The following is a 57,177-nucleotide window of genomic DNA, read 5'->3' as shown; positions in this document are numbered from 1 at the left end:
GAACCGAAAAAGGGCCAAGACATTGACGGCGGCGAGCTCAAGCGCGCCATGTCCGCCAACTGGCTCAATCCATCCGGTGTGAAAGTCGACCCCACAGTCACCGAGCCCGCCATCGGCGACGATGTGGTCAAGGAAACTGTGGACGGCCCGGTCGCCCGCGCACTCGACGGCCCGCTGACCCTGAAGGGCCAGAAAGACACCGACGCTGTCATCGACGGCAAGAAAATGGGGGAAGTTGTCGCCTTCCGCAACGACCCGAAGCAGCGCCGGATCGTGCCCGAGGTCAACTCCGACGCTGCCCAGGGCATCTTCGCCGAGCAGCTGAAGGACACCGTTATAGAGGGCAAGAACGCCACCATCTCAGCTGCGGGTGAGGTCAGTCCGTCCGTCGACGGCAATGAGATCCGCTGGGAAGAAACCATGAAGGATTTCGGCGAACGCGTACTCGGCGACCAGCCCCGCACCTGGGAAGCTCAGTACCGTGAAGTTCCCGCTACTTTCACTACCGAGCAAGCCCACAACGCCACCTTCAACGACGTCGTCGGCGAGTTCACCACCGGCGGATACAGTTCCGCTTCCGGCACCAATATTTCCATCGTCGCCTCCACGGTCAACGGTGCCGTGGTCAGTCCGGGGGAGACCTTCTCCCTCAACGGTTACACAGGCCCCCGCGGGACAGCTCAGGGCTACGTCGAATCCGGCATCATCATCGAAGGGCGCGCCGGTAACGCCGTCGGCGGCGGCATCTCGCAGTTCGCCACCACCCTCTACAACGCCGCGTATTTCTCCGGCATGACGGATATCGACCACACTCCGCACTCCTACTACATCTCCCGTTACCCGGCTGGCCGCGAGGCCACCGTCTACGAGGGCGCCATCGACCTCGTTTTCCGCAACGACACTCCGCACCCGGTGAAGATCGAGACCAGTTACGGCGGCGGCCAGATCACCGTGCGAATGAAGGGCGTCAAGGACCGCGAAGTCGAATCCGTCAACGGCGGCCGTTGGGGCTACACCTCGCCCAGCCCGAAGAGTGTCTCCGGTGGCGAATGCGTTCCCTCCGGCGGCGCACAAGGCTTCACCACATCGGACACCCGCATCGTCCGCGACTTGTCCGGCAACGAGATCTCCCGCGAAACGCAGACCACCGTGTACAACCCGCAGCCGATCGTGCAATGCGGGTAGTCAGCCGCCTGCAGTGGTCAAGCAAAGTCTCTGCGGGGCGATGCCGGCCGTTCCAAACCCCATAAGGTCAGCCCGGCGATCTCTCCGTCGCGCATCATCAATTGGTGGATCGGCGCGCCGGGAATCTCCTTGTTCACCACATCCGCACCGTTGGCAGGTACCAACTTCGATGCGCTATTCGGCGTGACCAAGGTGTCGCGGGAGGAGTACAGCGCCGTGTAGACCACCGACGGGTCTGTGTCAGGCAGTGGATCCGCATGCTCGCGCATCCACGGTGAGCCCGCCAACTGCTGCGGCACGCTCGGGCTGAGCAGCAATCCCGTCAACCGCGGAAACTGCTCGAACCGCTTGAGCAATAGCGGTGCCTTTCCTTCCAGGTCCGTGCCGTGGAAATTCGCGCCCATGGCGACCACGCGCCGCACCTTAGATGCTCCTCCCTGCGCGATGAACAGCTTGGTCAACAATCCCCCCTGGGAATGCGCCACGATATCGACCTGGTCTGCGCCCGTGTGCGCAAGCACCTTATCGACGTTGGCCCGCAGCTCCTCCAACGAATTCTCCAACGGCCCCGTTCCGTACAAGCCGGGGAGGAACATGCGGCCGTAATTGAAGCCCCACACCCAATAACCGTGGTCGCGCAGAAACCGCGCATTGCGGCGGAAACCGCTCGCCCGGCTGTGAATGCCGTGTACGTAGAGCACGGGTGTCTCATGCTCCGGTGTGAAATCGGGGAGGTTGAAAATCGGTTCCGTCAGCCGCTCCACCGCCGACTGCGCGCTCATCGCGGCCGTTCCCAGAATCTCACCGATACGCTGTGTCGCACTCACACCCACAGCATAGGCGCGCACGTGTAAAGCCCCGCAGTCTGGGGAACATGCAGTCTGCGGGGCTTCGGGATTGGAGCCGGCGACGAGAATCGAACTCGCACTCTCAGCTTGGGAAGCTGATGTTCTACCACTAAACTACGCCGGCACTGCGTCCACATAGTGAACTCGGCGGAGCCCACATAATGAACAGCGAGAGTCATCTTAGCACCGCTTGCGGCGCACACTGAAAATGCCCAGCGGAATCCCCCGCACCGCGACACCGTAAGATGAAGCCGTGCTTCTTTCCGACCGTGACATTCGTTCCGCCATCGACTCCGGCCGTCTGAGCATTGACCCGTTCAGCCCGGATCTGGTCCAGCCGTCCAGCGTGGACGTGCGTATCGACCGCTTCTTCCGCGTGTTCAACAATTCCAAGTACACGCACATCGACCCGAAGAAAGAGATGCCGGACCTCACTACTGAGGTGGAGGTCCCGGAAAGCGAGCCGTTCGTGCTGCACCCCGGCGAATTCGTCCTCGCGGCAACACTGGAGAAGTTCGCCCTGCCAGCTGATCTTGCCGGTCGACTCGAGGGCAAGAGCTCTCTCGGACGCCTCGGCCTGGTCACCCACTCCACCGCCGGATTCATCGATCCTGGATTTGTCGGCCACATCACCCTCGAGCTATCCAACGTGGCCAACCTGCCCATCACCCTGTGGCCCGAGATGAAGGTGGGCCAGCTGGCACTGTTTCAGATGTCCTCGCCCGCCGAAACCCCTTACGGGTCCTCCGCCCTCGGCTCCAAATACCAGGGGCAGCGCGGGCCCACACCGTCGAAGGCGTACCTCAACTTCCGGTAGCGGATGTCCAGCACCGCGCCTTCACCGTTCCTTCATCGCGCCTTGTCGGGCGGGATGCCCACCGGTTCGCTCGACCGCTTTCACGCCTTGTCGACCACGGCGCAATAACGAGCGAGTGACTAGGCTGGTTTTCAACGTTTTCAACTGTTTTCCATTGACCAAAAGTGTTTTCACCACGGAAAAGCCTGTGAAACCTACCAAAAAGGAGCGACCATGACCACTGCCAACGAGAACTCCCACAACCACGGCTGCTGCGGCGGCCACAGCCACGACCACGGCGAGCAGGACGCACCGCTGGAGCAGCGCGACCTCGGCCTGAAGGATGCACACGCTGCCGACGGTAGCTGCGACTGCGCACCGGGCGAGTGCAACTGCGATCACAAGCACGGAGCTGCGAAGGATGGAGCCGTCCAGGGCGGCGTCCCGGACCACGGCGACTGCGAGTGCGAGCAGTGCAAGAAAGCTGACCGCGAGCGTGAGCGTGAAGCGGCGAAGAGCTGCGGCTGCGGTTGCGGGCATGAGGAGGCCAAGGACTTCACTGACCCGGACACGGTGAATGCGGATGGGACGAACCCGGCAGTGCGTACCGTCGACAAGGCAGAGGGCTACAACGAGAATGCCGGCTGGAACGACGACAACGTCCCGTCTGAGTCCGGTTCCGCGAGCGCCAGCGGTGCCGGTGACAACGCCAAGGACCAGATCAACTAACCCGTTTTTCTAGTCTCCTGCCAAATCATGCGCGTCGGGCCATAATGTCCCGTATGCGCATGACTGTGATTGGGACCGGGTACCTTGGAGCAACGCACGCCGCCTGCATGGCGGAGCTGGGCCACGAGGTGCTCGGCATTGACGTTGACCAGGCGAAGATCGACGCGTTGAAGAACGGCGATGTGCCGTTCTACGAGCCGGGGTTGCCCGAGGTACTCAAGCGCAATATCGAGTCGGGCCGGTTGGGCTTCACCACCGATTACGAAGAAGCCGCGGCGTTCGCCAACGTCCACTTCATCGGGGTGGGCACACCGCAGCAGCGAGGGTCCTATGCGGCTGACACCACCTATGTGGAAGCGGCGATCGACAGTCTCGTGCCTCACTTAGAAGGCGAACACCTCATCTTGGGCAAGTCGACCGTTCCCGTCGGAACGGCACGGGCCTTGCAGGAGCGCGCAGATGCCGCAGCTGAACTTGCCGGTGAGGGTGCCACCGTGGAAATCGCGTGGAACCCGGAGTTCCTGCGCGAAGGATACGCCGTCAAAGACACCATCGAGCCGGACCGGATCGTCCTGGGCACCCGCGGGGACGATTCGCGTGCCGAGGAGATCGCTCGCGAGATCTACGCCACTCCGTTGAGCCACGACACCCCGTTCATCGTGACGGATCTGCAGACCGCGGAGCTGGTGAAAGTTTCCGCTAACGCTTTCTTGGCCACCAAAATCAGCTTCATCAACGCCGTGTCCGAGGTCTGCGAGATCGTCGGTGCGGATGTCACCCAGCTTGCCGACGCGATCGGCCACGACGACCGCATCGGCCGCAAATTCCTCGGTGCAGGGCTGGGCTTCGGTGGTGGCTGCCTGCCGAAGGATATTCGCGCGTTCATGGCCCGCGCTGGCGAGGTTGGCGCAGATCAAGCACTCACATTCCTGCGCGAGGTCGACGCGATCAACATGCGCCGGCGTGAGCGCGTGATCGACCTGTCGCGCGAGATCCTCGGCTCGCTCATCGGCCGCCGTATCACCGTGCTGGGAGCGGCGTTCAAGCCGAACTCCGACGACGTGCGTGATTCGCCGGCCCTGGCGGTTGCCGGCCAGCTCAACCTCGCCGGCGCGTCGGTACGCGTCTACGATCCGCAGGGCATGGATAACGCCCGTAAGGTCTTCCCGACTTTGGATTACGCGGCTTCCCTCGATGATGCTTTGAACGACGCCGAGCTTGTGATCCTCGCCACAGAATGGGATGAGTTCAAGCAGCTCGACCCGACGCACGCCGGGGAACTCGTTGCTGAGAAAAAGCTTGTCGACGCCCGAAATGTCCTTCCAATCGATGCCTGGCAGGCAGCCGGCTGGGGCATGTGGGCTCTCGGTCGCTCCCTTTAATGCACCTTCGGGGCGCATTGTCATTCGAATGCGCATCTTGTCGGCGCATCGCGGGCGTTTCCCGGAGCGTGCGCCTGCGGGAGCTTCAAGATGAGAAGTTCTTCACAAATCAAATTACCTGTGAGAACGACCAGTGTCGACGGAGCTTTTCGTAGAATCCTGACTGCCGAAATAGCTCTTTCTAGATGCGGCGCCCCTCCCCCTTGAGTATTTTTTCCGGGGGAGGGGCGCTGGCGGTCTGATGCGGGCTGATGCGGGCTGATGCAGGACGGACGGCCACAATCTCTGCGACCGCCGCGGCGACGGCCTGCCCTAAGGCGGGGTGGGGGCCGTTAGTGCTGGTGGTAGTCGGACAGGAAGTTGCCCAGGCGCTCGATGGCGTTCTCCAGCTGCGAGGCCCACGGGAGCGTGACCACGCGGAAGTGGTCCGGCTTCGGGTAGTTGAAGCCGGAACCGCCGACCATGAGGATCTTCTCGCTCTTGAGCAGGTCGAGCATGAAGCGCTCGTCGTCGTGAATCTCGTACATGTCCAGATCGAGCTTCGGGAACGCGTACATCGCGCCCTTCGGTTCCACCACCGAAACACCCGGGATCTCGCGGAGCTTCTTCACCGTGACATCGCGCTGCTTCTTCAAACGGCCGCCCTCGCCGGTGAGCGCGTAGATGGATTGGCGGCCACCGAGAGCGACCTGGATGGCGTGCTGGCCCGGGACGTTCGAGCACAGTCGGGTGCCGGCGAGCAGATCGAGGCCTTCGATGAATCCGGTGGCGCGGCGGCGCGGGCCGGTGATCACCATCCAGCCGGCGCGGTAACCGCAGACACGGTACGCCTTGGACAGGCCGTTGAAGGTGCAGGTGACCAGGTCGGGGGCGATGGCGGCCATGGAGTGGTGCACGGCGTCGTCGTAAAGCACGCGGTCGTAGATCTCGTCGGCGAGCACCATGAGCTCGTGCTCGCGCGCGATGTCGGCGAGTCCTTCCAAGACCTCCTTGGAGTAAACCGCGCCCGTCGGGTTATTCGGGTTGATCACCACGATCGCCTTCGTGCGGTCCGTCACCTTCGAGCGGATGTCCTCCAGCGACGGATTCCAGTTATCTTCTTCGTCGCACACATAGTGGACGGCCTTACCTCCGGCGAGCGTGGTCGCTGCAGTCCACAGCGGATAATCGGGGGAGGGGATGAGGACCTCGTCGCCGTCGTTAAGCAAAGCTTGCGTGGTCATCGAAATGAGCTCGGACACGCCGTTGCCCAAGTAGACGTCGTCGATGTCGAAATCCGGGAAACCGTCGATCTCCTCGTAGCGGGTCACCACCGCGCGGCGCGCAGGAATGATGCCCTTCGACGTCGTGTACCCCTGCGACGTGGGCAGCGCCGCGATCATGTCACGCATGATTACATCCGGAGCGTCGAAGCCGAAGACCGCCGGGTTACCCGTGTTGAGCTTCAAAATGGAGTGGCCGTCGCGCTCCATCTCCTCCGCCGTCGACGCCACAGGTCCGCGCAAGTCGTATGCGACGCCCTTCAGCTTCTCGGCCTGGTCGAAATGCCGGTGGCGCTTCAGCGGCGCGCGCTTCGGCTTCTCGGCCTGCTTATCGGTTGTCTTCTCATTCGACGATTTGCTCATGTGCCAATTCTTCCAAAAAATAGCGCGGCTATTTAGAGAATCGGCCCAAGGTCCGCTGCGCGATACTCATCGCGTCGCCCGTCAGCTGGTCACGCTGCACGCTGCGCTCCGCTTTGCGACGTTCCTCCTCCATCCGCCGCGCCGTCTGCAACTCCTTCAGCTGCTGCCGCTCCAACTGGCGCGGACTCGGCGCATACCAGCTGTCTGGGCCTGCCTTCATGATGTACAGGACCGTGAAAAGCGCCGGGATGATCAGCAAAAGAAGCGCCCACTCGGCGATTCCCGTTGCGGTGCTGACGCCCACCGCGGCGGCGAACGACGCGAGCGAACCAAGCGAGAAAATTCCCAGCCGCGTGTTCTTGCCGTTCGCGCGAGCCCGCTCGATCTCGCTGCGGGTGAAGGTCTGCTCGAGCGCCCCCGGAACCTGCGGCTGGTGATCCGGGAGATCGAGGAACAAGGGGACGAGATCGCGATGCGTCGTCGCTCCGTCTACCTCCTCGCAACGGCGGTTGAACTCGTCGCTGTCCAACCGGCCCTCGCCGAGTGCGTAGCTGAGACGCGCCACCGCCTCAGAGCGATCCAAATCCGACAAACGGACAAGGTCGCCATTCCCGCCATTTCGTTGACGTGGCGGGGCGGGTTGCGACGGCTGCTGGGGCTGAAACTCGGGCGACATCACGTCCCCCATACTAAACCGGCCATACGGACCATCCGTCTAGACAATTCTTTTGACAGCAATAAACTGTGACCCATGACAATCCCAAATAATCCCAATGAATACCCAAGTTTCGGCGACTACCCGTCCTTCGGCGACGGACAGAACCCAGCCCAAAACTCGGCCTACAACGCTCCTAATGGCCAATACCCGCCGACATCCGGCTACGTGAATCCGGAGAACATGTCAGAAGCCGGCCGCCCCCTGCACATCCCAGCCCAGCCGCTGCCACCAGCCGAGCCCATCCCGTTCAGCTTCAAGCGCCTGTTCACCAGCCAATGGCACGTATACATTGGCCTGCTGATGCTACCGGTGCTCATCGCCCTCGTCGGTGGCCTGATTTTCGTGCTCCCACAGCTCATCAACGACATCAACAACGGTGTCGAGGAACCCAGCACCTCCACCAACGCGACCATGATGGTGTTACAGCTGGTCATGTCGGTTGTTTCCTTCATCTTCAGCCTGGTCGTCTACAAAGCGGCGCTGCGAGATACCCGCGGCGTGAAGCCGACGTGGAACAATGCATTCAAAGACGTTCCATGGGCCCAAGGCATACTTGCCTACATCCTGACCGGGTTGGCATTCGGCATCGCGTTCGTCGCGCTCGCCTTCATCGGCGGCCTCATCGGTTCGCAGGTGCCAGCACTCGGTGTGACGCTCATCGTTCTGACCGTCATCGGGTTCCTCTTCCTTTACCCGTTCATGGTGATGATCCCGCTATACGCCATCGACGAGAAGACCACCGCCACCGGCGCGTTCGCCGCAGCCTGGAACGACGTAAAAGCGAACTACTGGCGCGTATTCGGCGCCTTGCTACTTGTCGGACTCGTGTGCGTCGGAATCGTCCTATTCACCATCGGCTTCGGCGCCATCATCGCAGCTCCGATTCAGGTGCTCGCCACCGTCTTCATCTACCGGTGGATCAGTGAGCCTGGACAAACCGCACAGTCCACGCCTCAGAGCCAGATGTTCCAGCACCCGGAACAGGACGGGTACATGAGCATGTACTAGGTCGGCACCTGATTGCCGACTTCAGCAGAATCACTTTTCGCCCCGGTTCCCCGCCGTTTCGTGGTGGGGTGCCGGGGTTTCGGTGTCTTTCGGGAGGGGTGGTTTTATTTGGGCAGGGGTGAACCCCGTCCCGGATAGGTTGTGGGCCTGTTTCGGCCATGCTTGTGTCGGCCGCATCGCTGCTGTTTCGTGCGGGACCGCTGTTTTGTCTTTACCGTTCCTTTTTGGCCATTTCTTCTTTACCAAGACGCTGTTCCATGTGCGTTGCTTGCATCTTGCCCTGGTTATCGTCCGAAGAGTTGGTGCATGGCTCCGTATGGGTGGGTGGTGTTGGGTGCGGGTGTGCCTCGCGGTGAGATCCAGATGGGTGTGCCGTTGCGGATTCTGATGCGGCCTCGGTGGTTGCGGTGGGGGTCGTCGTCGTTGGTGCGGTTGTGGTAGCGGCACACCACCGCCAGGTTGTCCATGTTTGTCATCCCACCCTGCGACCACGCATCAACGTGGTGGACTTCGCAGTTATCGGCTGCGTGCCTGCAGTCGGGTACGGGGCAGGTGGTTTGTGTGGCTCGTGCCAGGTCGCGTTGTTTGGTGTTGGCGAACCGGCGTGTGGTGTACAGGTTCACCGGCCCTGCCTGCGGGTGGAATGTGGCTACCTCCAACTGGTGTCCGTGGTATTTCGTCAGGTAGTCCGCCCCTGTGATTGTGGTGCCGTCTGTCAGCCCGAGGATGGTGTCGTCCCCGTCGCTGTTGATGATGCGGGTGTAGTCGGGAAGCGGGATGAGCACCAACGGGCGTGGCACCGCCGGAAACACCCCACCACCTACGGTGCCTGCGTGTGTGTCGTCGTCGGTGGTGTTGACGCCCAGCAACGCCATCAGCGCGGTGTACATCTGCGGCCCCGCAGGTTGGGAGGGCTCGAGCTTGCGGCGCAGGGCGTATTCGAGTGCTGCGATGTCGTGTTCGTTACCGGTGGCGGTAAACGACCGTGCGCTGTTATGTGAGGATATAAACCGCACCGATGGTTGCGGTGGTGGGGCATCAGCATCCGGGTCGGGCAGGATGTTCTTCGCTGTGCGCCGCAACGCGGCGTAGTTACCGGGTACCGATAGCAGGGCTAGGCGTAGTCGCCAGGTCTCCTTGTCGGATGTTATGGGTGTGAGGTGTTTTCGATGAACACTAGCTGGTCTAAGGATTTACCGGTGTCGCGGGCGATGGTGATGGCGTGGGTTTGCTGGCGGGTGAATCGGGTGGGCCCGTAATAAGCGGCGTGGGCTTTGGCCCAGTCGGTGATCCGGTTGGGGTTGGCACCGGCATCACGAAGCACCCCGGCATCAAAGTGGGCCAGGGTATCGATCGCGGTGCTGGTGGCACCCACACTGGCGGCGAAAAGGTTCATGGGCCACACGCTAAACCCGGTGCACCGGTTGGCAAAGGGCACCACCGTAAACCTGTGGATAACCACATGTTATCCACAGGCCCGTGAACCCAAGAACCATCGAAAAGCGGCCATGACGTGCACATACCCACCGGTTCCCGCACCCCGGAAGAAAACTGCCGGAAAAGGGGAGAGCGAAAGCGGCGGCGGGGGCGCTAACTGAAGGAAAAGAGGGGCTCCGAAGAGCCCCTCTTAGACGGTGAACTTATGCCTGCCAGCGCTCGTCGGGGCCGGTGGTGCGGTCCTCGTAACGCTTCTTAGCTGCGTCGTAATCCTGCTCAGGGAGCTGGTAGAAGTACACGCGCGGCATGACAGCCTCGGCGTGCTCGAGGTAGGTGGTGACGAAGTTGTCCACGTCCTCGCGCTCGGTCGACTTCTTGTTCACGTAGATGAACAGGGGGCGGGACAGCGGGTAGTTGCCGCTCTTGGTCTCGTCTGCGGTCGGGGCGACACCGTCGATCGACACGTTGTCGATGAGCTTCTGGGAGTCCTCCTCGGTGGCGAGGTAGTTACCGATACCCATGAAGGACAGCGCGTTCGGGTCCTCGGCGACCCACCGGGACAGTTCCTGAATGTCGTCGGTGGACTCGTAGTCGTCGCGGATCTCGTCGCCCTGGAGGACGAGCTCCTTGAAGACGCCGAGCGTGCCGGAGCCGTCCGGGCGGCCGTACAGCTTGATCTCCTCGTCCGGCCAGGACGGATCGATGTCGGACCATTTGGAAACAGAGGAGTCCTTGGACCAGATGTCGTGGAGCTGGTCGATGGTGAGGTCGGTGGCGAAGTCGTTGTCGCGGTGCTTGACGATCGTGATGGCGTCGAGGCCGATGGGCAGTTCGATGTACTCGACCTTGTTGTCGGCGCACTGCTTCTGGAAGTCCACCGGAGCGCCCGAACCCGGGATAGCCACGGAAGCGTCGTTGATGTCGGCGTCACCGTTGCAGAATTTCTCGAAACCGTCGGTTGAACCGATCGCCTCGACGTTGACGTCGAACTTGTACCGGTCGGCCATGTAGGAGGTGATGGGCTCCACGGTGGCGGAACCGGTGGCCTGGATCGCGTCTTCGCCTGGGGTGTCGTTGGAGGAGCAACCGGCGGCGAACATTGTCAAGGATGCCAGCATGGAGGCGGTGATAGCTGTGCGGCGCTTAAGCACGGTTCTTGCCCTCCTGCATCTCGGCGCGGAACTCGCGAAGCAGACGGAAGAGGTTCTTCCAGGAGCCCTTGGAGTTGGTCCAGTACTGTGCGAAGTGCTCGTCGAGCTCAGCTTGCTGGTCGGGCGTGACGTTCGGGTTGATCTTTTTGTGCTTGCGGCCCGGCTTCGTACCTTCGGCTGCGACGACGGTGGTGTCGTCGCCTTCGGCAGGCTGAACGACGGTCTCAGTGGCAGCGTCTTCTGTCGCGTTCTCTTCAGTCAGGAGCTGCTGGTTGCGGCCGCGGGCATTGAGCTCGTCGCGGAGCTCGTCAGCGGTCTCTTCGAGCTCGGCGAGCAGGGCTTCCAGGGCCTCGTCGGGAGCTTCGCTGCGAATGAGCTCCTGGGCCATGGGGGACAGGTCGGGGGTTTCGTTCTGGTTCGTCATCGTGGGCTCCTTACATCAGGGTGTTGGAAATGAACACTGCGAGTAGCGGGATGGCGAAGAAGACGCCACCGATGTAGATGAAGATGTAGATCTTGTTCTTCTCGGCCAGGGTTGCCAGCCAGTCGGCGCAGCGCGGCGGCACGTCACGCAGGAACGGGATGCTCAAGATGATGATGGCGGAGAAGAGGTTGAACAGGGTGTGCACCAGTGCACCGGCCATTGCGGCTTCGGCTTCTGAGCCGGTTGCGGCGAAGGCCGCGATCAGTCCGGTCAAAGTGGTACCGATGTTCGCACCGACCACGAACGGGAACAGGCTGCGGACCTGGAATTTGCCGGATGCTGCCAGCGGAACCGTCAGGGCGGTCGTGGTGGAGGACGACTGGACCACGGCGGTGATCAAGGCACCGGAAAGAGCTCCGAAGAATGCGTTCTTACCCAGCGCTGCGTACAGGATTTCCTGAGCCTTGCCCACCAGCAGAGCATTGAGGATCTTACTGATAAAGGTGATGGAAACCAGGATGAGCGCGATACCGATCACGGCGAGGACGATGCCGCCCCAGACGTCGCCAAGCGGCTCGACCATACCGCTTGCCAGCTCCACGAGCGGCTCGGTGATCATGTCGATGAAGTCGCCGAAGGACTCGAAGACACCCGCGATGACACCTTCACCGGAGCCAGTGAGGGACGGAGCGATCGCCGTCGCCGTCTTGCCCAGGAACCCGGTGAACATCTCCAGGGTGAAGAAAATCAGGATGGCGAGGAGGTTGAAGAAGTCGTGAACAGTCGCCATTGCGAAACCGTTGTGGAACTGCTTCTTGTTGCCGGCCAGGCCCAAAGCAACCAGGGTCGAGGTGACCGAGGTACCCATGTTGGCACCGAAGAGCATCGGGATGGCGATGTTCAGCGGCAGGCCACCGGCGATCATGCCCACCACGATCGAAGTGGTGGTGGAGGAGGACTGGATGATCGCCGTGGTGACGACACCGATTGCCAGACCCACGAAGGGGTTCTCAGCGAAGGAGAACAGTTCCTTGGCCTGGTCGCCGGCGGCCGTCTTGAAGCCGTCGCCGATCATTCCGACACCGTTGAGCAGCAGCCAAACGGCGAGGAAGACGGCGATCCAGTTGACGACCTGCTTCGCGGTTCCTTCGAACGGCAGGAAGCTCAGCGGGTCGTTTTCTTGGGCGTCGTCGTCCAGGTCGTTATCGGGGGCGTTGGAGGAGTCGTTCTTATTTGACGTGTTTTTGCCGGTCTTCCCGGCTTTATTGTCGACACCGACGGATTCGGACTCGACCACTTCACGGTCGATAACGCGGATGTCTGCGTCGTCGGACAGATTGTGCTCACCGGCGAGATCGCGGGGGAGTCCCTTATCGCTCATAGGTTCTCTCTTCTTATGTTGGGGGAACATAGGCCGGTCCAACGTTAATCGCAGGTTCCGTCCAGTGGGTTAACGGTTGTTTAACGGGTTGCGAAAGGTTGTGGTGGGACGTCAGGGCAGGCGCGGTACTGAACAAAGAAGGGAGGGGAGGAGGCGGGCAGGGTCCTCGCGGGGAGCTGCGAAGGATCAAGCAGCGGGTGCGGGGTTACGGCACCGCGGGAATGGCCAGGCCGCCAGCGAGAATCGCATTCCACTTATCGACGCTGACTACTGCCCCGGCTGTTTCCCGATTGACCCACGCCGGGCGGTGCCAGCCACGCCAGGTGGTGAAGGGGATGGCGCGGGACTTGAGGAACACGACGATCGCACCGGGCTGGTCCTCCGGCGAAGGCTCCGTTACGACGGGGGTGCGGCTGACGGTGACGGCCGGAGAGCTGGCGGCGCGGAAGTGCTCGTAGATCGCGGACGCCTCGGCGGAGGTGCCCACGATGGTGAGAGAGTCATGAGTGAGGGAGTTGCCGGTGAGTGGGGCGCCGCTGGCCACGATGACGGTGTCGTAGTAGTGGGTCAGGTCGCCGACGGTGATGTCGGTGCCGATGCGGACGTTTCCGAAGAGGCGGAGACGGGGAACGAGTGCTGCCGGAGGGGTCTCGAACCCGGTGTCGAACCCGGTGCTGATTACGGGGGATGGAGCTTCACGGTGCTCGGCGGCGAAGCGGATGAGGCCGGTCGGTGCGGGGGCTGCGTCGAAGAGGTCGACGAAGTAGGAACGGCCGGAGGTTTCGGGCATGCAGATCAAGGTGTCCGATGCATGAATACCGGCGGCGCCGGCGCCGACGACGGCCACGCGGTGTGCCCTGGGGGCGCGTGTCTCGTGGGTCATGGTGACTCCTTTGATCGTGTTGGGGGTGCAGCCAAAACCCGGAACCTAAGCAGACTGCTTGGTCTATAAATCTAGCCGGGGAGGGTTCGGAGTCAAGGGCATCGCCCGATTTATATTCAGCAGAACTGCCTGTTATGCAGGTGTATTAATACGGTCCGCGGACTGGGATCGACGTGTCGGAAGCAAAAAAGGGTGCCCAAGAGAGGCACCCTCGTAAGCAGACAGAGAAGTCTATATTGTTAGTCTTCGTCGCTGAATTGCGACTGGTTCAGCTCGTAATACACGCCACGTCGTGCGAGAAGTTCTTCGTGGGTTCCCTGCTCGGCAATGGTGCCGTTCTGCATGACGATGATGAGGTCGGCGTCGCGGATCGTCGATAAGCGGTGCGCGATGACGAAACTTGTGCGGCCGTTGCGGAGCGCGTTCATGGCGTGCTGGACGAGGACCTCGGTGCGCGTGTCCACGGACGAGGTGGCCTCGTCGAGAATGAGCAGCGGGGGCTGGGCGAGGAACGCGCGGGCGATGGTGATGAGCTGGCGCTCGCCGGCGGAAATGGAGCCGCTGTCCTGGTCGATTTCCGTGTCGTACCCATCGGGAAGTGAGCGAACAAAGCGGTCGACGTAGGTGGCTTGCGCTGCGGCGATGACTTCCTCGTCGGTGGCGTCCAGGCGGCCGTACCGAATGTTGTCCATGATCGTGCCTGTGAAGAGGACTGCATCTTGCAGCACCATGCCGATGTTGGAGCGCAACTGGGAGCGCGAGAGGTCGCTGATGTCGCTGCCGTCGAGGCGGATGGAGCCGCCGTCGACCTCGTAGAACCGCATGATCAGGTTGACCAGCGTGGTCTTGCCGGCACCGGTGGGGCCGACGAGCGCCGCGGTCTGGCCGGGCTCGACGCGCAGGGAGAGGTCTTCGATCAGCGGGGTGTCGGGGGAGTAGGAAAAGTCCACGTGGTCGAATTCCACGAGGCCGCGGGCGTTGCCTTCGGTCGCGGAGCCGGATGGGGTGTCAGCGCTTTCCTCTTCAGCGTCGAGAAGCTCGAAAACACGCTCGGCGGAGGCGACACCGGACTGGAGCATCTGCATCATGCCGGCGATCTCGCCGAGGGGCTGGTTCATCTGGCGGGAGTATTGGATGAAGGCGGTGGCGTCGCCGAGCGTGATCTTGCCCGAGGCGACTTTGAGGCCGCCGAGCACAGCAATGGCCACATAAGACAGCGAGCCGATGAACTGCATGATCGGGTGCATCGAGTTGGCCAGGAATTGCGCCTTCTGTGCGGCGGCGGCAAGCTCCTCGTTGCGCTCGTCGAATTCGGCGCGGATTTGCTCGCCCCGGCCGAAGATAGTGGCCACGTCGTGGCCGGTGAAGGCTTCCTCGACGTGCCCGTTCAAATCGCCGGTGGCTTTCCACTGAGTGACAAATTCCTTCTGGGAGCGCGTGCCCACGACACCCATGACGGCGCCGGTCAGCGGGATGGCCAGCAGGGCGACGAGGGCGAGCTGCCACGAGATGGACAGCATCATGACCACGATGCCCACCAAAGTGAGTAGAGCGTTGAACAGCGACGACAGGGATTGCTGCAAAGCCTGCTGGATGTTGTCCACGTCGTTGGTCGTGCGGCTCATCACGTCGCCGCGCTGGCGGGAATCGAAGTAGGACAGCGGCAGGCGGTTGATCTTCGCTTCGACCTTCTCACGCAGGGCGTACACCGTACGCATGGTCAGCTTGTTCAGGATCGCGCCTTGCGCCCACATGAGCAGTGCGGCGATCAGGTACAGCGCGAGGACGGCGATGATGAGTTCGCGGAGGCGGTCGAAGTCGATGCCGTTTCCGGGGTTGAGGTCCATCGCTGCGGCCATGTCCGCGAAACGGTCTTGGCCGGCTGCGCGCAACCCCTCCACAGCCTGCTCGGGCGTGGTTCCTTCGGGCAGCTGTTTCGACACCACGCCCGCGAAGATCACGTCCATCGCGTGCCCCAGCACCCGCGGCGCCCACACCGCAAGAATGACGGAGCCGGCGTTCATCAGGAAGACCAGCGTCAACGCGATCTTGTACGGCGTAAGCAGCCCGAGGAGCCGTTTCGCGGAGGGCCAGAAGTGCTTGGCTTTCCGGGGCGCCTTGTTGGAGTAGTCGTCCCCGGCCATGGACTCTTCGTAGGCGGCCAGTTGGTCGTCGGTCATCTGCTCGCTCATGCGGTCACCGCTTTCTGGCTCTGGTCGATCTCGCGGTAGGTCGAGCTGGATTTGCAGCTCGTCATGGGTTCCGCGTGCGACGATTTCGCCGACCTCCATCACGAGAATCTGGTCGGCATTGCGTATCGACGCCACCCGTTGCGCCACAACAATCACAGTCGCGTCCTTCGTGTACGAGGTCATCGCATGTTGCAGCTTGGCTTCTGTGGTGGCGTCGAGGGCGGAAAAAGAGTCGTCGAAAAGATAGACATCCGGCCGCGCCACGAGCATGCGGGCGATGCACAGGCGCTGGCGCTGTCCGCCCGAGACGTTGGTGCCGCCTTGGGCGATGGGCATGTCGAGAGTGTCGACGAAGCCCGCTTGCGCCGTCCGCAGCGTCTCCCACAGTTCCTCATCGGTGGCGTCGGGGTTGCCGATGCGCAGGTTGGAGGCGACGGTGCCGCGGTACAACCAGGGTTTCTGCGGGACCATTCCCACTGATCCGCTGACGAGCACGTGCCCGGAGGTGGGGTAGTAGAGCTCCGGGATGAGCCCCAGCATCGTTGATTTTCCAGCACCGGTGGAGCCGATGATGGCGGTGACGGTGCCTGGCTGCGCGGTGAAGGTGATGTCCTTGAGCACCGGTTCCTCGGCACCCGGGTAGCGGTAGGACACGTCGTGGAACTCCACGGTGCCCGGGGCCGAGTGGGCTGTACCCGCACCCTCGGTGGCACCGTCGGTGGCACAGCGCGCCGGCCGCGGCTCGGCGGGCTCGTAGGCCAGAACTTCGGTGATGCGGCGGCCGCACACGAGCGCGCGGGGAAGCATCATGAGCATGAACACGCCCATCATCACGGCCATGAGGATCTGCATGAGGTACTGCATGAACGCGGTAAGTGAGCCGACCTCCACCAGCCCCTGGTCCACGCGGTGACCGCCGAACCACAGCACTGCAGTGGTGGCCAGGTTCAGGATGAGCATGATCACGGGGAACATGGTCACGAAGACGCGACCGATGTTGAGGCTCAGGCGGGTCAGTGCGCCATTGGCATCTTGGAAGCGCTTGGCCTCGAAGTCTTCCCGGCCGAATGCGCGGACGACGCGGATGCCCGCGATCTGCTCGCGCAGCAGTCCGTTGATGGCGTCCAGCTTCTTCTGCATCCGGCTGAACATGGGCATGAGCAGCGCCGCGATGATGGTGACCACCACGGCCAAGACCACCACAGCCACGATGACAAGCCAGGACATGCCGGCGTCCTGGCGTAGGGCCATGATCACGCCGCCGACGGCCATGAGCGGGGCGGTGACCATGAAGTTGAAGAAGAGCAGGGTGGTCATCTGCACCTGCTGGACGTCGTTGGTGGCGCGGGTGGTCAGTGTGGCTGGTCCGAAGTGGTTCATGTCTTCGGAGGTGAAGCGGCTGACTTTGTCGTACACGGCGCGGCGGATGTCGCGGCCTGTGCCCATGGCCGCCGCCGAAGCGAACCACACTGCGGCGACAGCGGCGGCGACTTGGACGAAGGAGACGCCGAGCATGAGCATGCCCACGCGGCGGATGTACGGCACGTCGGCCGCGGCGACTCCGTTGTTGATGATGTCGGCATTCAAATCTGGCAGATACAGGGTGGCCAGGGTGGAGATGAACTGGAGCACCACGACTGCAGCCACGTATCCCGCATAGGTCTTTCCGTATCGCCCGGTGAGGCGGAGGAGGTCCACTACATGTCCTCGTTTCCATGTTTCGGTTTTGAGGTTTTGGTTTTCTGACGGCGTAATCATATGACGCGGAGTGGACACGCTGTGTGCGGAAGCGGAGCGCGCACGAGAAAACACCAGGAAAGAGACGGACCGAGTGGTCTATAAGTGGACGATACTTTATCCCCGAAGGAGCGCCTCGGTCGAATTTCATTCACCTAGATATCCAGTTCATACGTGAAAAGAGGGCGGGGCAGATGATTTAGACCGAGTGGTATATGTACGTTCATCACAGCACTTCTGAGAGAGCCGCCGACTAGACGGATCGGTTCACTTTCAACCATCAGCGAAGGAGGCGGCATGACCACCACAACGAGCCGCGAACGGAAGGCCCGTAAGCCGCGCCCACAGCGCACCCCCAAGCCTGAAGGCCAGTGGAAGATCGACGGGCAAACCCCGCTGAACCACGACGAGGAGCTGAAACAGGAAGAGCCGGTGCTGCAGGTCAAGCAGCGGGTCATTGACACCTACTCCAAGCAGGGTTTCTCCTCCATCCCCAACGAGGACCTGTACCCGCGCTTCAAGTGGCTCGGCCTGTACACGCAGCGCAAGCAGAACCTGGGCGGCGAGCACACGGGCAAGGACAACCTCGAGCTGCAGGACGAGTACTTCATGGCGCGCGTGCGTTTCGACGGCGGCCAGTGCTCCACCGCCCAAGCCCGTGCCGTGGGGGAGCTCTCCCGCGACTACTGCCGCTCCACGGCAGACCTGACGGACCGCCAGAACATCCAATTGCACTGGGTGAGCATCGAGGATGTGCCCGCGATGTGGGAGAAGCTCGAGTCGGTGGGGCTGAACACGTGGGATGCCTGCGGCGACGTGCCACGCGTGATCATGGGTTCGCCGGTGGCGGGAATTGCCAAGGACGAGATCATCGACGCGACGCCGGCCATCGAGAAGATCAAGAACGAGTACGTCTTGCGCGAGGAATTCCAGAACCTGCCGCGCAAATTCAAGTCGGCGATCTCCGGCAACGCCCGCCAGGACGTCATTCACGAGATCAACGACATCGCGTTCATCGGTGTGGAGCACCCTGAGCTCGGCCCCGGCTTCGAGCTCTTCGTCGGCGGCGGCCTGTCCACGAACCCGATGCTGGCGCAGTCGCTCGGGGTCTTTGTCACCCTCGAGGAGGTTCCCGAGGTGTGGGCCGCTGTGGCGCGCATCTTCCGCGATTACGGTTACCGCCGCCTGCGCAACCGCGCACGCCTGAAGTTCCTTGTGGCGCAGTGGGGTACAGCGAAATTCCGCGCCGTGCTGGAGGACGAGTACTTGGGCTACAAGCTTCCCGATGGCCCGCGTGCCCCGACGAACCTCATCGACCGCGACCACGTGGGCGTGCACGAGCAGAAAGACGGCAAGGTCTATCTGGGCGTGAAGCCGACGATGGGTCACCTGACGGGCGAGCAGCTCATCGCTATCGCCGACTTGGCGGAAAGCTACGGCCTGACGCGTTTGCGCCTGACATCGTTCAAGGAGATTCTCTTCCTGGATGTCGATCCGGCGAAGGTCGACAACCTGGCTAAAGACCTCCAGGATATGGGACTGTACTCCAAGCCAAGCGAATTCCGCCGCGGCATGCTCACCTGCACGGGCCTGGAGTACTGCAAGCTCGCGCACGTGACCACCAAGGCCAAGGGCATCGAGCTTGTCGACGAACTCGAGGACCGCTTCGGCGACATCGACTCGCCCATCACCATCACCCTCAACGGCTGCCCGAACTCGTGCGCCCGCACACAGGTCTCCGACATGGGCTTCAAGGGCCAGATGGTTGACGACGGTAACGGCAACAAGGTCGAAGGCTTCCAGGTGCACCTCGGCGGTACGGTAACCCGCGAAACCGCCGAGGGCGATAAGGAAGCCAATTTCGGCCGTAAGCTGCGCGGCCACAAAGTGCTCTCGTCTGAATTGGGGGAGTACGTGAGCCGGGTGGTGGCAAATTACGTCGATAAGCGAAACGAGGGCGAAATCTTCCGCGACTGGGTGCTTCGCGCCGATGAGGAGGACCTGAAGTGAGATTCCGCCGCGAGCCGAATGCGAACCGCAATTTCCCCACGCATTGCCCCTATTGCGCGGGTGAGGCGCTGTTCCCGGACGAGACAAGCGATTTCGCGTGGAAATGCACCGAATGCCTCCGTATCTTCGAGGTGAAGTTCCACGGGCAGGACGCCCCCGAACAGGCCCCGGCGCCGGCGAAATCCACGGAACAAGCCATCCAGGAATCGCTCGCGCGCCACGGGCACGACGCGGTGTTGAGGAAGGAGAAATAATGGCCGATTTTCTGTCGCGGGCCAGCGCCGACGTGCGCGACCCGGAGATCAGCCCGGAAGGTCCGAAGGAGACCGAACCGCTGCGCGCGGAGATCGCGGAAGCGAATGCGCGGCTTGTCGACGAATGGGCCGACAAGCTGTACGACGCCTCCGCGCAAGAGATCCTGGAGTGGGCCCACGAGCACGCGCCGGGCAAGCTCGCGGTGACGCTGAGCATGGAGAACACGGTGTTGGCGGAGCTGGCGAAGGACTTCCTCCCGGACGCGGACTTCCTGTTCCTGGACACCGAGTACCACTTCCCGGAGACTCTCGAAGTCGCTGACCAGGTGGAACAACGCTACCCGGACCAGGAGCTAGTGCGCGCCAAGGCCATCCTCTCGCGCGCCGAGCAGGACCGGGTGTACGGCCGCGCGCTGTACCGCACGAACCCGACGGCGTGCTGCCGGATGCGCAAGGTGGAGCCGCTTGCGGTGCACCTGTCGCCGTACGCGGGCTGGGTGACCGGCCTGCGCCGCGCCGACGGGCCGACGCGCGCGCAGGCGCCTGCGTTGTCCCTGGATGCGACGGGGCGGTTGAAGATCTCGCCGCTGATCACCTGGTCCCTGGAAGACACCGACGATTACATCGACGACAAGAACCTGATCATCCACCCCCTGACCAAACAGGGTTACCCCTCCATCGGCTGCGCCACCTGCACGCTGCCGGTGGCGGAGGGCGAGGACCCGCGTGCGGGCCGGTGGGCGTTCAGTTCCAAGACGGAATGTGGGTTGCACTCATGACACAGACACAATTGGCACAGACAGACACACTTTCGCCCCACCTCAAGGACCTCGAGAACGAGTCCATCCACATCATCCGCGAGGTGGCGGGGCAGTTCGACAAAATCGGCCTGCTCTTCTCTTCCGGCAAGGACTCGTGCGTGGTGTACGAACTGGTTCGCCGCGCCTTCGCCCCTGCGGCGCCGCCGATTGAGCTGCTGCACGTGGACACCGGCCACAACTTCCCCGAGGTCATCGAATTCCGCGACAACCTGGTGGAGAAGACCGGGGCCCGTCTGCGCGTCGCCCACGTCCAGGACTGGATCGACCGCGGTGACCTGGTGGAGCGCCCGGACGGCACCCGCAACCCGTTGCAGACCGTGCCGCTGGTGGAGACGATCGCGGAGGTCGGTTACGACGCCGTTCTCGGTGGTGCCCGCCGCGACGAGGAGCGCGCCCGCGCCAAGGAGCGCGTCTTTTCCGTCCGCGACTCCTTCGGCGGCTGGGATCCGCGCCGCCAGCGCCCCGAGCTGTGGGACCTGTACAACGGCGAGAAGCTGCCGGGCGAGAATATCCGCGTCTTCCCCATCTCGAACTGGACCGAGTCGGATGTGTGGGAGTACATCGGTGCCCGCGGCATTGAGCTGCCGGCGATCTACTTCGCTCATGATCGCGAGGTGTTCAACCGCGACGGCATGTGGTTGACCGCCGGCGACTGGGGTGGCCCCCGCGAGGGCGAGACGGTGGAAACCCGCCGTGTCCGCTACCGCACCGTGGGCGACATGTCCTGCACCGGTGCTGTTGAATCCGACGCCACCACCATCGACGAGGTGCTCGCTGAACTGGCCACCTCCACCTTGACCGAGCGCGGCGCCACCCGCGCGGACGACCGCTTGAGCGAGTCCGCCATGGAGGACCGCAAAAAGGAGGGTTACTTCTGATGAGCGCACCTACACTCAATTCCCCCGCCGCGAGCGAGGTCCTGGCCGACCGCGCGACGTTGCGCCTGTGCACCGCGGGCTCCGTCGACGACGGTAAATCGACGTTCGTCGGCCGCCTGCTGCACGACACCAAGTCGGTGCTCGCCGACCAGCTGGCCAGCGTGGAGCGCACCTCCGCCGACCGCGGCTTCGAGGGCCTCGACCTGTCGCTGCTCGTCGACGGCCTACGCGTCGAGCGCGAGCAGGGCATCACCATCGATGTCGCCTACCGCTACTTCGCCACCGACAAGCGCACGTTCATCCTCGCGGACACCCCGGGGCACGAGCAGTACACGCGCAACACCGTCACGGGCATGTCCACCTCCCAGGTTGTGGTTTTGCTCGTCGACGCCCGCAACGGCATCAAACCCCAGACCGTCCGCCACCTCACCGTGGCGAGCCTGCTCGGGGTCAAAACCGTGATCCTGGCCGTGAACAAGATCGACCTGGTCGACTACTCGGAGGAGGTCTTCGAGGGCATCCGCACCGAGTTCGAGCAGCGCGCGCAGTCCCTCGGCATCGCCGAGCCGCACGCCGTGCCGATTTCGGCGCTCAAAGGCGACAACGTCGTGGAGCGCTCCGCGGCGACCCCGTGGTACGAGGGCCCGAGCGTCCTCGAGCTGCTGGAGACCATCCCGGTGCACTCCGGCCGCGCGCTGGACCTGCCGTTCCGCTTCAACATCCAGTACGTTCTGCGCGAGCACGCCACCGACTACCGCGCGTATGCCGGCACGGTGAATGCGGGCACGATCAGCGTCGGCGACACGGTCACCGCGCCGAACGGCTGCACGACGACGGTCACCCACATCGACACCGCCGACGGCCTCGACAGTGCGACCACCGCCAATGCGGGCGATGCAGTTTCGCTGCGTCTCGCTGACGACATCGACCTCGCCCGCGGCGACCTGCTGGCTGGTGCTGGTGCAGCAGACCAGAATGAGCAGGGGGGCGGATACCCGGAGTTCGTCCGCGAATTCCACGGCACCGTCGTCGGGCTCACGGAGAAAGATATCTCGGCAGGTCAGGCGGTGAAGCTGCGCTACGGCACCTCGCTCGTGCGCGCTCGTGTGGCCAGCGTCGACCGGGTCCTGGACATCGACGGCACCCCGGAACATAACTCCGACGACACCGCTCCTGCATCCTTCGGCCTCAACGACATCGCGCACGTGACCGTCCAGACCGCGCAGGAACTGCCGGTCGAGGAGTACGCCGCGCGCGGCGCCGTGGGCAACTTCCTGCTGATCGACCAGGCCAGCGGCAACACTCTCGCCGCCGGTCTCGTGGGAACACGGTTGAGGTAAACATCATGACGGCACTGATCACGCTCTCGCACGGTTCACGCTACCCGGGCGCACAGCCGGGAGTCAGCGAGCTCACGCAGGCGGCGGCCCGCCAGTTGGGGGTGACCGGGGTGGATGCCCACCTCGAGTTCGACACCCCTGATCTCACCGCCGCGGCGCACCAGCTCGCCGAGCAGGGACACACCCGCGCCGTGGTCGTGCCGACACTGTTCACCACCGCCTTCCACGCCACCCACGACGTGCCCGAGGCCATCGCCGCCGCCACCGCGGAAACGGGGTTCGACCTCGTCGCCGCCGACGGCTTGGGCCAGGGACGCGACGTCGCGGCTGTCCTTGCGGCACGCGCGCTTATCGACGCCCCACGTGCCCCTCGCATCGTCCTTTACCCCGTGGGCACATCCAATGAGGAGGCGGCTGCGAAGACGGTTGAGCTGGGACGGGACGTCGAAAAGCTTGCTGGCATCCCCGTGACCACCGTTCCCGCGACCGGGGTCGGCAAGCTTGTCGGTGCGAACGGCATTGATGCCGTCGCCGACGAAAACACGCACTTACTACCGCTATTTGTGACGAGGGGGTTGCTGCTGGACCGGGTTCACCGAAAGTGGCCCGGGTCCATCTCCGCACCGCTCGGCGCGGACCTCGCACACATCATCGCCGCACGCTACTGGGCGGCGCACTCCCTCTCACCCGCAAAGGTATAAAAACATGAATCGCATGGTCACACTCATTCTCATCGCCGTCGCGGGACTCGCTGGACAGCTTGTCGACGGCGGACTCGGCATGGGCTTCGGCGTCACCTCCACGACCATCCTGATCATGCTCGCCGGCCTCGGCCCCGCGCAGGCCTCCGCGGTGGTGCACACCGCTGAACTGGGAACGACCCTGGTCTCCGGTTTCAGCCACTGGAAATTCGGCAACGTGGATTGGCGGGTGGTCGCCGCGATAGGCATACCCGGCTCCATAGGCGCGTTCGCCGGTGCGACAGTGCTGTCGAACCTGTCCACTGAGGCGGCGAAGCCGATCATGTCCCTCATCCTCGCCGCGATCGGCATCAACCTGATCTGGCGCTTCTCCCGCGGTATTGTTCGTCGTCAGGCAGCGGCAAAGCCGCACTCCGCACCGTTCCTGGGCGTGCTAGGCGTCTTCGGCGGCTTCATCGACGCGACCGGTGGCGGCGGCTGGGGGCCGGTAACTACTTCGACGCTGCTGTCCGCTGGCCGCAGTGAACCGCGCCGCATCGTCGGCACCGTGAACACCGCAGAGTTCTTCGTCACCGCCGCTGCGACCGCGGGCTTTGTCATCGGGATGTGGGAAGACCTCGTGGCTAACCTCTCCGCCGTGCTCGCCCTTCTCATCGGCGGCGTGATCGCCGCCCCGCTCGCCGCATGGTTAGTCACCCGACTCAACCCGATCCTGCTCGGCGGCGTGGTGGGCACCCTGATTGTCACCCTGAACTTGCCCGTCGTTCTCAAGGCCCTCGGCGTTGCCGCTTCCGTCCTGGTGGTCGTGCGCATCGCAGTCATCATCGTCGGTCTTGCACTGGCCTTCCGCGGCTGGAAGAAAGCCCGGGAGAACTCCCGTACCGCCGCCGAGAAGGAGGGGGCCAGTCCCGCCAGGCAATCCGGGAAAAGCGACGCAGTGACCGAAGCAGCCGAGTCCGCGTCGGTATCCGCGAACCGATAGGAATTCGGCGCCGAGACGCACAAGCTCGTAGGTCCGTGGCCTGCACCTGCATCCAGCCGAGTGGCAAAGGAGTAGGGCGGCCGCGGATTTTCTCGTTGTGGAAAATGCTTAAACTCTGTGCAGGGCCTGTCGACTGCATCTAGAATGAATGACATGTCATGGAATAGTGATAATGAAACGGTGCGCACCATTCGTGCGCCAAAGGAAGAGATTGCTTCCGTCGTGACGGACGTTCCGTCCCTGCCGCAGTGGAATCCTGCTTTCAATTCCGTCGGAAAACGCAATGAAGATGGATCATGGCCTGTCAGCGTGCACAAAGTCGTATCCGGTTCCATCGGGTGCGAGATCGACGGGGATGTGGTGCAGTTCGCTATTGACATTCCGGGGCTGTCTGAGCGCTCGGAATTTCTACTCGAAGGTGTATCAAATGACGTGACACGTGTATCTCACCGTGTGAGGCAAAGCGGCCCGCTGAGTGCCCTCATCGGTGACGGGGAGGCGAGGCTGGTTCCCGGCAAGCGCCTCGCGCGGTTAGCTCGGATCGTGGAAAAAGAACGGATCCCGCAGTGACAGACGACGCTTCTCTCTGTCCCGATGAATTCCGGTACCTGATCCTGGCTCTCCAGCGTCAGGGGAGCCGGAGGCTCAACGCTTTGTTCGCAGACATCGGACTGACTAATTCTCAGGCAGAGACGATCGAAGTGCTTGGCGAGTATGGGCCGATCAGCACCCGCGAAGTCGGAAAATACCTGGTCTGTGAATCCGGCAGCCCGAGCCGGCTGCTCGCGACTCTATCCAAAAAGGGGCTGTCTGTCGCGGCACAATCCCACGAAGACAAGCGTTTGACCCTGCATGCGCTATCCCCGGACGGGCGTGCCCTCTTGCAGGAGATCCAGCAGATGCAGGGCGCATTCGATGCCGAGCTGGCAGAGCAGTTAGAGGAACTCGGTTCGGGTTGTGGCGAGAGCCTTGCGCACGAACTTGCGCGCTTGGTCACGGATCCGGAACTCAATGGTGCGCTTCAGCGGCGCTTTCCGCACCTGTTCGATCGTGAGGAGGATGGCCGTGGCTAAGGCGCGGTAGCAGGCGGGTGGGGGTTAAACTAGGCCACACTCATCCGCTAGCTGAAAGACACTTGCCATGCTCGTTACTGAAGCACTGTTTCTCCTGCTCTCGAACAAGTCTGACCGTTTTGAGATCGGAGTGAGCCACCAGCGCGTCGCCCTCAACGGTGCGCTGCTGTGTGATCTTGTCGCCACTGGTTTGGCCACAATCGAGGATGGCAAATCTCCCACCGCGGTTGCCGCGGCGGGCGCAGCGAAGCGAGCGGCGGCTCACCCAGCGTTGGCTCACGGCGTGGCCCGCCTGGAGGCCAAAGACGGCCAGACAGTCTACTCGGCGCTGAATTCCCGCAAGTTCGCGGATAAGGAAGCGCTCGCGCAGCGCCTCATCGAGGAAGGCGTGCTCGACCAGGAGCGCGCTAGCTTCCTCGGCCTGAAGTGGACCCGCTTCCCGGAAAAGGACGAGACCATTGAGGCCGCCATGCGCGACCGGTACCGCGATATTTTCCACGGCCATGCGGAGCCGCGTCCGGAAGAAGCCATGGTGGTCCTGCTGCTGAAGAACACCGGTGAGCTGCGCCGCATCTTCCTCGACGAGATCCAGGGCGTGCCCTTCAGTGAGGTGCGCGTCCGAGTGCGCGATATCGACCGGGCAGTGCTCGAGGGCGCGACCTTCGACCACGCCAAGGAGATCAATATCGTCCTTGACGCAGTCGCGCGGGCCGCAGCCGTCGAGGAAGAGGCCGCGTCCAGCTAGGGCACGCGGTGGGTCCAGCCTCGCTGCCGTCAAAAAACGCGAACGGTAACAATTCAACGGTAACCCCCGCCAGTTACGTCCACGTTTGAAGACGTAAGCGGCTGATCGGGAGTAAAGTTACCGTTTGATTGTTACCGTTCGTGGCTTTGGAGGGGGCAGCGGGATCGAGTTCGGCCGTCGCGGGGGCGACCGAGACCGGGGGCGGCGCCTGCTACGGGACGCGGTGGGTCCAGGCCTCGGTGCCGAACTTCTCCTCCACCAGTTTCTCGGCGGCGACGATGTCCGCGTCGGACAGCTCGCCGACTTCGGCCGGGTAGCGGGAGGTGAAGGTGTTCATCAGCGCTTCGATGACCTGCTGGCGGGAGACACCTGTCTGGCTGCGCAGCGGGTCGACGCGCTTCTTGGCAGAGCGCACGCCCTTGTCGGCGAGCTTCACCTTGCCCACGCGCAGGACGTCCATCATCTTGTCGGCGTTGATGTCGTAGGACATCGTGGTGTGGTGCAGGATCGCGCCCTGAATGCGCTTTTGGGCGGCACCGCCGATCTTGCCGCCGTCGGAGGTGATGTCGTTGATGGGCACGTACCAGGCGTTCACGCCCAGGGACTGCAGCCCAGCGAGCACCCAGGTGTCCAGGTACTGGTAGCTGTCCACGTAGCTTAAGCCGGCGACGATGTCGTCGGGAAGGTACATGGAGTAGGTGACACAGTTGCCGCCCTCCATGAACATCGCGCCGCCGCCGGAGATGCGGCGGACGGGGACGATGCCGTGCTTCTCAATGCCGTCGGGGTCCAGCTCGTTTTGGAAGGACTGGTAGGAGCCGAAGACGACGGCCTTGTCCTCCCATTCCCAGAAGCGCAGGATCGGGCCCTTGCGGCCGGCTGCGACTTCCTCCAGGAGGTACTGGTCCAACGCCACATTCACGGGCGTGGGCAGCACCGGGGAGTGGATGACGGTCCAATCGTAGTCGGTGAGATCTTTGGCGTCGAGAAGCGCGCGGCGTGCAGCGGTGGCCACGTCTCGCGTGGAGAACCCGTGGAGGGAAACGGCGGGGAGGGGGGACAGGGCGTCGTCGATACGCTGCTGCAGCTCCTCGGCTGTTTCCGTCACGGACGCGCCGATGAGTGCGCCGTTGATCGCGTCGTAGGCTTCCTCCGGTTCGAGGAAGAAGTCGCCGGAGATCTGGGCGCTGGTGACCGTCGAGCCGTCATCCGTGAGGTCCGCGACAACGAGCTTGCCGCCCGCGACCTTCACCTCGAAGTGGTGGGATGCCATTTACTTGGCGAACTCCTCGATGATCGCCTTGTTGAACGCCGGGAGGTCGTCCGGGGTGCGGGAGGAAACGAAGCCCTTGTCCACGCGGACCTCCTCGTCCACCCACGTCGCACCCGCGTTGGACAGGTCCGTCTTCAGCGACGGGTAGGAGGTGATGGTCACGCCGTTCAGAGCCTCGGCGTCGGCGAGGATCCAGCCGCCGTGGCAAATGACGCCGACGGGCTTGTTTGCCTGAGTGATCTCGCGGACGAATGCGACGGCCTTCTCGTCGGTGCGGATGGTGTCGGCGTTGCCGGTGCCGCCGGGGAGGATCAGGGCGTCGAAATCAGCGGCGTTCGCGTCGGCCGTGGTCTGGTCGACGGTGACCTTCTCGCCGTTCTTGCCCTCGATCTCGCCGGTCTCCGTGGAGACGACAGTAATGGTGGCGCCTGCCTCGGCGACTGCGTCGCGCGGGCTGGTCAGCTCGGAGTCCTCGAAACCGTCGGTGGCCAGGATTGCGATCTTCTTGTTCTCAAGTGCGTTAGTCATGCGGCCCAGTGTAAAGAGAAAACGCCAGCCGGGGGCTGGCGTTCACTCAGAGCGTATTTAGGACGTGTTAGTCCTTCTTTTTCTTCTGGATGTCTTCCTCGTCGATGGCGCGGGTGTCTCCCGGAGCGTCGTGCTTTTCCGCGTTCTTCTTGCTCAAGCGGGTTTTGCGCGGGACCTTCGTGGAGCCCAGCTTGCCGGCTTCTTCGTCGAGTTGCGTCTGGCCCTTGCGGCGGCCCATGGAACGCATGCGGTCGCGCACGGCCAAGAAGTCTTCGCGGGAGTCGAGTGTCTGACTCTGCTGGGTGGCGATCTGGATGTCATCGGCCGTGATCTCACCGGTGCGCAGGGAGACCATCTCCGCCCAGTAGCGCAGCCACACAGCGGCGACGGCGGCGACCGGGACAGCCAGGAACGCACCGATGATGCCGAAGAGGGTGCCGCCGACAGCGACCGCGAGCAGGACGATCGCGGCGTGCAAGCCCATCGAGCGGGACTGCAGGATCGGCTGCAGGACATTGCCCTCGATCTGCTGGACCAAGATGACCAGGCCGAGCGCCAGCAGCGCCTTGGTCAGGCCGCCGGACACGAGCGCCACGATGACAGCGAGAGCACCCGCGGTGAACGCACCGATAATGGGGATGAACCCACCGAAGAACGTGATCACCGCCAGCACCGGTGCCAGCGGCACGCCCAGGAGGACCAGTCCGACACCGATGAACACGGCATCCACCATGGACACGATCGCCTGCGTGCGGATGAACCCGGAAAGAGTGTTCCACGAGCGCATGAGCACCTCAGTCAGGTGCCAGCCGACCTTCACGCCCGTGTACTTGCGCAACCACGGCAGGAAGCTGTCGCCGTCCTTGAGGAAGAAGAACGACAGAACAAGCATCAAGCCCAGCGTCGTGCCTATCGACGCCGCCGCGCCGATCCCCGTCACCACACCCGATGCGATGTTGGAGGCCTGGCCACGGACGAATTCACCTATCTGGTTCACAGCCTGCTCGATCTGGCTGGTGTCTACGTCGAAAGGCGCAGAGTTCTCCAACCAGTTCAAGATCTGCTGGACACCCTCCTCGGCCTGGTGGTAGAGCTCAACCGACTGAGTGCGGATCGTCGGCGCCATCGCCGCGAAGATGCCGCCGATGACACCAAAGAAGGTGATCAATACCAAGAACACCGCAAGCGCCGACGGCACCCTGTGGTTACGCAGCCACCGCACCGGCGGCCACAGGACGGTGCAGAAGATCAGGGCCAGCAGCGTCGGCAGTACGCCAACCCACACCGATCCGATCAGCTTGAACAGGATCGCAGTGGCGATGACGATGACGATGAAACGCAACGCCCATGCCGCCGCCGCGCGTCCGTCGGCGGCGATGACGCTGCCGCGGTCAATGGGCTCGTCCGAAAGCGACTGCGCGGCTCGCGCGGGAGTCGGTTCCGTGTTCGGCGCCTCCACGGAGTCGAGGAGGGTGGTGGCGAAGTCTCTCGTCCCGTCAGTTGGTGCGGTCTGCGCGGTATGCGCTGTTTGGTCTGTTGGCGCTGGGCGCGGGGTGTGCGCTTTATGCGTCTTGCGCGCCTCGTGCGCAGGATTCTGTTCAGTCACGAACAAGCATTCTGCCAGACAAGCGACGAAACACAACAACCTTGTCCTGCCGTTATGTGCGGCTGGGCGCGTGCCGGGTTGACGGTGGGCCGGGTTCGTGGGGTGGCTCCCGCATTAATTGACATGCGGAAATGGATAAGGTTGAGCGGATAGGGAACAACTTTGGGTACTGGGTAGTTATAGGGATTGAGTGAGTCGCACTCAATTTTGTGACGTTGTGTCGCCCCGCGGTGGTACAGTTGCTGCCAGAAGTTGAGTGCACGGCAGTCAACCTGCCGCACGGGCTCGACTCGGACAGACGAAAACACTAGATAAACCGAATTTTTCAGGAGGACATTCACACTATGGGACGCGCAGTAGGCATCGACCTCGGCACCACTAACTCTGTTGTTTCCGTGCTCGAGGGTGGAGAGCCGGTAGTTATCGCGAACGCGGAGGGCGCACGTACCACTCCGTCCGTCGTGGCCTTTGCCAAGAACGGCGAAATCCTCGTCGGCCAGTCCGCGAAGAACCAGGCGGTGACCAACGTCGACCGCACCATTCGCTCCGTCAAGCGCCACATGGGCGAGAACGACTGGACCGTCGACATCGACGACAAGAAGTACACACCGCAGGAGATCTCCGCGCGCACGCTGATGAAGCTGAAGCGCGACGCTGAGGCGTACCTCGGCGACGAGGTCACCGACGCAGTCATTACTGTTCCGGCGTACTTTGAGGACGCGCAGCGCCAGGCCACCAAGGAGGCCGGCCAGATTGCAGGGCTGAACGTCCTGCGCATCGTCAACGAGCCGACGGCGGCTGCACTCGCATACGGTCTGGAGAAGGCCGACAAGGAGCAGACCATCCTCGTCTTCGACTTGGGTGGCGGCACCTTCGACGTGTCCCTGCTGGAGATCGGCGACGGTGTCGTCGAGGTGCTGGCTACCGCCGGCGACAACGAGCTGGGCGGTGACGACTGGGATCAGCGCATTGTCGACTGGCTGGTGGAGAAGTTCCAGTCCCAGCACGGCATCGACCTGACCAAGGACAAGATGGCGCTCCAGCGTCTGCGCGAGTCCGCGGAGAAGGCCAAGATCGAGCTGTCTTCCGCACAGCAGGCTTCCATCAACCTGCCGTACATCACGGTCGACTCCGACAAGAACCCGCTGTTTTTGGACGAGAGCCTGTCCCGCACGGAGTTCCAGCGCATCACCTCCGACCTGCTGGACCGCACCAAGGAGCCGTTCAACCAGGTGATCAAGGATGCCGGCATGTCTGTCGGCGACATCGACCAGGTCGTGCTCGTCGGTGGTTCCACCCGTATGCCGGCCGTTTCCGACCTGGTGAAGGAGCTCACCGGCAAGGACCCGAACAAGTCCGTGAACCCGGACGAGGTCGTTGCACTCGGTGCGGCTCTGCAGGCTGGCGTGCTGCGCGGCGACGTGAAGGACGTGCTGCTGCTCGATGTCACCCCGCTGTCCCTGGGTATTGAGACCAAGGGTGGAGTGATGACCAAGCTCATCGAGCGCAACACCACCATTCCGACGAAGCGCTCCGAGACCTTCACCACGGCCGAGGACAACCAGCCGTCCGTGCAGATCCAGGTCTTCCAGGGCGAGCGCGAGATGGCGTCCGCGAACAAGCTGCTCGGCTCCTTCGAGCTCGGCGGCATCGCACCGGCGCCGCGCGGTGTCCCGCAGATCGAGGTCACCTTCGACATCGACGCCAACGGCATCGTGCACGTGACCGCGAAGGATAAGGGCACCGGCAAGGAGAACACAATCAAGATCCAGGAGGGCTCCGGCCTCTCCCAGGAGGAGATCGACCGCATGGTCAAGGATGCCGAGGCTCACGCCGACGAGGACAAGGCCCGCCGCGAGGAGCAGGAGACCCGGAACAACGCGGAGTCCATGGCTTACCAGACCCGCAAGTTCCTGGACGAGAACTCCGACAAGGTCTCCGAGGACATCAAGACTAAGGTGACCGCTGCTGCCGACGAGGTCGACGAGGCGTTGGAGGGCGAAGACCTGGATGCCATCAAGGCCGCCGTCGAGAAGCTGACCAACGAGTCCCAGGAGATGGGCAAGGCCATCTACGAGGCAGAGGCGAACGCGGGCGCTACGCAGGCGGACGCAACGGCTGAGGCTGACGACAACGTCGTTGACGCCGAGGTCGTCGAAGAGGACGAGAACTCCAACAACTCCGACGAGAAGTAAGGAGCTGTACCCATGACCAACCCGAACGAGCAGATGCCGGACAATCCGGGCGCACCCGAGTCCACGGACGAGGAGTACATCAGCCCGGACCAGACCGAGACCTTGGCCCAGGAGGCTGCGGAGTCTGAGGCGTTGGCCGAGGATGATGTGGACCCTCTCTCGGATTCCGAGGTGCTCGACGCTGAGCTTGCCGACGCGTTGAATGACGCAGAGTGCGAGGTCAATCCCGACGCCGACGGTGACGGGGTGGTCTCCGAAGCAGAGCTCCAGCTCGCCGAGCGCACGGAAGACCTCCAGCGTGTCTCCGCCGAGTACGCGAATTACCGCCGCCGCACGGAGCGCGAGCGCAGCCAGATCGCCAGCGACGCGAAAGCGAAGGTGATCACGGAGCTGCTTCCGCTTATCGACGACTTGGAGCTCGCCCGCCAGCACGGCGACCTTGCCGATGGACCGCTGAAAGCGTTCTCCGACAACCTTCAGGCGGTCCTGCAGCGCCAGAACACCCAGGCCTTCGGCGCGGAGGGAGACCCCTTCGACCCGGAGATCCACGAGGCGGTCCAGGACCTGTCGCAGGGTGATTCCAAGGTCATCGGTACGGTCCTGCGCAAGGGCTACCGCGTCGGCGACCGGCTCATCCGCAACGCGATGGTGATCATCGCGGACCCGGACGAAGACGCGGGATCTGCGGAGGCTTCCGCAGGATCCCAGGAGTCCGCTGAGTAAAACTCAGTAAGACCTGCAGCCGCGGCCGGGGGAAAGGGATGCCGACTAGTTCGTCGACGATTCCCGTGCCCCGGCCGCTTTTTAATACCCCGATCTCTTTTAGACAACTGAACAAAGACGAACCGAGGCTTCACTGTCGGGGCATTCACCGCAAAGCTGGCGTGGTGAAACTGGCAGTGAGGACTGGCAGTGAAATTGGTAGTGAAACTGGCGCGACTAGCGCAGAACAAAAACTATTTAGCAGCAACAATCCGACAGACTTAGAGCAGAATAGGACAGGAAGGAGGACGCACATGGCTATGCAGCAAGAATGGGCGAACAAGGACTATTACGGCGACTTGGGCCTGACGTCGCAAGCAAGCACGGCGGAGATCAAGAAGGCCTACCGCAAGTTGGCCCGCGAGAATCACCCGGATTCCAACCCGGGCGATAAGCAGGCGGAGGAGCGTTTCAAGCGTGTGGCTGAGGCGTACGACGTGCTCGGCGACGAAACCAAACGCAAGGAATACGATGAATTCAAGTCGATGATGAACTCCGGAGGCTTCATGCGCTTCGGGGGGAGAGGAGGTTCCGGGTTTCCGGGCGGGTTTCGCACCTCGACGGACGCGTCGGACTTCGGCGCAGGCGGATTCGACGACTTCGACTTCGGACAATCGTTTGGACAAGGCGGAGGATTTTCTGCGGAAGGCGGTCTTGGTGACATCTTCGGTGGCCTCTTTAACCGCGGCGGCGGCACTAGCAGGAGTGCTCGGCCGACGCGGGGGGCCGACGTCGAAACGCACATAACGCTCGACTTCCGCGAGGCAGTCAAGGGAACGACAATCCCGGTCGAGCTGACCGGCGAAGCACCGTGCACTGATTGCCACGGCTCGGGCTCCGCGACCGGCAAGACCACGACGTGCCCGGACTGCGGCGGCTCCGGTTTCATCAGCGAGCAAAAGGGCGCGTTCGGGATGTCCCGGCCGTGCACCCGCTGCAGCGGAACCGGCCAGATCATCGAAGACCCGTGCCAAACGTGCTCGGGTTCGGGAACGGTACGCCGGACCCGTTCGATCACAGTGCGGATTCCCGCCGGCGTGATTGACGGGCAGAAGGTGCGCCTGGCAGGCCAAGGCGAGGCGGGCCCGAACGGAACCCCCGCGGGCGACCTGTTCGTCAACGTCACGGTGAAACCCGACACGGTGTTCACCCGCAACGGCGACGATCTCGCAGTCACGGTGCCGGTCAGCTTCACGGAGCTCGCCCTCGGTAGCGCCGTGACCGTTCCGACCCTGGACAACCCGGTGAAGGTCAAGGTCCCTGCGGGCACCCCGAACGGCCGAACTCTGCGCGTGAAGGGCCGCGGTGTACCGCGCAAATCCGGCACTGCCGGGGACCTCATGGTCACCGTCGAGGTGCAAGTTCCGAAGAACCTCGATGCAGCAGCGTCCAGTGCGCTGCGCGCTTACGCCCAAGCCGAAAAGGATTCCAGCTTCAACCCGCGCGCCGGGTGGGCCGGTTCACCGGCGGGGAATGATTGAGGGAGGTGAGCTTGCAGATGAATAAGAAAGACGATTCAGCGGACAAAGTGGAAGCTGTCGACGAGTACTACGTCATCTCCGTGGCCGCCGAACTGACCGGCATGCACGCTCAAACCCTGCGCACATACGACCGCATGGGGCTGGTCAGCCCGATGCGCACCTCTGGTGGCGGGCGTCGCTATTCGCGGCGCGACATCTCCCGCCTGCGCACGATCCAGCGCCTGTCGAAGGAAGACGGCGTGAATCTAGCCGGAATCAAGACGATCATTGACCTCACAGAGCGTATCGACGACCTCGAGGACGAGAACGCCCGCCTCCGCGAGCGAATCTCCCGTGCACCGCGCCGGGGCGGTGAACTGGTGCATGTGCCTCGCTCGACAGCAGTGGTCGCGTGGTCGCGCTCGACCCGGAAGAACCGTACTAACTGATGCTGTTCTAAAACGCGCAAACCGGCCCCCGCCACCTTCGGATCAGGTGGCGGGGGCCGGTTGTCATGTACCCGGTGAGTGGGATTCAGCCCGCAGGGGGGAGTGAATCTCTCTTACTTGCGAGTCACAACAGCAGCTTCGTTGCGGTTGATCACAGAGCGCGCTCCGGCAGCACCGGCAGCAGATGCCAGCACTGCACCGATGAGCAGACCAGCGAAGGTCCACCAGCCGCCCTCGGCAGCTTCCGGTGCGACATCGTTGTAGGTCTCGCGTGCCTGGTCCGCTGCGTCATTAGCCATGGATTCGGCCTCATTACGAGTGTTGTCGATGTCCTGCTGGGAGACGTTGTCAGCGGCATCCTGCGCAGCATCGGAAGCGTCGCGGGCATCATCGGAGGTCACGTTGGCAGCCTGACCGGCGGTCTGGGCGACACTGTCAGCAACATTGCCGAAGGCGCCGAAAACGCCGCCGAGTGCGGACGCGCCAACCCAGCCAGCGAGAACCAAGGCCGCGATGAGCGACGTAGCCCAGGTGGCGAAGCCGTGGAACAAGCCAGCGCGCACGCCAAGAGCGCCAGCGACGTACCCTGCAGCGAGGAATGCCACGATGAGACCGATGACGGTGAAGATCCCGGTCGCGGTGCCGGAGGAACCCTGGAGGCCCATCGCGCCTGCACCGATGGCAAGCAGGATGGAAATGGCCAAGAACGTGACAACACCGGCGAAGATGGCTCCCCAGGAGACGTTGCCCTGGGAGACGTTGGTGGAGGAGGTCCCGATCATGGATTCCTGCGCGGAGTGGTCGTCAGAAGCTGCCCGAGTGTCCACATCCACTGCGTGGGACTGGGATACCGGGGCGATGCGGCCCGTCTGTGCGCCACGTTCGCGGTCGGTGTTCGGAGTGGTCATAAAAGAGATGTCCTTTCAGAAGACAATAAGTAGTGAGCTGTTTTCATAAGCGAGCCCACTTTAAAGGCCAAGATTTTTGGCCAACCTGACCGACAGTACGCACTCCGAACGCAGATGTGGTCACGGCAACATAACGCTTTGGGTTAATGCCAGTAACGCTCCAGGAAACTTTCCTGGGCTGGAATCGGCAGAGCTCCGATTTCCCGGCGGGGATCTAGATGACATTCCAGCCTTTGACCGAGCAGAAAAGCCCAGGCCAGATTCCAGCTGTGTCATCTAGATCCACCAGATCCTCTGGCCCCACTAGATCCGCTGGATCCACTGTTTCGTCGGACCACTCTAGCCCGCGCTGGTGGAACTAGAACTCGATCGCGGCCGCACCGCGGATATTGCGGAGGTTGGCGCGTGCGAGCTCAACCATGTTGCCGATGCCGCCGTCGAGAACGGTCTTGACCGCGGACTCCGAGAAGCCCTTGATCATCGCCCAGTCGAAGTTCGGCGGCAGGGACAGCGCGTCCGGGTCGGTGACAATGTCGACCAGCACCGGGCCGTCGTGTGCAAGTGCCTTCTTGAGGGTCTTTTCCAGATCCTGCGGCTTCTCCACACGGAACGACTTGATGCCAACGGCCTCGGCGATCGCCGCGTAGTTCACGCCGTCGTGCGTGGTCTGGAACTCCTTCAGTCCGGCGACCATCATTTCCAGCTTGACCATGCCCAAGGTGGAGTTGTTGAACACCATCATCTTGACCGGAAGATCGTGCTGCTTCACCGTGATCAGCTCAGATAGCAGCATGGACACGCCGCCGTCGCCGGAGAAGGTGATAACCTGACGGTCGCGGTCGGCGGCCTGCGCACCGATTGCCTGCGGGACTGCATTTGCCATCGTGCCGTGGCGGAAGGATGCCAGCTCGTCTTTCTTGCCGTTCGGCGTGATGTAGCGGGCGGCCCAGACATTGCACATGCCGGTGTCGACGGTGAAGAGGGCGTCGTCGTCGGCAAGTTCGTCGATCAGGTTCGCGGCGTACTCCGGGTGGATCGGGGTGGCCTTGTCCTTCTTGCCGTAGTTGTCGATCACGGCTTCGAGCAGGTGCGCGTGCTCCTTGAGCATCTTGTCGAGGAACGAACGGTCCTTCTTCTCATCGATGTGCGGGAGAATGTTCTCGATCACACTCTTGACATCGCCCACGACCGGGAACTGGACCTTGGTGCGGCGGCCGATGTTCTCGGCCTTCACATCCACTTGGGCGACGTTGTTCGTCGGCAACCACTCGTTGTACGGGAAGTCCGTGCCCAGCAAGATGAGCAAATCCGCCTCGTGGGAGGCATCGTAGCACGCGCCGTAACCGAGCAGGCCGTTCATGCCCACATCGAAGGGGTTGTCGTACTGGATGTGCATCTTGCCGCCGAAAGAGTGGCCGATCGGGGACTTGATCTTCTCCGCCAGCTGGAGGACTTCCTCGCGGGCGTTCTTCACGCCTACACCGCAGAACAACGTGACGGTGTCGGCCTCGTTAATAGCCTGGACCAGGCGTGCGGCCTCAGCCGGATCCGGGAAGACACGCTTGTCGTCACCGCGCGCGATCGTGGATTCCAGCAGCGGCATATCGGCGGCATCTTGGCTCGCGATGTCGCCCGGCATGACGAAGACGGAAACACCGTTGCCTGCCATCGTCGACTGGATCGCGTGGTGCAGGATGCGTGCGCCCTGCGTCGCAGAGTTAGCCATCTCGCAGTAGCCGGAGCACTCCTGGAAGATCTTCTCCGGGTGCGTTTCCTGGAAGAATTTCGAGCCGATTTCTTGGCTCGGGATGTGGGAGGCGATGGCGAGAACCTTGCCGCCGTTGCGGTGCGCATCATAAAGCCCCTGGATCAGGTGGGTGTTGCCCGGGCCGCACGATGCGGCGCAAACTGCCAACTCACCGGTTACAGAGGACTCGGCACCCGCGGCGAATGCGGCTGCTTCCTCGTTGCGGACGTGGATCCACTCGATCGAGCTTTCCGCAACCGCGTCGGAGACCGGGTTCAACGAGTCGCCGACGATTCCGTAAATGCGCTTGACGCCGTTTTTCTCTAGCGTCTCCACAATCTGGTGCGCAAAATCTTTAGCCATTCTTCCTCCGTTTAGGCATTCACTCTGGCACGTGTTCGTGCCTTTTCAAGCGTCTATTCATGCGTTTTGATTTACGGGACTCGAGTGTACGCTTATTTCCCCTTCTGATTCGTTCCGTCCAGCGTGCCACGTCGCGCTGCTGCCCGGCCGCATTCGGCGATCGGTAACAATCAAACGGTAACTTTCATCGATTTGTCCCCACTATGCCCTGCACAACCTACATTATTGGAGTGGGTTACCGTTGAATCATTACCGTTCGCACGCCGGAAGGCGGGCGGCTACCGCCCCTGTGCGGCGTCGGCCAATGCTCGCAGCATCGCCTCGTCTCTGAAATAGTCGGTGTGGCCCCCGCGGATGCCGGGCACGCTCTCCGCGCCGAATCGTCCAGCTCCCGGGTCGTGGCCGTGCAGGGAGGCCAGCGGCGCGCGCAGTAACCGGATGGGGTCGCCCGGGGAATCAGCGGCGGTGATCTTGGGGGTCTCGCTGAATAGGGTCAACTCACTGGCGTGGGACGCGCTGACACCGGGGGAGCCGACCAAAAAGAGCTGGTCGGCGAAGAGCCCGTGCTTCTCGGCGGCGCGGGCGGCAACGACGGAGCCGTAGGAATGGCCGACTACGACTTTCTGCGCCTCGGGGAAGCGTTCATCGAGGGCCATCTGGAACGCTGCCAGGTCGTCCGCCCCCGCGGCAGCGGAGTGGCGCCCCATGCCGGCGGGGACATTCGGGGGAGGGGAGTACCCCTGCCACACGACCGCAGCGCCGCCGGTGGCCGCCGCGACAGATCGGGCCTCCTTGATAGCCACGGGCAATTTGTCGGGGTGGCCGGAGCCCACACCGGAGACCATGGTGGTCACGGACTGGGGAGGGATCGGTTCACCTGAGGCATCCAATTCCGCGCCGACCATGATGGTGTAGCCGTCGGGTCCGCCTTCGAGCACGACGCCGCCGGAAGTATCCACGATCTCCCGCACCGATGCCGGCGCGGACGCCAGCCGGTCAGCACTGATCTGTGCCAGCGGCTCCTCAGCATGGAAGACGAGGCGGTCCAGATTCTGCTCGTGGGCCAGGCGGCAGGCATCAGCCACGGCCGCGGCGCAGGCCTGATCCAGCGTGTGCTCCATCATGGACAAACTGGCCAGCACCGCCTGGTGCACGAGCCGCATTCCGGGCGCCATCATTGCCGCTGTCACTGCCTCTTTCGCGGCATCGAGGACCACCTGAGCGGCGCTGGCCTCCTCAAGGATGTCCGCCAGCTCTTCCATGGTGTCAGCTGGCACGCCCAAAGCGCGCCCGAGGCTCGCCAGCATGTCCAGACCGGAGTCGGCGGAGTGGCCGGCGAGTCCGGCATCGGAGATGGCGGTGCGGGCGTGTGCGGTGTCGTCGATACGCGAGCGGACGGTGGTTGATGCCCGCCTCAAGGATGCTGCGCTCGCGGTCAATTCTGTTGCTACCAGCATTATTTCCCCCTGAAGGCGTGGGCGTGGTCGGCGTCGACTCCGCGGACGGCTGAGGCGAAAGCGGCTAAGTCTTCGGCGTGGTCGCGCACGCGCCGAGTGCGGGCATCCACACCGTCAGCGAGCGTTGCGTGGGCGCGGGTGAGCGCAGCGGCGGTAAGGCTCGGGGTAGCTAAGTCGGTGAAGCTGGGGGCGTCCCAGTCGGGCAGGTGAGGTAGGTCGGACATCGGTGCTTGAACGAAATGTGTTGTGTTCATGGCGTCAACACAACGGCACCCGGCGGTACCCGACAACTGCGATCCTGCGAACCTGTGGAATTTGAAAAATCATCCACATAGCCTTGGTTCCCATGCGTATTGGACTCGTGCAATTCACCGCCGGCGGGCGCGTCGCCGACAACCTCGCCGCGCTGTCCGAACGGATCCGCGACGCCGCGCACAAAGGTGCGACGCTGATCGTGTGTCCGGAGGCGTCGTCGCAGGCGTTTGAGTCGGGCCCGCTCAACGAGCAAGCGGAGGACCTCGATGGGGCATTTGCGGGCGGTCTGCGGTCGCTCGCGGAGGAGCTCGGCGTCACCATCGTCGCCGGCATGTTCCGCCCCGCAGGCAACGGCCGCGTGTTCAACACCGCGCTGATCACCGGGCCTGGCCTGCACAAAGGTTACGACAAGATCCACACCTTCGACACCGCGAGCTACCGCGAGTCCGACACCGTCGAGCCCGGCACTGAGCTGCGCACCTTCGAACACGAGGGTGCGACGGTGGGTGCGGCCATCTGCTTCGACATCCGTTTCCCGGACCAGTTCCAACAGCTCGCGCGCCGGGGTGTCCAGATCGTCGTTGTGCCCACGAGCTGGGCGGGCGGCGCAAACAAGGTCGAGGAATGGATCACTCTTTCGCGTGCCCGCGCGCTCGACGCAGGGGCGTTCATCATCGCCCCGGATCAGGCGAATCCGGCTGGTTCCACGGGAGCCGAAAATATTTCTGATCCCCTTGGCGTGGGCCATTCCATCGCTGTTGCGCCCGACGGGACGGTGCTCGCACTCGGCGGTTTCGATGAAGAGGTCATCGTCGTCGACATTGACCCCGACGAGGCCAGCCGCCGCCAGGCAGCCGTCCCAATTCTCTAGACCTGACGCACAGTCAGCCACTCCACGGCGCCCGCCAACGCGACCAGCGCAGGTTCAGGCGTGTCGACAGCAAGCTCAATCCGCTTATCGACGCCACCCTGCTCCCCGATCACCCCGAACTCCCCGAACACCGCTGCCCGCACCCCTGCTAGCCGGCCGCCCGTGGCATCCACGGTGCCGTAGTCCGGGAGCACGAGCTGCTGGCCCCGCGCACTCCCGCACGTCCAATACTCGCCGATCTCCGGCCAGCGCCACCAGTCGGGGACGTAGAACACCAGCTGTCCGAATGGGTTGGACGGCAGCGCGGGGGTTAGCTCGCGCCATTCGCCTTTCTCACCGTAAGGGCCCGGGACCAGCACTGGCAGTGACTGCCCGGGGAGGTAGTCCACGGCCATCGGCGCCTCGAGGTGGACGGCGAGCTTTCCGGCACCGGTTGGGCTGCCGGGGGTATCAGAGGTCGCGTCGCCGCCTCCGAACGGCACCACCGCCGTGACCTGCGCTGCAGTGGCCGCCGGGAGCCCCCGTAGGTCCGCGTCGCGTGCGACATCCGCCATCGCGTACAGGCCCTGTGCCATCTCCCCCCACACCGCTTCGATGTCGCCGGGGCGGTCCCACAGTGCGCGCAGCAACCCCTCGCCCAGCGGATACACCAGCTCCTCGTAGTGTTCCGGGGGCAGTCCCAGCCGGCGACGGTCTAGGGCGGTGGCGGAGTTGAGGGCGGGGCTGAGTAAGGCGCGGACAAGCGGGCCCGCTTCTTCCGTCCTTTCTGAAAGCTGAATTTCCAGCTCTTCGCGCTCACTGGCGGTCAAACTCACAACCTCATCCATGCTTCAAAGGGTAATGTGTCGCGGCCGCACGCTAAGCTAACCGCGAACGGTCCCCAGCGAAAGGTTCGACTCGTGGAATTCACGCCCTACGACATGCTTGTCGACGTCGGTTGGATCTCCGTCCTCCTCATCATCGGCAACATCCTCCGCCAGCGTGTTCGGGTGCTGCAACAGCTCCTGCTGCCTGCGCCGATCACGGCGGGGCTGCTCGGCCTCATCCTCGGGCCCGAGCTGCTGAATATCGCGCAGTTCTCCGACAAGGTGGGCACGTACACGTCGATCCTCATTGCCGTCGTCTTCGCCTCCATGGCGTACTCCATGGACCTCGGCGGATCGGTGGCCAAGGGCGCCCGCAACATGTGGGCCTTTTCCACCACCATGTTCATGTTCCAGTGGGGCCTGTTTGTGCTGGCCGGGATCTACCTGTTCAAGCCGATGTTCGGCACGGAAGACTGGTTCGGCATGATGCTGCCCGTGGGCTTCGTCGGTGGTTTCGGTACCGCGGCCGCTGTGGGCTCCGCCCTGGAAGACACCGCCGGCGCCGTCGCCGCCTCCTCCCTTGGCTTCACATCTGCGACCGTGGGCACCCTCGTGGCCATCATCGGCGGCGTGATCGTGGCCAACTGGGGTATTCGCACGGGCAAAGCCACCGAGCTGCAAGGTGACCTGCCCAAGGAGCTGCGCTCCGGCTACATCGAGAACGAGGCTGAGCGCCCCTCCATCGGTAAAGCGACCACCAACCCGTCCTCGATCGAGCCGCTCGCCCTCCACGGGGGCTTCATCATCTTCACCGTGCTGGTCGCCTATGAGCTGAACAGTCTCATCTCCTCCACCTGGGAGAATGTGTCCATCCCGCTGTTCGCTCTGTCCTTTGTCATCGGCTTCATCGGCCGTGGGCTGCTGCGGCTGTTCAAGAAGCCGAACTACCTGGACAAGGACACTGTTTCCGCCATTTCCGGTGCCGCTACCGACTACATGATCGCCTTCGGCATTGCCTCGATCGTCCCTGCGGCACTGGCCGCGTACTGGCAGGCGCTCATCCTGCTGTTCGTCCTGGGCATCGTCTTCTGCCTCTTCTACCTGCTCGTGATGTCGCCGCTCTACTTCGGTGAACAGTGGATTGAGCGCGGCATCTTCGGCTGGGGCTGGGCCACCGCCGCCGTGGCAACCGGTATCGCCCTGCTCAAGATGGTCGATCCGAAGCTCAAATCCGGCACGCTCAACGAGTACGGTGTCGCCTACGTCGGCTTCGGCCCCTTCGAAATCGGCATGACCATCCTCGCCCCGATCGCGGTCCTCGCGTCCTTCACCGGCGGCTTCGGCTGGATCTCCACCGCGATCGCGGCTGGTATCCTCGTGCTCAGTTTCGCCCTGAAGTGGGTGCCCGCGAAGAAATACGCATCCACCCACTCCGCCACACGTGCCGCTGGTGGTTCCTCCAAAATCAGTTAATTTTCCGCCCCTTTCGCTCTCTGCTCACGGTCGTAGGCGCTCCACATTCTCATGGTGTCGTAGAACCGGAGTCTGCCTGCCGCCTCACAACTTTGCGCCAGGGCCAGTGGCAAGAACTGCTTGATGCGCTGAGAAAGCGCTCCCGCTCGTACAACCAGTTCATCACCGGGGTATCCGACCGAACTCAGGGCGAGAATCAGCACCTCAAGTTCGTCATCCGTGAAGCTCAGCGGCGGCATGATGTCACCCCGCCCCATCGCATAACGGCCTGATGCTCCCGGCCTGGACTCGATCAAGAACCCCAGATCCCGCAGATAGGCAATGTATCTCCGCAGAGTCCGCCTATCCACGCCGACCTTCTCCGCCAGTTCCCGCCCTTCCAGCACCATTCCCGTCTGCAATAACCTCAACAATTCTGCGCCGCGCAGGAATGCCGGAATTTTTTCCCGGCGTTGATATTTTTCGGTCTTGTTGATCACTTCTTCGAGCGGATGCGGCGAGTCAGATACCGGTACCGGTGAATCGAATGGATCAAACATTTCAGGCTCCTCCCCTCATCCACTTCGTTCTCCCTGTTTTCGTGCCGGCCACGATCCCCCTTGAAATACTGTCGGCTGACACCGCTGAAACTGACTGTATGAAATAAATCGGTGCCTCGAGCACTACGATTGCTCACTTCAGTGGACACAGATGGCATGCAAAGACCGAAAAGGTCGCTTGGTCCGCCCTTCGTCACCGCAATCTTCACAGTCATCTCAATCTCCTCCGCTACCTCAATTCCCTCCGTCACTTCAATCCCCTCCGCCACTTCAATTACGACTGTTCTGGATGTGGAAGGTTTGCTGATTTCCATCGAGGACACAGGTGTCCTCGATGGGCGTTGAAGGGGGGTGACCTGGGTGTTCTTGTTAGGCGAACTAGGACAGCTGATGCAGGGCTGTTTTCTTCACCCTCATACGCTGTCTGGGAGGGGATTCCGGTTCCGTGCGCGTGAATGACTAATGGATGCGCCCGGAAGATCGCGGCAGGGAAGCTATCTCCCGTTGCAACCGCTGTCCTCATTGACAATGAGCGTTCCCGCAGGACAATAGCCTGAAACCGCCGTTGCGGACATTCGTGTCCTCAATCGAATTCGGACATATGTGCACAGGTTTGCTTGCGACCGATCCTCCGCGCCGGGCGCTTCTACGGTCGAGGATGCTCTCCGGCTTGCCGTCAGATCCCATTGGTAATCCGTCCTCATAACTTTCTTGCCTTGAGTGGAACAGACTCAACTTCGAAAGCGTTGTGACTATCGACGAACTAAGTTCGGACCCAATAAAGCAACACTAGAGCGACACTGAGGGCTCATCTGGAATAACGCCGAAAGAGTCTTCAGTGAAGTCTTCAAAGAAGCGAGAATTAGGAAAGGAGCGAGACCGATGCGCTCGTTCAACCCCACCACCAAGACCCAGGAGGCCCTTCAACAGGCGTTGCAGCGGGCGTCCGCGAACGGAAACCCGGATATTAGGCCCGCTCACCTGCTTCAGGCGATCCTCGAGCAGGAAGACGGCATCGCCGCCCCGGTACTCAAGGCCACCGGCGTTGACCCGGCAACGGTGCAGAAAGAGGCCGCTGAGATTGTCGACGGCTACCCGAAGGCCCAGGGCCAGAACATGGCCAACCCCAACTTCAACCGGGACGGCCTCAACGCCTTGAACGCGGCGCAGGAACTGGCGGGCGAACTCGGCGACGAGTACGTCTCCACCGAGGTACTTCTCGCCGCCATTGCACGTGGCGGTGAGGAAGCAGCTGAACTGCTGAAGAAGCGCGGCGCCACCTACGACACGATCAAGGCTGCCTTCCCGTCCGTCCGCGGCCACCAGAAGGTGACCACGCAGGACCCGGAGGGGCAGTTCCAGGCACTGGAGAAGTACTCCACCGACCTGACGGCGCGCGCACGCGAGGGCAAGATCGACCCGGTGATCGGCCGCGATAGCGAGATCCGCCGCGTGGTCCAGGTGCTGTCTCGCCGCACGAAGAACAACCCGGTGCTCATCGGTGAGCCCGGCGTGGGTAAGACCGCCATCGTGGAAGGTCTCGCACGCCGGATCGTCGCCGGTGACGTGCCAGAGTCGCTCAAGGGCAAGACGCTGATCAGCTTGGATTTGGGCTCGATGGTTGCGGGCGCGAAATTCCGCGGCGAGTTCGAGGAGCGCCTCAAGGCTGTGCTGGATGAGATCAAGTCCTCGGACGGCGAGATCATCACCTTCATCGACGAGCTGCACACCATCGTCGGGGCCGGTGCTACCGGCGACGGCTCGATGGATGCCGGCAACATGATCAAGCCGATGCTGGCGCGCGGTGAACTGCGCTTGGTTGGTGCGACGACGTTGGATGAGTACCGCAAGTACATCGAGAAGGACGCCGCTTTGGAGCGCCGCTTCCAGCAGGTGTATGTGGGTGAACCGACGGTGGAGGACACCATCGGCATCCTCCGCGGCCTGAAGGAGCGATACGAGGTGCACCACGGCGTGCGCATCCAGGACTCGGCACTCGTCGCGGCTGCGTCACTGTCAGACCGCTACATCACCAACCGCTTCCTGCCGGACAAGGCCATTGATCTGGTTGACGAAGCCGGCTCTCGCCTGCGCATGGAGATCGATTCCTCCCCGCAGGAGATCGACGAGCTGGAGCGCGTGGTGCGTCGCCTCGAGATCGAGGAGATCGCGCTGTCTAAAGAGTCCGACGCCGCCAGCCAGGAGCGTCTGAGCGCACTGCGAAGCGAACTCGCTGACCAGCGCGAGAAACTCGGCGAGATGAAGGCGCGGTGGGAGAACGAGAAGAGCGAGATCGACAAGGTCCAGCACGCGAAGGAAGAGCTCGAGCGCCTGCGCAACGAGTCCGAGATCGCGGAGCGGGACGGCGATTACGCCAAGGTCTCCGAGCTCCGGTACGGCCGGATCCCCGAATTGGAGGAAGAGGTGGCTGCGGCGGAGAGGGAGGCGTCGATAAGCAATAAAACGATGCTGACGGAAGAAGTCACCCCGGACGTCATCGCCGACGTTGTGTCGAGCTGGACGGGCATTCCCGCAGGCAAGATGATGGAAGGCGAGACGGAAAAGCTCCTCAATATGGAGTCCGTGCTCGGTGAGCGCGTCGTCGGCCAGAGCGAAGCTGTCGTCGCGGTGTCCGATGCCGTGCGCCGTTCGCGCGCCGGGATCGCCGACCCGAACCGCCCGATCGGTTCCTTCCTGTTCCTCGGCCCGACCGGCGTGGGTAAGACCGAGCTGGCGAAGTCGCTCGCGGAGTTCCTCTTCGACGACGAATCCGCGATGATCCGCATCGACATGTCCGAGTACGGGGAGAAGCACTCCGTCGCACGCCTCGTCGGTGCGCCTCCGGGATACGTCGGCTTCGACGCTGGCGGGCAGCTCACTGAAGCCGTCCGTCGCCGCCCGTACAGCCTCGTGCTTTTCGACGAAGTCGAGAAAGCCCACCCCGATGTCTTCGACGTACTGCTCCAGGTCCTCGACGAGGGACGGCTTACCGACGGCCAAGGCCGCACCGTCGACTTCCGCAACACCGTCATCATCCTGACCTCGAACCTGGGTGCCGGCGGTACCCACGACGAGATCATGGAAGCGGTGAAGCGGGCGTTCAAACCCGAGTTCATCAACCGTCTCGACGACGTGGTTGTCTTCGACCCGCTGAGCCAGGACCAGCTCGTCGGCATCGTCGACATCCAGCTCCGCGGCCTGGCGTCGCGTCTGGCTGAGCGTCGCCTGACCCTGGATGTCACCGACGACGCCAAGCGCTGGCTCGCCGACCGCGGCTACGACCCCGCCTACGGTGCCCGCCCGCTGCGCCGCCTGATCCAGAAGGAAATTGGCGACAAGTTGGCCAAGGAGGTGCTCGCCGGCGAGATCCGCGACGGCGACACCGTCCTCGTAGACGCCGCGCCCGTCGACACCGGTTCTTCCGCCGACGCCGCCGACGCCGCTGGCCCGGACGAGCTCACGGTGACGAAGGCTTCTGTCTAATCAGGCAGCCTCGGTCGCGGCGCCGGGACCAGCCCCATCTCAGCTAACGGTAACAATCAAACGGGAACTATGCGTTCTAACGTACCGACCCGCATACATAACGGCGCTCCCTGGAGCATTGTTACCGTTTGATTATTACCGAACGTCGAAACGAACGCCGACGAGCGCAGAAACGAGCAGCGGCAGTCGGGGTGAAGCAGGCTGAGGAAGAGCCGGCGTTACAATCTCCGGCATGGAGCCACTGACCACGAAGATCGTCACGCGGACCCCGCTGCCTGGGGTGGAAAATGAGGAGCTGGCGGCGCATGACCTGGGCGGGGGTCACTTCGTTGTCGCGTCCGTCCCCTTCCTGGACACGAGCATCAATGTCGGTGACATCGTGGAGTGCGTGAAGGTCGGCGGCCAGTTCCACGTGAACCGCAAGGTGGTGAGCGGCGGGGCGGAGACGGTGCGGATCCTGATCCAGTCGCCGGAGCCGACGGACATCCCGGAGACGCTGTTGGCGTTCGGGTGCCGGGTGGAGGTGGGGCCGGGGGGCATGCTGGGGGCGTCGATAAGCGCGGATGCCCCGAGTGAAGGAATCCGCGAGTGGCTTGAAGGGCTTCAGGCGCAGGGCATTATCTCTTTGGCGTAGCTACACTTGGCGCCATGAGCGTATTCGTGTCCCCTGAAGACCTGCGTGAACAGATCCGTACCGGCAAGAAGCTCACTGTTTTAGCCTCGCTTTGGGATGCCCGGGAGGGCAACGCGTGGTCCAAGTTCCAATCCGAACACATTCCAACTGCCCAGTACTGCGATCCGTCGCATCACCTCGTGGGCACGCCCGGCTCGCGGGTTGGCCGCAACCCGTTGCCGTCTTCGGAGCGTATGCAGGAGTCGTTCCGCGCGTGGGGCATCGAGGCGAATCGCCCCGTGGTCATCTACGACACGGGCGCCGGCGAGTACGCGGCCCGCACATGGTGGACGCTGCGCTGGGCGGGCGTTCAGGACGTGCACATTCTCGACGGCGGATTCGCCGCTTGGGACCGCATGGGGTTTGACACGATCGCCGGCCCCGGGCCCGTCTCGGTGCACACGGAGCTCGAGGTCGCGCCGGGCCAGTTGCCCACCGCCACCATCGAGGACGTGAAGCAATTCAAGGGCATGCTTATCGACGCCCGCGATACCTCCCGCTACGTCGGCCAACGCGAGCGCCTCGACCTGAAATCCGGTCACATCCCCGGTGCACGCACTGTGCCGGTGGACTCCCTTTTCACCGATGACGGCCTGATCAAGCCTGCCGAGCAGATCCTGGAGATCATGGCCAAGTTCGGCATCACCCACAACACCGATCCCGCCGAAGCCATCGTCTACTCCGGTTCCGGTAACCACTCTTCAAAGCTCCTTGCCGCGTTCGAGTACGCCGGCCTTCCGGTGCTCACCCATTACATCGGCGGCTGGTCCCAGTGGTCGGCTAACCCGAAGAACCCGGTCGAGCGCGACATCTAAGGCGGCGCCCGCTGCTTTCCCATCAGGCGCCTCTGCGCTTCTCGCGCATCACGCCTCTGGATTATGCAGCTCGCGCCTGCTTCTGCTCTGTGCAGCCCGCGCATGACGCTTCCGTCTGTCGCTACTGAGCTATGCGCTGCATAGTTCCTGCGGTTCCCCCAGGCGTCGTCCCTTGGAGGGTCAAGGCGGGGCGTCAGACAAAGGCGGGGCGGCGGGTTACGAAGGGCGGTGGGGCGGGTGGCTTACCAGCCCGTGACTTCTAGCCCCGCCTGCTCAGTTCACCGCTACCTGCCGGTTAAAGTGCAGTACTGATGGGTTATTTACTTCTTGCACTGTCTGCGCTCGCTCTGGCTGGGGCGGGCATTTTGTGGCGTGCAGATACGCAGGAAAAGAACGCGCAGGATGAAGACCGTGCTGACAGGGGGAAGTTGGCGGGCGACGCACCCTTTGCAGCTCCCGAGCCTGCCCAAGCATCTGCTCAGGAAGCAGCGATGCCGGAACCAGAGGCGGCTGAAGCAACGGCCGCCCCTACGCCCCCGGCAGTACCGGAAGCAACCGACGCAGCAGAGGTAGCCGACGCAGCAGATGCAAACGATGCGCGAGAAGAGCGGGAAGCCGAAGCGACGACAGCGGCCCCGAAGGAACCAGCGGAGGCGGCGGACCGACGGGAGCAGCGGCCGAGGGAGAAGACGCATTCTCGGTGGGGTGCGCTGTCCGGCGCGATCAGCGGTGCGCTGCCGGGGGCGAAGCAGCGCGGCCGGAAGGAGCGCCGGGAGTGGGCGGAGGCGAACGGCTTCGAGTACGCGAAGGAAGACGAGTTCCTCCAGGACGAGTGGGGGCGCGGTGCGGCATCGGCGGGAGAGCCGGTGAGGGACGTGCTCACGGGAACGCGGTTCGGGCACGAGACGCGGATTGCGGATATCGGGGAGACAACGGTCGTGGCGATGGGGACGGGGATGGACAGTGGGGTGGTGGTGGACGTGCGTCGAAAAGCGAATGCTCACGGTGCGGACCCCGCTGAGGACCTTGTCGCGGTCGCGGAGCTCGAGGGCTTTCGCGTGTTCGCGTCGGAGGCGGGCCCGGCGGAGCGCATGCTGGATATCCGCGTATCCACCGCACTCGAGATGCTTCCGGAGCAGGTCAGCGCGGTGTGGTTCGAGACGGAGTGGGTGCTCGCGCAGCTCGACGGCGTCCCTGACGTGCAGGGCTGGGAGCCGGTGTTTGCGCCACTCGCCCTGCTTGCGGACGCCGCCCGAACCCTCCCGCCACGCACCTGGCCCCACCTGCACTTCGACCAGCAGACTCGCGAGATGGGCGACCCGGTGGAAGCGCCGGCCAGCGCGGACGGCGACGATGCCGAGTTTCGCCGTCCTGTCGTGGCCCGGCCAGAGGAACCACTCGAGTTGCCCACCCGCATCACCGGCACCGTTCACGGGACGATCGAGTACCGCACGCTCGGCGGAGACGAGGTCGACGCCATCGCCACGGGTGAACCGCCGGAACAGCTTAACGACGGCACCCGCCTCACCCGCCGCCCTCAACCCCCGTCAATCTTCGACGACGGCGTTGCGGACTACCCTGGATGACCATGAGCGAGAACTCGAAAACCACGGCAGGTATGGCAGGTGCAGCAGGTAAAGAGCGCCTCGCGGAGCTCGTCCGCGAATTGGCGGTTGTCCACGGCAAGGTGACGCTGTCGTCGGGCAAGGAAGCCGACTACTACGTCGACCTGCGTCGCGCGACCCTGCACCATGAGGCGAGCCCGCTGATCGGCGCGCTGCTGCGCGAGCTGACTAGCGACTTGGATTTCGACGCCGTCGGTGGTCTGACCCTGGGCGCGGACCCGGTGGCCACCGCTGTCATGCACGCGGACGGCCGGCCGATCGACGCCTTCGTTGTCCGCAAAGAAGCCAAGAAGCACGGCATGCAGCGCCGCATCGAGGGCCCGGACATCACCGGCAAGCGCGTCCTCGTGGTCGAAGACACCACCACGACCGGCAACTCCCCGCTTACCGCTGTGGAAGCGTGCCGGGAAGCAGGTGCCGAGGTCGTTGCCGTCGCCACCGTCGTCGATCGCGCGACCGGCGCTGCCGACGTGCTCAAGGATGCGGGCTTGGATTACCGGTTCCTACTGGGCTTGGACGACCTTGGCCTCGCTTAACGACGAACCGCAGCACGAACCCGAAAAAGGCCCCACCGAATGGCAGGAGGGCCGCCACGGTGTAGGGCCGTGGGAAGGGGAGTGGCCCACAGACGAGCGTTACGACGAAGCGTTTCTCCGAGACGGCGACCGCCGCAACGTCGTCGACCAGTACCGGTACTGGTCGCTCGAGGCGATCAAGGAGGACCTGGACACGCGGCGGCACCCGTTTCATGTGGCGATCGAGAACTTCGAGAACGACATGAACATCGGCACCGTCGTGCGCACTGCGAACGCGTTTCTGGCCGAGGCGGTGCATATCGTCGGCAAGAAAAGGTGGAATCGCCGCGGCGCGATGGTGACGGACCGATACCAGCACATCATCCACCACGACACAGTGGCTGATCTGGCGCAATACGCGGCGGAACACGAGCTGACCATCGTCGCCATCGACAACACGCCGGGTTCGGTGCCGTTGGAAACCGCGGAGCTCCCGGAGCGGTGCTTACTCCTTTTCGGCCAGGAAGGGCCAGGGGTGACGGAGCAGGCGCAGGACGCTGCGGTGATGACCTGCTCGATCGCGCAGTTCGGGTCAACGCGGTCGATCAACGCTGGGGTTGCCGCGGGGATCGCTATGCATGCGTGGATCTGTCAGCATGCCGATCTGGACGCCGCGTGGTGAGCGCGAAAAGACCAGGGCAGAGCCGCGCCGCGGCAGCAGAAGAGCTGGGGAATGCAAAGAGTAACGGTTGGGGTGGGACGCAGATAAGCTAGAAGCGATGTAAAGGAGGGGCTGTGCCGGAAACTTGGGCGCACCGTGCGGACCTCGCTGAAATGGCGATTGCGGAGCGGCATGCGACGCGGCTGTGGGGCTTGCCCCGCACGAACCTTGCGGTGGTGAGCTGGCCGCCGACGGCGAAGGAAAAGGCGTTCTTCCACTGGCATTACTGGTGGCAGGCGCACTACCTCGATTGCTTGGTGGATGCGGAGTCGCGGCGTTCCACGAAGGCGCGGCGCGCGGCGATTGTGCGCACGATTCGCGGGATCCGGCTGCGTAACCTGGGCAAGCTAGTGAAGAACCGGTACTACGACGACAAAGCGTGGTTGGCGCTGGCGCTTGACCGTGTGGCGCATTCGGACAAGGTGGCGCGGCCGAAACAGCTCGATGACCTGGAGTTCAACATCTTGGCGGGGCTCGATTCGGTGACGGGTGTGCTGCCATGGCGGACGGACGAGAATTTCTTCAACGTGCCCGCGAACGGCCCCGCGGCGATCATGCTTGCACGCACGGGTCGGGTGGACAAAGCGCGCGAGGTGGTCGACTGGATCTTCGAGAACCTCATGACGGACGACGGCCTCATTCAAGACGGCCTGCGCTTGCTTGTCGACGGCCCACGTGCCACCCCCACCATCTACACTTACAACCAGGGGACCGTGCTCGGCGCAGCGCTGGAAATCGCGCTTGCTCTCGAGGACAAGCCGGAGGAGCAGGTGTACTACATCTCCCATATCCGTTCCTTGGTGCAGGCGATCTCGATGCATGTGGCTTCCCCGGGAGGTGTGATTGACAACCCGGTGGACGGCGACGGTGACGGCGGATTGTTCAAGGGCATCCTGGTGCGGTACCTGGCGGAAGTGGCGGTGCGCCTGCCGGAAGACAGCCCAGCCAGCGTGAGCGCGAAGCGGGCGGCGGAGCGGCTGGTGATGGCCAGCGCTGAAGCGATGTGGAACCACCGCCTCGAGGTCGATGGCCTGCCGATCTTCCCGGCGCGCTGGACCCGTGACGCGAAGCTGCCGCACAATTATTCGTTGGGGCCGAGCTCGATCAGTGATGCCCTGGGCACTGCCCGGATCTCTGAGCGCGATCTGTCGGTGCAGCTCTCCGGGTGGATGCTGCTTGAAGCCGCCGCGCGGGTGTCGGCGGCCCGCAAAGAGCACGAAGACTAGCGAAGAGTAGCGGAGAGTAGCGCAGAATAGTGCGTGGGGCGGAATCGACCGCCCAAGAAGTTCGTGCAGGAACTTCCGCACGGGGGCATACTGGGGTTTGTACAGCCCGCAGCCTCCCCGGGCACGCGGGCGACACGTGAGTGACCACCGAGTGAAAGGGATACACACTCCATGCCTATTGCAACCCCTGAGGTTTACAACGAAATGCTCGACCGCGCGAAGCAGGGTGGCTTCGCGTACCCGGCCATCAACTGCACCTCTTCGGAGACCATCAACGCGGCGCTGCGCGGCTTCGCTGAGGCAGGCTCGGACGGCATCATCCAGTTCTCCACCGGTGGTGCGGAGTTCGGCTCCGGTCTGTCTGTGAAGAACAAGGTCGCCGGTGCTGAGGCACTGGCCGCTTTCGCGCACAAGGTGGCGGAGAAGTACGACATCAACGTCGCGCTGCACACCGACCACTGCCAGAAGGAAGTGCTGGACGAGTATGTGCGCCCGCTGATGGCGATCTCCCAGGAGCGCGTCGACCGCGGCGAGCTGCCACTGTTCCAGTCGCACATGTGGGACGGCTCCGCCATCCCGATCGACGAGAACCTGGTCATTGCGCAGGAGCTGCTGGAGAAGGCTCGCAACGCCAACATCATTCTCGAGGTCGAGATCGGTGTTGTCGGCGGTGAAGAGGACGGCGTGCAGGCGAAGGCCGGCGCGAACCTGTACACCACGCGCGAGGACTTCGAGAAGACCATCGACGCTATCGGCACCGGCGAGAAAGGCCGCTACTTGCTGGCTGCGACCTTCGGAAACGTCCACGGCGTGTACAAGCCCGGCAACGTGAAGCTGAAGCCGGAGGTGCTGGAGATGGGGCAGGAGGCGGCCGTCGAAAAGCTTGGCCTTGAGCCTGGCTCGAAGCCTTTCGACTTCGTGTTCCACGGCGGTTCCGGCTCCGAGCCTGAGAAGATCGATCAGGCCCTGTCCTACGGTGTGGTGAAGATGAACGTGGACACCGATACCCAGTACGCGTTCACCCGCCCGATTGTGTCCCACATGTTCGAGAACTACAGCGGTGTGCTGAAGGTCGACGGCGAGGTGGGCAACAAGAAGGTCTACGACCCGCGCTCCTACATGAAGAAGGCTGAGCAGTCCATGGCTGACCGTGTGGTCCAGGCGTGCGAGAACCTCAACTCCGTGGGCAAGTCTGTGTCCAAGTAGTTGACGTAAGACGCGTCTACAGTAAAGGTCGGGTCCCGTCGCGGGGCCTGACCTTTTTGCTGTCTAGAGCTGTGTGAAGATGCCTATGGAAAGAATGACTACCCGCGAGCGCATGGTCGCCGTGGAGAATTCAGTGGAAGCACGCCTTCAGCGTTTGCGCCAGCGGCTTCTGCCGGCGATCCAGATGGGGTTGGCGGCGGGTTTGGCTTATTTCATCGCGCATGAGTGGGTTGGTCACCCGCAGCCGTTCTTTGCGCCGATCAGCGTGATCATCATCGTTGGTCTGTCCGGCGGCGAGCGCATTTCGCGTGCGTTGGACATGTCGCTCGGGTGCGTCCTCGGGGTGCTTATCGGGGATCTCCTGTTCGCACCGCTTGGTGCGGGCGGGTGGCAGATCGCGCTCGCGGTCACTGGATCGTTGCTGTTTGCGTCGCTGTTCTCTAAATCCCCGTTGGTGGCCAACCAGGTTGCGATCGGCTCGATCCTCATTGCCACGATCATGCCGCCCGGCGCTGCGGTCACCGGTGTGGACCGCACCATTGACGCCATTATCGGCTCCGCGGTCGGCCTCGCTGTTGTGGCGCTTCTGCCTTCAGCGCCGCTCACAACCGCGCGCCAAGAGATAGCCAGGGTACTCAAAATTTTGAGCTCCGTGCTTGACGACGTCTCCCACGGCATCGCCCACCAAGAACCCACAGAGATGGCCGTGGCGCTGGAAGCGATCCGCGGTACGCAGTCGGATATTGATGCGATTAGGTCCGCCACGAAATCCGGCCGTGAGTCGACGCAACTGTCCCCGTTCTTGTGGGGGTCGCGCCGTTACGTGACGTCGTTGTCGCGTATGGTGCCCCCAACGGACAACGCGATCCGCACCACCCGTGTGCTTGCGCGCCGAGCCCTAGTGCTCGTAGAGGACCAGGACAGCGTGTCCCCGAAACAACTGTGGATCCTGGATCAGCTGTCTTCCATTGCGCTGGACATGTCCGCCATCTTCGAAGTCAACGCGAAGATCAGCCAGGCGCAGGGCATGCCTGCTCTGACCAACCGGCTCCGATCTCTGGCGGCCGAGACGGGAATGGATGTCTTGGATATGCATGCCCAGCCTCCTTTCGGCCCGTACTCGCCGTTCGAGGGCCCCGCCAAGGACGCCCACAACGCAGCGGCGGCGAAGGCGCTGTCGGAAGGGGACCGCGCTGCGGGTGCAAGCCAGGAAGCCCCGCAGGCAGAGACGCGTCCGGCGCTGTCCGCCGCCTCGATTCTGGCGCAGTCCCGCTCCCTCATCGTCGACCTGCTGCAGATTTGCGGCTGGTCCCGTGAATCCGCCGTGGCTGTTCTCACGCCCACATCTGATACCCCGGCTTATCCGCCGGAGGTGCGCAAGAGCTCCTATAGCGACAACGACCCAGACAAACACCGCGACAAAGAGTGAACTGCCCTGCTCGCAGGCAAGGCTGCGCTGTGTGCGACGACTAGTGCTGGAATGCGCTGTTCGTGGCGCCCGCGACCGGGGCTTGGGGGCCGGACTCCGGAACCCTAGAGAGAAACCTGAATTCGCTCGGCTAGGTCGCGCTTTCCGGCCTATTAAATTTCCTGGTTGGAGCGGTATGTTCCCTCTCGACCACTCGCTATTTACCCTGCGCAGCGCCGGAGTTCAGGCTTCTCGCTAGAGCCTGAATTGAAGGTGCTCTTTCACAGACCGAGAAAGCCGGAAACCTAGGTCGTGAACGCGGGGAGGCTAGAGCGAAGGTTGGAGTGAAGCTTGGGGTGAAGGATGGCGCGACGGGCAACAGAAACCCCGGCACCCAGTTCCTTTGTGGAACCGTGCCGGGGCTGTTTCGCTATGTGCTTTTTAAGCTACTAGCCGGAGCGGCTAGTGGGGGAGACTAGCGGTTGTCGTTGTCGCGGATCTCGCCGGCGGTCTCGTCGACGACGTTGCCGTCGGTCTCGATGCGCTCCTTGGCGATGTCCTCGGTGACCTGCTGGGTCTCGCGGACGGTGTCCTTGTCCAGGGAGACCTTCTCCACCGGGACGGACTCCTTGGAGACATTCACGCGGTCCTCGTGCAGGGTGACGGATGCTTCCTGCTCGCCGATGTTGCCGTCGTAGTTAGCGCGGTCAGCCTCGGTGATCGGCTCGCGGGTGACGCGGACCTCTTCGCGCTCAACCGGGACCTCGACGGTCTCGGTCTCGTGGACGACGTACTTGCGCAGACGGACCTGGCCGGACTCGACGCGCTCCTTGTCTACGTTGAGCTGCTCCTCGGAACGGATGATCTCGCCGTTCTCGTCGCGGCGGTCAGCGAACTCAGCGCGGTCGCGGTCAGCAGCCTCGGTGGTCTCGGTGCGCTCGCCGGCAGCGTAGCCAGCGCCAGCGCCTGCACCAGCAGCAGCGCCGGTCTGGTACTGGGTGCGGTCCTCGACACCCTCGAGACCGTAGTGACGGTAGAAAGCCTCCTGGTCAGCGTTGGTCAGGTGGCCGTTCTCGTCCAGATCCGGAGCGTCCTCGATGCGGTCCTTAGCAAAAGCCAGGTGCAGGTCGCCGTTCTCCAGGGTGTGGCCGCGCAGCGGGACGATGGAGTCGCCGCCACCGAACAGGCCGTGGGAGACGGAAATGAAGTCCGGCTGGCCGGTGGTGTCGTTAACGTAGACGTCCTGGACGCCACCGACCTTGTCGCCGTTAACGTCGTAAGCGGTTGCGTTTGCAAGGTCTTCAATGCGGTTGTAGTCAGCCATTTTGTACTGATTCTCCTTAAATGTTCTGTCGGAATCGAACAACACCTAACGTAACGGCGGATTGGGGAGCCTGCATTGGTGGGCCAGCTCTCGTCGCGTATCAACCGAAAGTTTGAGGGAAGCGCCGACAAGTTTGGTTATAGTGTTGCGGACTGCGCCATATCCTGCGGAAATGTGGTCCAGCTGCAGCGACCGTGGCGCGGGGATGGGACTTTTAGTCTCGGGGCGATAACGAAACGGCCACGGCGTGCATGAAAAGAGTCGAATGTGAGATAAATCACTTATCTACATTTCGTGGAACTCACCCACTCCCGCCGTCGCTTTCGGGCCGCTCGAACGTTGCCGGAATGGCTCTCCAGCGCCGGGGCGTGAGGTGTCCTGGCGCAGGGGCTCCGCCACACGTTGCCGCATGGACAATCTCCGTCCCGAGTGGCGGTCCCGTGTGACGGTCAGGTCCCTCGGACAGCCTGAATGTCGCGCAGATGCCGGTAGAACGTCACTTGTTCGACGGGACGTTTCGCGGGGACACCGTCGACAGTGGTCAAGATCGACTCGCCCCCGGATTGGAGGGCGCGGCCGGAGGGGGTGAGGGAGGCGTCGATAAGCGGGCGGGTGCGAAAGCGTGCCTTGCGGAGCGCTGCTGCGGCGAGTCCTGGTGCGTGTGTAGTGGGGACGAGGCGGGCGCCGAGCTGGCGTCCGCGGCCGTTGCTGCGCATGAGGACATCGTTGTCGACGACGATCTCTCCTATATATGGGCCGCCGTCTGCGTTGGTGAGTGTGGCGGACCCGGCGACGGCGAGCCCCGCGTCGTTGCGGATGCAGGGGATCGGGCGCACGGGGCCGTCGACGGCGAGGTCGAGCGCGGCCGGGGCCGGGATACCCCAGAGCACGGCCGCGGGGGAGATGGGGTCTGTGGGGAGGTAAGCGACTTCGGCCCAGAGGTAGTCGCCGCGCATCATGCGGGTGAGGATGGCGCTCAGCGCTGCGTCGGTGCCTGAGACGATGACGCGCAGGCGCTCCTCGAGCTGCTGCGGTGCGACGGCGGGCTCGCCAAGGTGCGAAACGGAGGGTGAGGCGGCGATCTCCTGCAGCGACGGCGTCGGGTCGACGGGGAGGACGTCGCGTGCAATCGCGTCTAAGAATTTCAGGTCGCGCCGCGTGGGGATCACCGGGAGCCGGTGTTCCTCCG

At 63.3% G+C, this 57,177-nt stretch carries 51 protein-coding genes, 1 tRNA gene and 1 pseudogene (2 of these 53 cut by a window edge); 30 read left to right on the top strand and 23 right to left on the bottom strand.

Translation table 11 applies throughout. The features are described 5' to 3' along the window. Nucleotides 1-1,185 carry the 3' portion of a VanW family protein gene (locus tag QYQ98_RS05135; RefSeq protein WP_302007684.1) on the top strand. The gene continues 501 nt to the left of window position 1, outside the view, so the window shows 1,185 of its 1,686 coding nt (coding positions 502-1,686); its start codon lies off the left edge, out of view; the stop codon is at nt 1,183-1,185. A gap of 17 nt (nt 1,186-1,202) precedes the next feature. On the opposite strand, the gene QYQ98_RS05130 is transcribed toward QYQ98_RS05135, so the two are convergent. Further along, nucleotides 1,203-2,012 carry a triacylglycerol lipase gene (locus QYQ98_RS05130; RefSeq protein ID WP_302005859.1) on the bottom strand — a complete coding sequence of 270 codons (810 nt, stop codon included), beginning with the start codon at nt 2,010-2,012 and terminating at the stop codon, nt 1,203-1,205. A 71-nt stretch (nt 2,013-2,083) separates the two neighbouring features. Continuing rightward, nucleotides 2,084-2,157, bottom strand: a tRNA-Gly gene (locus QYQ98_RS05125). A 129-nt stretch (nt 2,158-2,286) separates the two neighbouring features. On the opposite strand from QYQ98_RS05125, the gene dcd reads away from it, so the two are divergent. The 3 genes from dcd (at nt 2,287) to QYQ98_RS05110 (ending at nt 4,940) form a co-directional block, all read left to right on the top strand. Then, complete coding sequence (gene dcd, locus QYQ98_RS05120) at nt 2,287-2,850, top strand: dCTP deaminase (protein WP_302005858.1); 564 nt, start codon at nt 2,287-2,289, stop codon at nt 2,848-2,850. A gap of 213 nt (nt 2,851-3,063) precedes the next feature. Continuing rightward, nucleotides 3,064-3,558, top strand: coding sequence for a hypothetical protein (locus tag QYQ98_RS05115; RefSeq protein WP_302005857.1), 495 nt, complete (start codon nt 3,064-3,066; stop codon nt 3,556-3,558). A 53-nt stretch (nt 3,559-3,611) separates the two neighbouring features. Further along, nucleotides 3,612-4,940 (top strand): UDP-glucose/GDP-mannose dehydrogenase family protein, encoded by a 1,329-nt coding sequence (locus QYQ98_RS05110; protein ID WP_302005856.1) that lies wholly within the window; start codon nt 3,612-3,614, stop codon nt 4,938-4,940. Nucleotides 4,941-5,272: 332 nt separating this feature from the next. On the opposite strand, the gene QYQ98_RS05105 is transcribed toward QYQ98_RS05110, so the two are convergent. Continuing rightward, nucleotides 5,273-6,565, bottom strand: a complete 1,293-nt coding sequence (locus QYQ98_RS05105) for a pyridoxal phosphate-dependent aminotransferase (RefSeq protein WP_302005855.1) — start codon at nt 6,563-6,565, stop codon at nt 5,273-5,275. Between the two features lie 28 nt (nt 6,566-6,593). Then, nucleotides 6,594-7,241, bottom strand: coding sequence for a DUF1707 domain-containing protein (locus QYQ98_RS05100; protein WP_302005854.1), 648 nt, complete (start codon nt 7,239-7,241; stop codon nt 6,594-6,596). Between the two features lie 75 nt (nt 7,242-7,316). On the opposite strand from QYQ98_RS05100, the gene QYQ98_RS05095 reads away from it, so the two are divergent. Next, on the top strand, nt 7,317-8,291 hold the full coding sequence (locus QYQ98_RS05095; RefSeq protein ID WP_302005853.1) for a hypothetical protein: 975 nt from the start codon (nt 7,317-7,319) through the stop codon (nt 8,289-8,291). A 284-nt stretch (nt 8,292-8,575) separates the two neighbouring features. Here the strand turns inward: QYQ98_RS05095 and QYQ98_RS05090 are convergent, their stop codons facing one another. The 8 genes and pseudogenes from QYQ98_RS05090 to QYQ98_RS05055 all read right to left on the bottom strand — a co-directional run. Continuing rightward, complete coding sequence (locus QYQ98_RS05090; protein ID WP_302005852.1) at nt 8,576-9,373, bottom strand: HNH endonuclease signature motif containing protein; 798 nt, start codon at nt 9,371-9,373, stop codon at nt 8,576-8,578. Between the two features lie 65 nt (nt 9,374-9,438). Continuing rightward, the gene (locus tag QYQ98_RS05085) at nt 9,439-9,687 is read right to left on the bottom strand and encodes a hypothetical protein (protein ID WP_302005851.1); all 249 of its coding nucleotides are present in this window, start codon (nt 9,685-9,687) and stop codon (nt 9,439-9,441) included. 244 nt (nt 9,688-9,931) lie between these two features. Continuing rightward, a complete protein-coding gene (locus tag QYQ98_RS05080) occupies nt 9,932-10,879 on the bottom strand; it encodes a substrate-binding domain-containing protein (RefSeq protein ID WP_302005850.1) in 948 nt (315 codons plus the stop codon). Further along, the gene (locus QYQ98_RS05075) at nt 10,872-11,303 is read right to left on the bottom strand and encodes a hypothetical protein (RefSeq protein ID WP_302005849.1); all 432 of its coding nucleotides are present in this window, start codon (nt 11,301-11,303) and stop codon (nt 10,872-10,874) included. Before QYQ98_RS05075 ends, QYQ98_RS05080 begins: the two co-directional genes overlap by 8 nt. Nucleotides 11,304-11,313: 10 nt before the next feature. Next, nucleotides 11,314-12,684 carry a Na/Pi symporter gene (locus QYQ98_RS05070; protein ID WP_302005848.1) on the bottom strand — a complete coding sequence of 457 codons (1,371 nt, stop codon included), beginning with the start codon at nt 12,682-12,684 and terminating at the stop codon, nt 11,314-11,316. Between the two features lie 205 nt (nt 12,685-12,889). Continuing rightward, nucleotides 12,890-13,567 carry a hypothetical protein gene (locus QYQ98_RS05065; RefSeq protein ID WP_302005847.1) on the bottom strand — a complete coding sequence of 226 codons (678 nt, stop codon included), beginning with the start codon at nt 13,565-13,567 and terminating at the stop codon, nt 12,890-12,892. A 239-nt stretch (nt 13,568-13,806) separates the two neighbouring features. Continuing rightward, a complete protein-coding gene (locus tag QYQ98_RS05060) occupies nt 13,807-15,759 on the bottom strand; it encodes an ABC transporter ATP-binding protein (protein ID WP_302007683.1) in 1,953 nt (650 codons plus the stop codon). Nucleotides 15,760-16,044: 285 nt separating this feature from the next. After that, nucleotides 16,045-17,517, bottom strand: a pseudogene (locus tag QYQ98_RS05055) (ABC transporter ATP-binding protein); the annotation flags it as partial. A 276-nt stretch (nt 17,518-17,793) separates the two neighbouring features. Between QYQ98_RS05055 and QYQ98_RS05050 the strand changes: the two are divergent. The 10 genes from QYQ98_RS05050 (at nt 17,794) to QYQ98_RS05005 (ending at nt 26,300) form a co-directional block, all read left to right on the top strand. Beyond that, entirely contained in the window at nt 17,794-19,506 is a 1,713-nt protein-coding gene (locus QYQ98_RS05050; RefSeq protein WP_302005846.1) for a nitrite/sulfite reductase, read from the top strand. Next, a complete protein-coding gene (locus tag QYQ98_RS05045; protein ID WP_302005845.1) occupies nt 19,503-19,760 on the top strand; it encodes a hypothetical protein in 258 nt (85 codons plus the stop codon). The genes QYQ98_RS05050 and QYQ98_RS05045 overlap by 4 nt, the downstream gene beginning before the upstream one ends. Next, complete coding sequence (locus QYQ98_RS05040) at nt 19,760-20,539, top strand: phosphoadenylyl-sulfate reductase (protein WP_302005844.1); 780 nt, start codon at nt 19,760-19,762, stop codon at nt 20,537-20,539. The genes QYQ98_RS05045 and QYQ98_RS05040 overlap by 1 nt, the downstream gene beginning before the upstream one ends. Next, nucleotides 20,536-21,459, top strand: a complete 924-nt coding sequence (gene cysD / locus QYQ98_RS05035) for a sulfate adenylyltransferase subunit CysD (protein ID WP_302005843.1) — start codon at nt 20,536-20,538, stop codon at nt 21,457-21,459. The genes QYQ98_RS05040 and cysD overlap by 4 nt, the downstream gene beginning before the upstream one ends. After that, nucleotides 21,459-22,799, top strand: coding sequence for a sulfate adenylyltransferase subunit 1 (locus QYQ98_RS05030; protein ID WP_302005842.1), 1,341 nt, complete (start codon nt 21,459-21,461; stop codon nt 22,797-22,799). The genes cysD and QYQ98_RS05030 overlap by 1 nt, the downstream gene beginning before the upstream one ends. Nucleotides 22,800-22,804: 5 nt before the next feature. Next, nucleotides 22,805-23,500, top strand: a complete 696-nt coding sequence (locus QYQ98_RS05025; protein ID WP_302005841.1) for a sirohydrochlorin chelatase — start codon at nt 22,805-22,807, stop codon at nt 23,498-23,500. A gap of 13 nt (nt 23,501-23,513) precedes the next feature. Continuing rightward, nucleotides 23,514-24,482 (top strand): sulfite exporter TauE/SafE family protein, encoded by a 969-nt coding sequence (locus QYQ98_RS05020; protein WP_302007681.1) that lies wholly within the window; start codon nt 23,514-23,516, stop codon nt 24,480-24,482. A gap of 153 nt (nt 24,483-24,635) precedes the next feature. Beyond that, nucleotides 24,636-25,052, top strand: a complete 417-nt coding sequence (locus tag QYQ98_RS05015) for a hypothetical protein (protein WP_302005840.1) — start codon at nt 24,636-24,638, stop codon at nt 25,050-25,052. Then, nucleotides 25,049-25,555 (top strand): MarR family winged helix-turn-helix transcriptional regulator, encoded by a 507-nt coding sequence (locus QYQ98_RS05010; protein WP_302005839.1) that lies wholly within the window; start codon nt 25,049-25,051, stop codon nt 25,553-25,555. The genes QYQ98_RS05015 and QYQ98_RS05010 overlap by 4 nt, the downstream gene beginning before the upstream one ends. A gap of 67 nt (nt 25,556-25,622) precedes the next feature. Then, a complete protein-coding gene (locus tag QYQ98_RS05005; protein WP_302005838.1) occupies nt 25,623-26,300 on the top strand; it encodes a GPP34 family phosphoprotein in 678 nt (225 codons plus the stop codon). 211 nt (nt 26,301-26,511) lie between these two features. On the opposite strand, the gene QYQ98_RS05000 is transcribed toward QYQ98_RS05005, so the two are convergent. From QYQ98_RS05000 to QYQ98_RS04990, 3 genes are all read right to left on the bottom strand, one after another. Continuing rightward, nucleotides 26,512-27,573, bottom strand: coding sequence for a biotin/lipoate A/B protein ligase family protein (locus QYQ98_RS05000; protein ID WP_302005837.1), 1,062 nt, complete (start codon nt 27,571-27,573; stop codon nt 26,512-26,514). Continuing rightward, nucleotides 27,574-28,101 carry a type 1 glutamine amidotransferase domain-containing protein gene (locus QYQ98_RS04995; RefSeq protein ID WP_302005836.1) on the bottom strand — a complete coding sequence of 176 codons (528 nt, stop codon included), beginning with the start codon at nt 28,099-28,101 and terminating at the stop codon, nt 27,574-27,576. It abuts the gene before it with no gap. Nucleotides 28,102-28,168: 67 nt separating this feature from the next. Beyond that, a complete protein-coding gene (locus QYQ98_RS04990) occupies nt 28,169-29,560 on the bottom strand; it encodes an AI-2E family transporter (RefSeq protein ID WP_302007680.1) in 1,392 nt (463 codons plus the stop codon). 491 nt (nt 29,561-30,051) lie between these two features. Here QYQ98_RS04990 and dnaK point away from each other — a divergent pair, with 491 nt between their 5' ends. The 4 genes from dnaK (at nt 30,052) to QYQ98_RS04970 (ending at nt 34,573) form a co-directional block, all read left to right on the top strand. Continuing rightward, entirely contained in the window at nt 30,052-31,902 is a 1,851-nt protein-coding gene (gene dnaK, locus QYQ98_RS04985; protein ID WP_302007652.1) for a molecular chaperone DnaK, read from the top strand. Between the two features lie 12 nt (nt 31,903-31,914). Further along, complete coding sequence (grpE, locus tag QYQ98_RS04980) at nt 31,915-32,625, top strand: nucleotide exchange factor GrpE (RefSeq protein WP_302007651.1); 711 nt, start codon at nt 31,915-31,917, stop codon at nt 32,623-32,625. A gap of 293 nt (nt 32,626-32,918) precedes the next feature. Continuing rightward, on the top strand, nt 32,919-34,145 hold the full coding sequence (gene dnaJ, locus QYQ98_RS04975) for a molecular chaperone DnaJ (protein ID WP_302007650.1): 1,227 nt from the start codon (nt 32,919-32,921) through the stop codon (nt 34,143-34,145). Nucleotides 34,146-34,162: 17 nt separating this feature from the next. Continuing rightward, on the top strand, nt 34,163-34,573 hold the full coding sequence (locus tag QYQ98_RS04970) for a helix-turn-helix transcriptional regulator (protein ID WP_302007649.1): 411 nt from the start codon (nt 34,163-34,165) through the stop codon (nt 34,571-34,573). A gap of 113 nt (nt 34,574-34,686) precedes the next feature. Here QYQ98_RS04970 and QYQ98_RS04965 read toward each other — a convergent pair whose 3' ends face one another. From QYQ98_RS04965 to QYQ98_RS04950, 4 genes are all read right to left on the bottom strand, one after another. After that, nucleotides 34,687-35,481: a TIGR04086 family membrane protein gene (locus QYQ98_RS04965; RefSeq protein ID WP_302007648.1), complete on the bottom strand. Its 795-nt coding sequence runs from the start codon at nt 35,479-35,481 to the stop codon at nt 34,687-34,689. A 358-nt stretch (nt 35,482-35,839) separates the two neighbouring features. Further along, entirely contained in the window at nt 35,840-37,591 is a 1,752-nt protein-coding gene (locus tag QYQ98_RS04960) for a pyruvate dehydrogenase (protein WP_302007647.1), read from the bottom strand. Nucleotides 37,592-37,869: 278 nt separating this feature from the next. Continuing rightward, a complete protein-coding gene (locus tag QYQ98_RS04955) occupies nt 37,870-39,048 on the bottom strand; it encodes an alpha/beta hydrolase (protein ID WP_302007646.1) in 1,179 nt (392 codons plus the stop codon). Then, entirely contained in the window at nt 39,048-39,302 is a 255-nt protein-coding gene (locus QYQ98_RS04950) for a hypothetical protein (protein WP_302007645.1), read from the bottom strand. Before QYQ98_RS04950 ends, QYQ98_RS04955 begins: the two co-directional genes overlap by 1 nt. A gap of 92 nt (nt 39,303-39,394) precedes the next feature. Here QYQ98_RS04950 and QYQ98_RS04945 point away from each other — a divergent pair, with 92 nt between their 5' ends. Next, nucleotides 39,395-40,174, top strand: a complete 780-nt coding sequence (locus tag QYQ98_RS04945; protein WP_302007644.1) for a nitrilase-related carbon-nitrogen hydrolase — start codon at nt 39,395-39,397, stop codon at nt 40,172-40,174. Here QYQ98_RS04945 and QYQ98_RS04940 read toward each other — a convergent pair. Continuing rightward, nucleotides 40,171-41,001 carry a hypothetical protein gene (locus tag QYQ98_RS04940; RefSeq protein WP_302007643.1) on the bottom strand — a complete coding sequence of 277 codons (831 nt, stop codon included), beginning with the start codon at nt 40,999-41,001 and terminating at the stop codon, nt 40,171-40,173. The genes QYQ98_RS04945 and QYQ98_RS04940 overlap by 4 nt on opposite strands. A 72-nt stretch (nt 41,002-41,073) precedes the next feature. On the opposite strand from QYQ98_RS04940, the gene QYQ98_RS04935 reads away from it, so the two are divergent. Continuing rightward, nucleotides 41,074-42,453 carry a sodium/glutamate symporter gene (locus QYQ98_RS04935; RefSeq protein ID WP_302007642.1) on the top strand — a complete coding sequence of 460 codons (1,380 nt, stop codon included), beginning with the start codon at nt 41,074-41,076 and terminating at the stop codon, nt 42,451-42,453. On the opposite strand, the gene QYQ98_RS04930 is transcribed toward QYQ98_RS04935, so the two are convergent. Then, entirely contained in the window at nt 42,450-42,992 is a 543-nt protein-coding gene (locus QYQ98_RS04930) for a YafY family protein (protein WP_302007640.1), read from the bottom strand. The genes QYQ98_RS04935 and QYQ98_RS04930 overlap by 4 nt on opposite strands. Nucleotides 42,993-43,874: 882 nt before the next feature. Here QYQ98_RS04930 and clpB point away from each other — a divergent pair. The 9 genes from clpB to QYQ98_RS04885 all read left to right on the top strand — a co-directional run bounded on the left by clpB (nt 43,875) and on the right by QYQ98_RS04885 (nt 54,685). After that, a complete protein-coding gene (clpB, locus tag QYQ98_RS04925) occupies nt 43,875-46,475 on the top strand; it encodes an ATP-dependent chaperone ClpB (RefSeq protein ID WP_302007639.1) in 2,601 nt (866 codons plus the stop codon). Between the two features lie 232 nt (nt 46,476-46,707). Next, entirely contained in the window at nt 46,708-47,109 is a 402-nt protein-coding gene (locus QYQ98_RS04920) for a DUF4265 domain-containing protein (protein WP_210574010.1), read from the top strand. Between the two features lie 14 nt (nt 47,110-47,123). Continuing rightward, complete coding sequence (locus QYQ98_RS04915; protein WP_302007637.1) at nt 47,124-47,963, top strand: sulfurtransferase; 840 nt, start codon at nt 47,124-47,126, stop codon at nt 47,961-47,963. A gap of 311 nt (nt 47,964-48,274) precedes the next feature. After that, on the top strand, nt 48,275-49,549 hold the full coding sequence (locus QYQ98_RS04910) for a hypothetical protein (RefSeq protein ID WP_302007636.1): 1,275 nt from the start codon (nt 48,275-48,277) through the stop codon (nt 49,547-49,549). Nucleotides 49,550-49,551: 2 nt separating this feature from the next. Beyond that, nucleotides 49,552-50,124 (top strand): orotate phosphoribosyltransferase, encoded by a 573-nt coding sequence (gene pyrE, locus QYQ98_RS04905; RefSeq protein ID WP_302007635.1) that lies wholly within the window; start codon nt 49,552-49,554, stop codon nt 50,122-50,124. Continuing rightward, on the top strand, nt 50,069-50,785 hold the full coding sequence (locus QYQ98_RS04900; protein WP_302007634.1) for an RNA methyltransferase: 717 nt from the start codon (nt 50,069-50,071) through the stop codon (nt 50,783-50,785). Before pyrE ends, QYQ98_RS04900 begins: the two co-directional genes overlap by 56 nt. Before the next feature lie 152 nt (nt 50,786-50,937). Beyond that, nucleotides 50,938-52,050 (top strand): glycoside hydrolase family 76 protein, encoded by a 1,113-nt coding sequence (locus QYQ98_RS04895; RefSeq protein ID WP_302007679.1) that lies wholly within the window; start codon nt 50,938-50,940, stop codon nt 52,048-52,050. A gap of 171 nt (nt 52,051-52,221) precedes the next feature. After that, on the top strand, nt 52,222-53,256 hold the full coding sequence (gene fbaA, locus QYQ98_RS04890) for a class II fructose-bisphosphate aldolase (protein WP_302007633.1): 1,035 nt from the start codon (nt 52,222-52,224) through the stop codon (nt 53,254-53,256). Between the two features lie 94 nt (nt 53,257-53,350). Then, nucleotides 53,351-54,685, top strand: a complete 1,335-nt coding sequence (locus QYQ98_RS04885; protein ID WP_302007632.1) for an aromatic acid exporter family protein — start codon at nt 53,351-53,353, stop codon at nt 54,683-54,685. Between the two features lie 454 nt (nt 54,686-55,139). Here QYQ98_RS04885 and QYQ98_RS04880 read toward each other — a convergent pair whose 3' ends face one another. Together QYQ98_RS04880 and QYQ98_RS04875 are read right to left on the bottom strand one after the other, a co-directional pair. Then, nucleotides 55,140-55,988, bottom strand: a complete 849-nt coding sequence (locus QYQ98_RS04880) for a PRC and DUF2382 domain-containing protein (RefSeq protein ID WP_302007631.1) — start codon at nt 55,986-55,988, stop codon at nt 55,140-55,142. A 449-nt stretch (nt 55,989-56,437) separates the two neighbouring features. After that, nucleotides 56,438-57,177 carry the 3' portion of a hypothetical protein gene (locus QYQ98_RS04875; protein WP_302007630.1) on the bottom strand. Its footprint extends 49 nt past the window's final position, so 740 of the gene's 789 nt are visible here — the last part of the coding sequence; its start codon lies beyond the right edge, outside the window — the gene reads right to left on this strand; the stop codon is at nt 56,438-56,440.

This window comes from Corynebacterium sp. P3-F1, assembly GCF_030503635.1.
Lineage (GTDB): Bacteria > Actinomycetota > Actinomycetes > Mycobacteriales > Mycobacteriaceae > Corynebacterium.
Note: the sequence above shows the minus strand (reverse complement) of the source record. Positions and strands in the feature narration are given on the sequence as shown.

Bases quoted from the DNA above. Each gene is read 5' to 3' on its own strand.
- QYQ98_RS04965 (WP_302007648.1), bottom strand. From the start codon at position 35,481: ATGACCACTCCGAACACCGACCGCGAACGTGGCGCACAGACGGGCCGC.
- QYQ98_RS05065 (WP_302005847.1), bottom strand. From the start codon at position 13,567: ATGACCCACGAGACACGCGCCCCCAGGGCACACCGCGTGGCCGTCGTC.
- QYQ98_RS05110 (WP_302005856.1), top strand. From the start codon at position 3,612: ATGCGCATGACTGTGATTGGGACCGGGTACCTTGGAGCAACGCACGCC.
- QYQ98_RS04920 (WP_210574010.1), top strand. From the start codon at position 46,708: ATGGAGCCACTGACCACGAAGATCGTCACGCGGACCCCGCTGCCTGGG.
- clpB (WP_302007639.1), top strand. From the start codon at position 43,875: ATGCGCTCGTTCAACCCCACCACCAAGACCCAGGAGGCCCTTCAACAG.
- QYQ98_RS04895 (WP_302007679.1), top strand. From the start codon at position 50,938: ATGGCGATTGCGGAGCGGCATGCGACGCGGCTGTGGGGCTTGCCCCGC.
- dnaK (WP_302007652.1), top strand. From the start codon at position 30,052: ATGGGACGCGCAGTAGGCATCGACCTCGGCACCACTAACTCTGTTGTT.
- QYQ98_RS05100 (WP_302005854.1), bottom strand. From the start codon at position 7,241: ATGTCGCCCGAGTTTCAGCCCCAGCAGCCGTCGCAACCCGCCCCGCCA.
- QYQ98_RS05050 (WP_302005846.1), top strand. From the start codon at position 17,794: ATGACCACCACAACGAGCCGCGAACGGAAGGCCCGTAAGCCGCGCCCA.
- QYQ98_RS05025 (WP_302005841.1), top strand. From the start codon at position 22,805: ATGACGGCACTGATCACGCTCTCGCACGGTTCACGCTACCCGGGCGCA.
- QYQ98_RS04955 (WP_302007646.1), bottom strand. From the start codon at position 39,048: ATGCTGGTAGCAACAGAATTGACCGCGAGCGCAGCATCCTTGAGGCGG.
- QYQ98_RS05020 (WP_302007681.1), top strand. From the start codon at position 23,514: ATGGTCACACTCATTCTCATCGCCGTCGCGGGACTCGCTGGACAGCTT.
- QYQ98_RS04945 (WP_302007644.1), top strand. From the start codon at position 39,395: ATGCGTATTGGACTCGTGCAATTCACCGCCGGCGGGCGCGTCGCCGAC.
- grpE (WP_302007651.1), top strand. From the start codon at position 31,915: ATGACCAACCCGAACGAGCAGATGCCGGACAATCCGGGCGCACCCGAG.
- QYQ98_RS05000 (WP_302005837.1), bottom strand. From the start codon at position 27,573: ATGGCATCCCACCACTTCGAGGTGAAGGTCGCGGGCGGCAAGCTCGTT.
- QYQ98_RS04930 (WP_302007640.1), bottom strand. From the start codon at position 42,992: ATGTTTGATCCATTCGATTCACCGGTACCGGTATCTGACTCGCCGCAT.
- QYQ98_RS04940 (WP_302007643.1), bottom strand. From the start codon at position 41,001: ATGGATGAGGTTGTGAGTTTGACCGCCAGTGAGCGCGAAGAGCTGGAA.
- cysD (WP_302005843.1), top strand. From the start codon at position 20,536: ATGACACAGACACAATTGGCACAGACAGACACACTTTCGCCCCACCTC.
- QYQ98_RS05115 (WP_302005857.1), top strand. From the start codon at position 3,064: ATGACCACTGCCAACGAGAACTCCCACAACCACGGCTGCTGCGGCGGC.
- QYQ98_RS05005 (WP_302005838.1), top strand. From the start codon at position 25,623: ATGCTCGTTACTGAAGCACTGTTTCTCCTGCTCTCGAACAAGTCTGAC.
- QYQ98_RS04885 (WP_302007632.1), top strand. From the start codon at position 53,351: ATGACTACCCGCGAGCGCATGGTCGCCGTGGAGAATTCAGTGGAAGCA.
- QYQ98_RS05060 (WP_302007683.1), bottom strand. From the start codon at position 15,759: ATGAGCGAGCAGATGACCGACGACCAACTGGCCGCCTACGAAGAGTCC.
- QYQ98_RS05075 (WP_302005849.1), bottom strand. From the start codon at position 11,303: ATGACGAACCAGAACGAAACCCCCGACCTGTCCCCCATGGCCCAGGAG.
- fbaA (WP_302007633.1), top strand. From the start codon at position 52,222: ATGCCTATTGCAACCCCTGAGGTTTACAACGAAATGCTCGACCGCGCG.
- QYQ98_RS04970 (WP_302007649.1), top strand. From the start codon at position 34,163: ATGAATAAGAAAGACGATTCAGCGGACAAAGTGGAAGCTGTCGACGAG.
- QYQ98_RS04880 (WP_302007631.1), bottom strand. From the start codon at position 55,988: ATGGCTGACTACAACCGCATTGAAGACCTTGCAAACGCAACCGCTTAC.
- QYQ98_RS04960 (WP_302007647.1), bottom strand. From the start codon at position 37,591: ATGGCTAAAGATTTTGCGCACCAGATTGTGGAGACGCTAGAGAAAAAC.
- QYQ98_RS05085 (WP_302005851.1), bottom strand. From the start codon at position 9,687: ATGAACCTTTTCGCCGCCAGTGTGGGTGCCACCAGCACCGCGATCGAT.
- QYQ98_RS04900 (WP_302007634.1), top strand. From the start codon at position 50,069: ATGCGGGCTTGGATTACCGGTTCCTACTGGGCTTGGACGACCTTGGCC.
- QYQ98_RS05095 (WP_302005853.1), top strand. From the start codon at position 7,317: ATGACAATCCCAAATAATCCCAATGAATACCCAAGTTTCGGCGACTAC.
- QYQ98_RS05070 (WP_302005848.1), bottom strand. From the start codon at position 12,684: ATGAGCGATAAGGGACTCCCCCGCGATCTCGCCGGTGAGCACAATCTG.
- QYQ98_RS04910 (WP_302007636.1), top strand. From the start codon at position 48,275: ATGGGTTATTTACTTCTTGCACTGTCTGCGCTCGCTCTGGCTGGGGCG.
- dnaJ (WP_302007650.1), top strand. From the start codon at position 32,919: ATGGCTATGCAGCAAGAATGGGCGAACAAGGACTATTACGGCGACTTG.
- QYQ98_RS04950 (WP_302007645.1), bottom strand. From the start codon at position 39,302: ATGAACACAACACATTTCGTTCAAGCACCGATGTCCGACCTACCTCAC.
- QYQ98_RS04915 (WP_302007637.1), top strand. From the start codon at position 47,124: ATGAGCGTATTCGTGTCCCCTGAAGACCTGCGTGAACAGATCCGTACC.
- pyrE (WP_302007635.1), top strand. From the start codon at position 49,552: ATGAGCGAGAACTCGAAAACCACGGCAGGTATGGCAGGTGCAGCAGGT.
- QYQ98_RS05040 (WP_302005844.1), top strand. From the start codon at position 19,760: ATGGCCGATTTTCTGTCGCGGGCCAGCGCCGACGTGCGCGACCCGGAG.
- QYQ98_RS05015 (WP_302005840.1), top strand. From the start codon at position 24,636: ATGTCATGGAATAGTGATAATGAAACGGTGCGCACCATTCGTGCGCCA.
- QYQ98_RS05105 (WP_302005855.1), bottom strand. From the start codon at position 6,565: ATGAGCAAATCGTCGAATGAGAAGACAACCGATAAGCAGGCCGAGAAG.
- QYQ98_RS04995 (WP_302005836.1), bottom strand. From the start codon at position 28,101: ATGACTAACGCACTTGAGAACAAGAAGATCGCAATCCTGGCCACCGAC.
- QYQ98_RS05030 (WP_302005842.1), top strand. From the start codon at position 21,459: ATGAGCGCACCTACACTCAATTCCCCCGCCGCGAGCGAGGTCCTGGCC.